Genomic DNA, 57,671 nt, shown 5'->3' on the forward strand with positions numbered 1-57,671 from the left:
TCGGCATTAAAAGTAGATTAAAAACCTGTTTATCACACCACCTATGCTATTATCTGCCGCCGATCAGGCTTTTATCCAGCAGCACCTCACCGACGATGTCAGGCAGCTGCTGCTGCGCAAACAACCCGACGGGCTTGATATACGCTGGCTGGCCGCGCAGATAGCCGCCCGGCAGAAAGCCCGCCACAAACTTCCCCACTGGTACGCCCGGCCCGATCTGGTGTTTCCGCCGGCCCTATCGGTCGAGCAGGCGTCGTCGGAACTTACCGCCCGATATAAGGCCAGTCTGGTCAATGGCGGGCGGCTGCTCGATCTGACGGGGGGCATGGGCGTCGATGCATGGGCCTTTGCGGAGCGCATGCAGGAAGTTGTTTACGTGGAGCGGCAGGCCGAACTGGCCCGGCTGGCGGCCGATACGCTGCCCCGGCTGGGGGCCACCAACGTGCGCATCGAAACGGGCGACGGCCTGGCCTTTCTCGACACCTTTGCCGAGCCCGTCGAGTGGCTGTACCTCGACCCCCACCGGCGCAACGAGCAGGGTGGCCGCGTGGTGCAGCTCGACGAGTATGAACCCAATCTGCTGACTTACAGGGGCCGGTTGCTGGCCAGAAGCCCCCGGCTGCTGGTGAAGGTATCGCCCATGATCGATCTGAAGCAGACCATCCGGCAGCTGGATCCGGCTGCGGTGCATGTGGTTGCGGTGGGGGGCGAAGTGCGCGAGGTGCTGCTCGTTTGCCAGCGCACGCCGACACCGCCCGGTGGGCCGGCCATGGTCGCCGTCAACCTGCTGCCCGATGGGGTGCAGACCCTGGCTTACAACTGGGCCGACGAGACGACCGCCGAGGTTTCCTTCGGCGATCCGCAGGCCTTTCTCTACGAGCCGAATGCCGCCGTGCTCAAAGCCGGCGCGTTCCGGCTGGTGGGGCAGCGCTTTGGCCTGACCAAGCTGGCGCCCAACAGTCATCTCTACACGAGCCCCGACCGGGTCGCCGGTTTTCCGGGGCGGGTATTTCGGGTTGATCAGATCAGCAAACCCGACCGGAAGGCGCTGTCGACGCTGCTGCCGGGCCTGAAAGCCAATCTGACCGTACGGAATTTTCCGCAGACGGTGGCCGATCTGCGGAAGAAACTAGCGCTGGCTGAGGGGGGCGACACCTACGCGTTTGCCACTACCCTGCTCAACGGCGACAGGCGATTGCTGCTGACCCACAAGGTCGATCAGTAAGGGCTGGCCCTAGTTGGCCCTGGGTTCGGTTTTGGGTTTCAGCGTACCACGGGCAATGGGCTCGGGCTTCGACTTGGGCGTCAGAAACCGCAGCAGCGTGGCGGTTGGAAATTCCGTTTTGGGCGATTTCACTACCACCAGCTGGTAAGACCGGGTGCCAACAATCAGGTTATAGTACTGCATTGCCGGGCTCCCCGTCTGGGGAAGCCCCCAGTTGGCAATGGGCTCTCTGGCCAGAATAACCCGATCCTCGTCGGTCAGGGCCGCGTAGGCCGTGTCGGGTTCAAACTGTTTACCCGTAATGCCCGCCACGGCCGACACGATGGCGGGGGGCGTTGGCTGGGCAGGTTTGGTCTGGGCAATGGCCACCGACATGGGCAGCAACAGCAGGACGACGAAGCGGTTCATGGCAGTATAACGTTGCGGGTGACACCGGTTGACTGCGCACTGAGCAGCGGTCTGTTCAGACCCCCAGTCCGACACCGGCTATGTACCTGACCCCGAAAAGCCCCCTTTTGTTTCGGCAATGCTGCCCTGAATCGCCATTGTCTATGGGCCTGGCGGGTATATATACCGCGCTGGTGCGTTTACGGCCTACAGGTTTCCAATCCCGGTTCTGGTGTCGCTGCGAGGCCGGAGCCAGTTTCTCTCATGATGTATGCGCAGTATTGACGTCCGGCTGTGGCTGGGCTGGCTGCTGTTCGGCCTGTCGGCCCTGACCTCGGCACAGCCCCGGCACGCCCCCGTTCGGGTGATCGGATTTTTCACGGCCCGGCAGGATCAGGCTCACATCGATTTTGTGCACGAAGCCAACCGGTGGCTGGCCGCGCAGGGCCCTGCCCATAACTTCACCTATGATTCGACCAGCAACTGGGCCAATCTGAACGCGGCTTTTCTGAGCCGCTACCAGGTCGTTGTTTTTCTCGACAGCCGACCCGAAGCCCCCGCGCAGCGCGCAGCGTTCGAGGCCTACATGCAGCGGGGGGGCGGCTGGCTGGGCTTCCACTTCTCGGCCTTTGCCCTGACCCCATCGGCCTACCCGCAAAACTGGAACTGGTACCACCAGCAGTTTCTGGGCTCGGGCCAGTACAGCGGCAACACCTGGCGCCCCACGGCAGCTACCCTGCGAATCGACACCCACCGGCACCCGGTTACGCAGGGTCTCGCCGATACGCTGCGTGCTGCTCCCAACGAATGGTACCGCTGGCAAAACGATTTGCGCCAGAACCCCGACATCAGGGTGCTGCTCTCGATCGACCCCAGCAGTTTCCCGCTCGGCACCGGTCCCAAAGCCCACGAAATATGGCACCAGGGCGACTACCCGGTGGTCTGGACCAACCGGCGCTACCGAATGCTGTATGTAAACATGGGACACAACGATATCGACTACGAGCACAACAGCCGGCGGGCCCTGTCGTCGACGTTCAGCAGCCCAGCCCAGAACAGGCTTATCCTCAACGGCATCGGGTGGCTGGGCCGCCGGGCGGCAAAAAAGTAAGACTTTTCAGGCAGTACCACCCCGTATTTACCGAAGAGTTCGGTGCGTTGATGAGCGGAATACACCCTAGTTTCTACGCCGTATTAGCCTTTTCGCAAAAAAATATACCGTCCAGTATATTTTTTTTGATATTAAATTTTTACGTTTAGGAAGTTTTAATCTCTACTTAATCTACCTATGCGTAATTACTACATGTCGGCAGTTCGGCTGTCGGCACTCCTCGCCCTCTCGGCCGGTCTGGCCCTCACCAGCTGTCAGCCCGTCGATCCGGATGCACAGCTGACACCCAGCGGCAGCGCCCGGGTATCGGCCAACAGCAAATTTGTCGATGGCGAGCTTTTGCTTCAGTTTGCCGATAACGTCACCGACGACCAGAAACAGAACGCGCTCGACAAGGTACAGGGCCAGTCGCTCGAGAAGATCCTGACCAAGCTCATGGAGAAGGCTGGTCGAAAAGAAGGCCTTCTGCGCGTTAAGGTAAACAAAAATATACTGGAAGCCATAAACGAGTTACAGGGTATGCCCGGTGTTGAGTTTGCCGAACCAAACTACATCTATGAACACACCGCAACGGCCGTCGATCCGCTTTTCACCAACGGATCGCTCTGGGGCATGTACGGCCCCAACACCTCACCGGCCAACGCCTTTGGCAGTAATGCCGCAGCCGCCTGGGCGGCCGGCGTGACGGGCTCGACCAACGTGTATATCGGCATCATCGATGAAGGTGTTCAGCTGACCCACCCCGACCTGGCCGGTCAGGTCTGGACCAATCCATCGGACCCCGTCGACAAGGTTGACAACGACAGAAACGGCTTGATCGACGACAGCAACGGCTGGGACTTTGCCAACAACGACCGCACCATTTACGATGGCGGCACCAACGGCCGGCTCGACGACCACGGCACCCACGTAGCGGGCACCATCGGCGGCAAAGCCGACAACCAGGGTGTTGTAGGGCTGAACTGGAAAGTTACCCTGATCTCGGCCAAGTTTCTGGGCAGCAACGGCGGTACCACCGCCAACGCCGTCAAGGCCGTCGATTACCTGACCAACCTGAAACTCAAAGGACTGAACGTGGTGGCCAGCAACAACTCGTGGGGCGGTGGCGGTTATTCGCAGGCGCTTTATGATGCCATCAGCCGGGCCAACAACGCTGGCATCCTGTTTATTGCGGCTGCCGGCAACAGCGGCACCAACAACGATGTAACGGCCAGCTACCCGGCCAACTACGACCTGCCGAACGTGATTGCGGTGGCGGCCATCGATAAAACGGGCGCCCTGGCCAGCTTCTCCCAATACGGCGCGACCACCGTCGACATCGGCGCGCCCGGCGTAGCCATCAACTCGACCACGGCCTTCAACACCTACTCGTCGTACAATGGTACGTCGATGGCGACGCCCCACGTAACGGGTGCCGTGGCGCTGTATGCCTCGACGCACCCCGGCGCTACCGTTGCCCAGATCCGCAACGCCATCCTGTCGAGCGCCGTACCGACTCCCTCGCTGGCCGGCAAAACGGTTACCGGCGGCCGGCTCGACGCCAACGCGGCTCTGGCGCGCTAACGGCACCAACCCTGCCCATACGACAACAGGACGGCTCCGGCTGTCCTGTTGCTGTTTAAGACCGGCACGAAATCACCGGTCGACGGGTTACCTTTGCGGCCGGCCGTCGTCCTGAGAGCCGACCCCGTTTAAACCGTACACGACCATGAACCGAGTTTTGTTTTTCCTGCTGCTGGGGTGCAGCCTGCTCCCCCTGAACACGCGGGCCCAGACTGTTTATGCCGGCGAAAGCACCGTCGAAAAAACGAAGGCGCAGGGCCTGTTTCTGACCCTGACCGGCGACGGACGCCAGATTGAGAAAGAGTGGGAATCCCAGCTGCGCCAGTACGGCCGGGTAACGGCTTCGCGCGGTATCTACCGCGTTACCAATGCCGATATTAAAGACGTTTCGCCCGAGCCCATCAACCTGATGAGCACCGTCAAAACGGCGCGCAACTCGGCGACGATCTTTGTGGCTTACGATCTGGGCAACGGTACGTTTCTGACAACCGGGGCGCCGGGCTATGCGGCCGCCGAAAAACTGCTGAATGACTTCGCCGGCACCGCCCGCTTCAACGAGGAAGTGCGGGTGGCCCAGGGCGGTTTCGACGAAGCGCAGAAAAACCACCAGAAGCTCGTCAAAAACGGCGAGCGCCTGCAGCGCGACATCGAGCAGAACGCCAAGGAGAAAGAGCGGCTGCTGAAGCGAATCGACGACAATGCCAAAGAGCTGGAACAGCTGAAAAAAGATATCGAAACCAACAAGACCGAACAGGCCAATGCCCTGACGGAGCTCGACAACCGCAAGAAAAACGTGGAAGCGGTGAAGGCCAAAAAGCCCTGACGAAGCAATCGGCCCGATCGACTTCATGATGCGGACGATGCCAACACAAGTGCTGCTGAGCCCTGGTGCTGCCATCGCCCGCTTTTTTTTTACCGCTGCCGGCGCGGGCTACATGAAAAACACCCGCTTGACCCGCTCGCTGACGCCGGTCAGCAGTTCGTAGGGAATGGTACCGATCACCCGGGCCAGTTCCGTAATGGGCTGATCGACCCCGAAGATCAGAGCGTCGTCGCCCGCCCGAACGGCCACGCCCGTTACGTCGACCATGGTCATATCCATGCACACGTTGCCCACCGTGGGGCAGCGGTGGCCATTGATCCAGACCCAGCCCACGCCGTTGCCCAGCCGCCGGTCGAAACCGTCGGCGTAACCGATAGCCAGCGTGGCAATCTGCGCCGTATGATCGAGCCGCCCCCGCCGGCTGTAGCCCACCGATTCACCCTCGGGCACCACCTTCACCTGGCTCACCACCGTTTTGAGCGTGCCGACGGGCCGCACGGCTCCCCGGTCGATGCCGCTGGCTTCGACGCCATAGAGACCAATACCCAGCCGGACCATGTCGAGCCGATAGTCGGGAAAGCGCACAATGCCGGCCGAGTTGAGCAGGTGCCGCGTGGGCTGGTAGCCAAGCCCTTCGCGCAGGCGGTCGGTACAACGTACGAACAGTTCGTATTGCTGCTGCGAAAACGCGTTGAACCGGGCTTCATCGGCCCCTACCAGGTGGCTGAACACCGTTTCGACCCGCAGATCGGTATGTTCGTTGAGGTAAGCGATCAGCTCGGGCAGCTCGTCGGCCAGGAAGCCGAGCCGGTGCATACCCGTGTCGATTTTCAGGTGCAGGGCCGGCACCGGGCCACCCGCCCGGGCGGCAAAGTACCCCCAGTCGTGGAGCAGCGGCAAACTGTAGATTTCGGGCTGGAGCCCATAGTCGAGCAGGGTCGTGAACGTTTCGGGCGATGGGTTCATGACCATGATGGGCAGCGTAATGCCGTGCTGGCGCAGCACTACGCCCTCATCGGCATAGGCCACGGCCAGGTAATCGACCCGGTGGAACTGCAGCAGCTGGGCCACCTCGGCACTGCCACTACCATACGCGAAGGCTTTCACCATCACCATGATCTTGGTGGCCAGCCCCACTTTTTCGCGATAGTAATTGAGGTTGTGGGTCAGCGCATCGAGATCGATTTCGAGCCGCGTGCCGTGCACTTTCCTCTCCAGCCGCGCCACAATCCGCTCAAAGCCGAAGGTCCGCGCTCCCTTCACCAACACCAGACTGTCGCGCAGCCGGTCGAGCGGCAGATCGGTCAGCAGGGCCTCGGTGGTGGGGTAAAACAGGCTGTCAGCCGGAAACAGCGCCCGATGAGCCGCCAGCACCGGCCCGACGCCGATAAACGTAGTAACGCCCATGTCGCGCACGAGGGCCGCAATCTGACCGTAGAGGTCGTCGGCCCGCTGCCCCGACTGCAGCACATCCGACAGCACCAGCGCCAGCCGGTCGCGGGTACGCTGCTGGGTCGTAAACCGCAGGGCCAGCTGCAGGCCCGCCAGGTCGTTGCTGTACGAGTCGTCGATCAGCACACTGTTGCCTACGCCTTCCTTCTGTTCGAGCCGCATCGACACCGGCCGGAGCCGTTTCAGAGCCTGCCGCAGCGCGTCGGGCGCGAGCGGGTGCAGCACCTGCACGGCTACCAGGCAGTGCAGCAGGTTCTCGACGGAAGCGGAATCGGTAAAAGGCAGTTCGAGCTGCAGCGCCCCATCCGGCCTGTCGGTTGGGGTGAGCGTGAGCCGGGTACCGCTGCGGGTAGCCTGCCAGGTGGCCGGGCGGCCCGTTTGCGACCACGTAATCAGTTGCAGGCCGGGGTTAACAGCCGTCAGCAACAACCGCACTTCTTCGTCGACTTCGGTCTGGTCGGCGCAGTAGATCAGCGTGTCGGCATGCTGAAACAAGCGCAGTTTCTCGGCAATTTTCTGTTTGCGGCTCCGGAACCCCTCGTCGTGGGCAGGGCCAATGTTGGTAAAGATACCCAGCGTCGGGCGGATGATGGGTTCCAGCGTCTGCATCTCGTGGGGCCGCGAGATACCTGCTTCGAAGATCGCCAGCGTGTGGCGCCCTCCCAGCTCCCGCACCGACAACGGTACCCCCAGCTGGGAGTTGTAGCTTTTGGGACTTTTAACAACGCTGAACGCATCGGCGAGCAGCTGCGCCAGCCACTCCTTCACGATGGTTTTGCCGTTGCTGCCCGTAATGCCGACCACCGGTATGCTGAAAGCCGCCCGGTGGTCGGCGGCCAGCCGCTGGAGCAGCGCCAGACTGCTGTCGGTTTCGATGATTTCGGCCTCGGTCAGCCGCGCCAGCCCGGCCCGGCGCTCGGGCGTGAGAGCGGTGCGCTCGACCACAAACTGCCGCACCCCCCGGTCGTAGAGGTCGTCGATGTAGGCGTGGCCGTCGTGGTGGTCGCCCCGGATGGCGAAGAAAACAGCCTGGCCGGCGTCGCCAATGGCCTGCCGGGAATCGGTGAGCCAGTGCGGCCGCAGCTGCTGAGCGGGTAATGTCTGCATACGCGTGTGCGGGGCGGGCCGCAGCCGTCGGGAAGGCTACATCCAGCCGCGCCGTTTAAAGTAAATGACCTCGGCCACCGCAATAAAAACCATGGTGCCCCAGGTGTAGTAATAGCCGTGCGGACTTTTCAGTTCGGGCATGTAATCGAAGTTCATGCCATAGACCCCCACAATAAAGGTGAGCGGAATAAAAATGGCCGACACGATGGTCAGCGTTTTCATGACCGAGTTCATGCGGTTGCTCACGATGGAGTAATACACGTCCATCAGGCCCGCCACCATATCGCGGTACGAGTCGAGCGTTTCGATGTTCTGGCTGATGTGGTCGTTCAGGTCGCGCAGGTAAGGCAGTGTGGTCGGCTTGATCAGCTCCGATTCCTCGCGCATGAGCGCCCCGACGATATCGCGCGTGGGAAAAACAACCCGACGGATGTGGGCCAGTTCGCGCTTGAGCTGATAGAGCGACGCCAGGGTCTGCTGGCTGGCGCGTTCGCCCACGATTTCTTCTTCCAGCTCGTCCATCCGCTCGCCAATGCGCTCGGTAATGACGGCATAGTGGTCGACAATGATATCCATCAGGGCGTAGAACAGATAATCGGGTCCGCTGCGCCGGGTTTTGCCCGCCGATGCCTTGATGCGGTCGATCACCGGCTCGAAGATATCCTGCGTACGCTCCTCCTGAAACGACACCAGGTAGTTGCTGCCCAGCACCAGGCTAACGTGTTCGATGTCGATTTCCTGATGCTGCCGGTTGTGGTGCAGCATTTTCAGGGTGGCAAACACCACCGGTCCGCTGCCGGGCAGGGTGCCGTTGTCGGAGGTCTGGTCGTAAAATTCGATCTTGGGCTTCTGGTCGGTATTGACCACGTCTTCGAGCAGCAGCGGGTGCAGGTGGTACTGCTTCCCGATGGCCGCTACCACCTGTGGTTCGTGAATGCCGTCGACATCGACCCAGTTGATCAGCGGGGTGCTCTGGTCGGGCACCCGGCAGTTACCCAGCCGGGCATCGTCGTCGATCCGGTACTCGTCGGCGTTGTAGTCGATACGCCGGACCCGGGTGGCGTGTTCAATATCGTCGCCTACGTACAGCAGGGTCCCGGGCGACGTGCCGAGTGTTTTCTCGGCCGAGCGAATGCGTCGGCGTTTTGTCATGATTCCGCTAAACGGTCGACTTGGTTTAGGGGTCAAAGATAAACCCCACCCGGGGTTCGCCTGTCTAACCCCCATAAAATTCAGCCTTCCTTCCCTATGAACCGTTCTCTTCCTTATCTGTTTTGGGCCGGGCTGCTGCTGCTGGGGTGCAGCAGCGGCCAGACGGCCCTCCGGCGGGGCGACTTCGACAAGGCAGTGGCTCAGGCGGCCAGCCGGCTCCAATCGGGGCATGGCCTCACCAAACGCGGCCGGCGGCTGGCCCCGCTGGTCCTGCGCAATGCGTTTGTGCAGGCCTATGCCAGCCACCAGACCCGCATCCGCGACCTGACATCCGATACCAGCCCCCCGTTCCGCTGGGAAACGGTGGTAACCCACTACCAGGCGCTGCAAACCCTGACCGACAACGCCCGCACCTGTGGCCCCTGCGCCGGCTGGCTGGCCGCCTACCCGGCCGACTACGGCAGCCCGATCCGGGAAACCCGCCAGCTGGCCGCGGCCGACCGCTACCAGGCGGCCGAACTGGCCTTCGCCTACCGCGAAACCGACCGACGGGCAGCCCGCGATGCCTATAGCCACTACCGCCGGGCCGATGAATGGGTACCCGGCTACCAACAGGCATCGACCAAAGCGCAGGAAGCCTTCGCCTACGCCCTGCTGCGCGTAGCGGTTGAACCCGTAAGCGCCGGGCCGTTGCTGACGGGCTCCGACCGGGCTACCCTGCAACGGGCCATCCTGCGGAGCCTGAATCCCGAGCCGGCTCCATTTGTGCGGCTGTATCTGCCCGCCCAGGTGCAGGCGAGCGTATTCGACGGCGCGCCGGTTGTCGACGGCTTCGGGATAGCCCAGGCGGTGCAGCTGCGCGTGACCGACCTCGATAGCTACCACGATAACGTAACGAGCAGCAGCAGCACCGTTTACAGCAACCAGCCCTACAAGGTGGGTGAGAAAAAAATCAACGACTCCACCCGGGTCGATATTTTGGAAAAGGTATCGGGTACACTTACCGTACACACCCGCACCGTTCGGGCCGACATGCAGCTGCACCTGCGGGGCCTCGAAACCGCGTCGGGGCGGGCGCTGTGGCAGGAGCCCGTTACGGCCAGCCGCAGCTGGACGACCAGCTGGGAAACCTTTACGGGGGACGAACGGGCCCTCAACGGGCATACCCTGGCCACGGCCAGTCTGCTGGTGCCAAGCCGATGGCAGCTGTTTGATGGGTTATGCGACGACATGGCTTCGTCGGTCCGGCAGCGGCTGGAACGGGTCTACCGGGCACAGGAGCAGGACTGATACGGTAAAAAGCCCAAATAGGCACCTATCCACGCCGAGTGGGTAAAAAAGTATCAGCACCCGCGAATCGGTGCGCGGCCCGGGAGCCGGCCAATTCGTAACTTCGTCCAGCAGCCACCGAAACAATCGTTCGGTCTGGTGGCTGCTCTGTCTCCAGCCCGCTTCCGCCTATGTTTCCCACGCTTCTGCCTGCCCTTCGCCGGTGGGCTGCCTTTGGTTTATTACTGACCGGCCCAGCCCTGGCCCAGCCGCGCACCGCCGGCGACTACCCCATTCAGCCGGTTCCGTTTACGGCCGTTAAAGTAACCGACGGGTTCTGGGCACCCCGCATCCGGCGCAACCACGATGTAACCATCCCGATTGCGCTGCACCACTGCTACAGCACCGGTCGGGTCGATAATTTCCGGGTGGCCGGGCATCTGAAGGAAGGCACGAAGTTCTGCACCGAATTTCCGTTCGACGATACCGACATCTACAAGATTATCGAGGGCGCCAGCTATTCGCTGCAGACCTTTCCCGACGCCCGGCTCGACGCCCGCGTCGACTCGCTGATCACCTACGTAGCGGCCGCGCAGGAGCCCGACGGCTATCTGTACACGGCCCGCACCATCGACCCGCTGCACCCGCACGAATGGGCCGGCCTCACGCGCTGGGAAAAGGAATCGGATTTGAGCCACGAACTCTACAACAGCGGCCACCTGTTCGAGGCAGCCGTGGCGCATTACCAGGCCACGGGCAAGAAAACGCTGCTCAACGTGGCGCTTAAAAACGCCGATCTGCTGGTCAGCACGTTCGGCCCGGGCAAACTGGCCCGCGCCCCCGGTCACCAGATTGTGGAAATGGGGCTGGTGAAACTCTATCGCACCACCGGCAAAAAGGCGTACCTCGACCTGGCCAAGTTTCTGCTCGACGTGCGGGGCCACGGTCAGGAATACAGCCAGGATCATAAACCCGTAACCGAGCAGCGCGAAGCCGTGGGCCACGCCGTTCGGGCGACTTACATGTATGCCGGTATGGCCGACGTAGCCGCCATTACGGGCGACCAGGCCTACCTGCACGCCATCGACCAGATCTGGAACGACGTGGTGAGCAACAAGCTGTACATTACCGGCGGCATTGGTGCCGAAGGCGGACACGAGGGTTTCGGCCCCGCCCGCAACCTGCCCAACATGGCGGCCTACAACGAAACCTGCGCGGCCATCGGCAACATCTACTGGAACCAGCGGCTCTTTCTGCTCCACGGCGATGCCCGCTATTACGACGTACTCGAACGAACCCTCTATAACGGCATGCTGTCGGGCGTGTCGCTGCGTGGCGACCGTTTTTTCTACCCCAACCCCCTCGAGTCGCGGGGACAGCACGCCCGCTCGGCCTGGTTTGGCTGCGCCTGCTGCCCAAGCAATGTCTGCCGCTTCATTCCGTCGATGCCGGGCTATGTGTATGCCCAGCGCGATAAACGGGTTTATGCCAACCTGTTTGTCAACAGCACCGCCACGCTGACCCTGGCCGGCCAGCCGCTGACGCTCCGCCAGGAAACACGCTACCCCTGGGACGGCGACATTGCCTTCGCCGTTGAGCCAGCCCGCACGCAGGCGTTCGAACTGGCCATCCGGATACCCGGCTGGGCCCGGCAGGAGCCCGTTCCGGGTACGCTCTACGCCGTGGCCGGACCGGCAGCCCCGCCCGTGCGGCTTACCCTGAACGGCCGTGCCCTGCCCTACCGGCTCGAAAACGGCTATGCCATCGTGGCCCGCACCTGGCGCAAAGGCGATGTGGTGCGGCTGGCCCTGCCCATGCCCATTCAGCGGCTGGTGGCCAGCCCCGATGTAAAAGCCGACCTGCAGAAAGTAGCCCTGCAACGCGGCCCGATGGTGTATTGCGCCGAATGGCCCGACGCACCGGATGGCCACGTGCTCGATCTGGTCCTGCCTAACGATGCCCCCCTGACGACCTCGTACGACGCCAGTCTGCTCGACGGCGTAGCGCTGATCACGGGTACCGCCCAGCGCGTCAGCCGCACGGGTGCCGCCGGTCTGACCACCCAGCCGACTCCCCTCAGGGCCATTCCATACTACGCCTGGGCCAACCGGGGCAACGGCGAAATGTCGGTCTGGCTGGCCTCGGCCACGGGAGCCGCCCGGCCACGCCCCGCCCCGACTCTGGCCTCGACCAGCACCATCACGGCTTCCCTGACGACCAAGGCGCTGGTAGCCCTCAACGATCAGGAAACCCCGAAAAGCTCGAACGACCGCGACAACCTCTACTACCACTGGTGGCCCAAAAAAGATACGCTCCAGTGGGTTCAGTATTCGTTTACCCAGCCCAGCCGCGTATCGTCGGCCAGGGTCTACTGGTTCGACGACAGCCCCTGGGGCGGCTGCCGCATTCCGGCGTCGTGGCAGCTACAGTACCAGACCGAGTCGGGTGAGTGGGCCCCCGTTCGGAATACCCAGCCTTACGCCGTTGGCAAAGACCGCTACGACACCGTAACGTTTGAGCCGGTGCAGACCAGGGCTATGCGCCTGCTGGTGCAGTTGCCCAAAGACGCATCGAGTGGTATTATGGAGTGGTCGGTTGAGTAAACCTATTTGTCTTTCCGCATGAACGTTCGCTATTCGATTGCCTGGCTGACCCTGCTGTCGGCCGTGGGTATGGCCCAGCCGGCTCCCCAGCCCCTGCCGGCCCCCGCCGTTTCCATCAACGCCATGCCGTTTGCGCCGGCCCAGGTAAGGGTGCAGGCCAGTCCGTTCCGCACCGCGCAGGAAGCCGACACGCGCTTTCTGCTCTCGCTCCAGCCCGACCGGCTGCTGTCGGGTTTCCGCACCAACGCGGGGCTGGCCCCCAAAGGCGAAAAATACGGCGGCTGGGAATCGTCGGGGCTGGCGGGCCATTCGCTGGGGCACTACCTTACTGCCTGCGCCCTGCACTATGCCGCCACCGGCGACCCGGCCTTTAAACAGCGCATCGACTACATCGTCGACGAGCTGGCCATCTGCCAGCAGGCCCGTAAAACGGGCTATATCGGCGCCATTCCCCGCGAAGATACCCTCTGGGCCGAAGTGGCCGCGGGCACCATCCGCTCGCGCGGCTTCGACCTCAACGGCGCCTGGTCGCCCTGGTACACCGTGCACAAAGTCTACGCCGGCCTGCTCGATGCGTATCAGTACGGCGGCAACCCCAACGCCCTCGGGCTGGCGGTGAAACTGGCCGACTGGACAGGCGAAACGCTGCGTAACCTGACCGATGCCCAGCTGCAGCAGATGCTGCGCTGCGAGTACGGCGGCATGAACGAATCGCTGGTGAATACCTACGCCCTGACGGGCCAGAAAAAATACCTCGACCTGTCGTACAAGTTTCACGATCGGGCGGTGCTGGACTCGCTGGCCATCGGGCGCGATGTGCTGCCCGGCAAGCACGCCAACACCCAGATTCCGAAGCTGATCGGGGCCATCCGGCGATACGAACTCACCGGCCACGCGCCCGACCTGGCCATGGCCCGCTTTTTCTGGCAAACGGTGGTCGACCACCACACCTATGCCCCCGGCGGCAACTCCAACTACGAGTACCTGAGCACGCCCGATCAGCTCAACGACAAGCTGACCGACAACACCATGGAGACCTGCAACACGTATAACATGCTGAAGCTGACGCGCCACCTGTTTGCGCTGAGCCCGCAGGCCCGCTACATGGACTACTACGAACGGGCGCTGTATAACCACATCCTGGCGTCGCAGCAGCACCAGACCGGCATGGTCTGCTACTTCGTACCGCTCCGGATGGGCACCCGCAAGCATTTCAGCGATGAAGAAGAAAGCTTTACCTGCTGCGTGGGGTCGGGTATGGAGAACCACGTCAAATACAACGAAACGATTTATTTCCGGGGGGCCGACAGCAGTTTGTTCGTCAACCTCTTTATCCCCTCGACCCTCGACTGGTCGGGGCAGGGCCTGAAACTGACGCTGGCAGCCGACCTGCCCGCCAGCCCCGACGTAGCGCTCACCGTAACGGCCGCCCGGGGGCAGGCCATCCCCATCCGCATCCGGCGCCCCAGCTGGCTCAGCGGACCCATGACCGTGAGGGTCAACGGCAAAGCCGTATCCGCCCGGCCCGACGAGACGGGCTATGTGACCATCAGCCGGCGCTGGCAGTCGGGCGACCGCATCGACCTGACCCTGCCCAGCCAGCTGCGGGCCGTAGCCATGCCCGACAATCCGGCCCGGCAGGCGTTTTTTGCGGGACCGGTGCTGCTGGCCGGCGACCTTGGCCCTACCGAGCCCGATCCACGGCAGGGCGTGCCGGTATTCGTGACGGCCACGGCCGACCCCAACCAGTGGATTAAATCCGGCCCGCGCCCGCTCGAATACCAGACCAGCCATACCGGCCAGCAGGCAACCGTGACGCTGAAGCCGTTCTACGACCTGCAGGCCAACTATTACACCGTGTACTGGGATGTCTTTACGCCCGAAAACTGGCTCAAACAGCAGGCGGTTTACGAGGCAAAACGCCGGGCCGAGGCCGACCTCGACCGGCGCACTGTCGATCAGCTGCGGCTGGGCGAAATGCAGCCCGAACGCGATCATGCCCTCGCCGGCGACCACCTCGAAACGGGTGAGGATCACCTGCGCAAATACCGGATTGCCAACAACGGGGGCTTTTTATCCTTCACGATGAAAACCAGCCCCACCGCAACCAACACCCTGATCGGCACCTACTGGGGCATGGATAACCGGGGGCGTCAGTTCGAGATTCTGGTCGACGGCACGGTGGTGGCGGGCGAAGATCTCAACAAGTACAAAGCCAGTCAGTTCTACGACATTGCCTACCCCCTGCCCCCGGCCCTCACGGCGGGCAAGTCGATGGTAACGATCCGGCTGCAGGCTAAACCGGGCCAGTCGGCCGGGCCAGTCTACGGGCTGCGCATGGTCACGAACTGACCGTACCGGCCTATGGCGTAACGGCCAACAACGAAGTCCGTCTGGCCCGGTCGCTCTGACCTGCCGGACGGACTTCGTTGTTGCCTTGTACCCGGCTGCGTCAGGCGAAGCGGTCGGGGTTGAAGGCGGTGAGCGGCATGGCTCCTTCCCGATCCGACAGGAGATCACTGACGAGTTTACCGGTGGCGGGCCCCAGGCTCAGGCCCATCATGCCGTGGCCAGTGGCCATCACCAGGTTGTCGTACCGGCGCGACCGGCCAATGTAGGGCAAGCCGTCGGGCGAGCAGGGCCGCAGCCCCCGCCATACGGTTTCGACGGCGGGCATGGCCACCGCCAAATCGGGGTAATACTGCGGAATTGACTCGACAATGCCCCGCACCCGGTTCATGTTGACACTCATGTCGGTACCCGCCACTTCAAGCGTGCCGGCAAAGCGTAGGGTCGAGCCCATGGGCGTGGCCGTAGCGCGGGCTTCGAGCAGGATGGCCGGCACCCGCACCTGCACCGGTGGCTTGGGCAGCATAAAGCTGTAGCCTTTGCCGCCCTGCATGGGTAGCGATACGCCCAGCCGGCGGGCCAGCTCAGGCGACCACGCGCCCCCGGCCACCACCACCGCGTCGACGGCGACCTCGCCCGCGGCCGTCTGCACCGACCGGATCTGGTTGCCCGAGTGCCCGAAGCCGGTAACGGCCTGCTGTTCGAGCAGCGTTACGCCCGCCCCGCGCAGGTAAGCCAGCAGCGACCGCACCAGTTCGCCGGGATTTACGTGGGCATCGCCCGGATACCAGACGCCCCCCCTCACGCTGACCCGGGCGTCGGGTTCGAGGGCCTGCACCCCCGCCTGGTCGAGCACCCGGGCGTCGATACCGGCGCGGTTGGCCACGTCGGCTTCTTCGGCCAGCTCGTGTTCGGCCCCGGCGGTTTTGTAGAGCATGAGCAGCCCCCTCTCCTGCCAGTCGAACGTCAGGTCGCCGTTGGCGGCCAGATCCTGATACAGGGTTTTGCTGAGCAGGCTCAGGTCGCGCAGGGCCGGGATGGCGCGCTGCACGTGCTCGTGGTTGGCGTGGCGATAGAACAGCCAGCCCCAGCGCGCCAGATCCAGATCGAGCCGGGGCTTGACGTAGAACGGACTCGTCGACTGGAGCATCCAGCGCAGACCCTTGCTGATCATACCCGGCTGCGCCAGCGGAATGATGTGGCTCGGCACGATCATGCCCGCATTGCCAAACGAGCAGCCATCGGCAATAGTCCCCTGATCGAAGAGCGTAACCTGGTGGCCGGCTTTCTGCAGGTAATAGGCCGTACACAGCCCGATAATCCCTCCCCCAACGATACCTGTGTGCATATTGCTGTAATTGAGTGGTTGAGCCATTGCGTGATTGAGTGATGCTGACAGCGCGACCACTGGCTTCGCACCGGTATAATCGCTCAATCACGCAACCACTCATTCGCTCAATGTTAGATAACCTGAAACCCGTGAACGTACGGATCGTCGTCGTCCAGGATGAGGTGGTTGTAGCCGTAGATACGGGCCCAGCCTTCAATGCTGGGCACGATGGCGGGCGATCCGGCCAGTTCGGTTTCGGCTTCGATGCGGCCGTTGAAAATGGAACCGATGATGCTTTCGTGCACGAACACCTGGCCGGGCCGCAGCCGGCCCTGTGCGTACTGCTGCGCCATACGGGCCGATGTGCCGGTGCCGCAGGGCGACCGGTCGATAGCTTTGTCGCCGTAGAACACCGCGTTGCGGGCTGTCGACGTAACCTGCAGGGGCTCGCCCGTCCAGAGGATATGGCTCAGCCCCTGAATGGTGGGGTCGGCGGGGTGTACAAAGGTGTATTGCTCGTTCAGGCGCTCGCGCAGTACCCGTGCCCAGGCAATGAGCTGCCCGGCGGTGTAATGTTCCAGCCCCGGGAAGTTAGTCTGCCGGTCAACGATGGCGTAGAAGTTACCTCCATAGGCCACATCGACGTTCAGCCTACCCAGGTCGGGGCAGTCGACGGAGAGTCCTTCGGCGGCCAGGTACGATTTTACGTTGGTGATCTTCACCGAACTTACCCGCGGGCCATCCATTACGTACTCGGCCCGCACCAGGCCGGCCGGCACTTCGAGCAGCAGCACGCCCGGCGTTTTGGGCCGCACCAGGTTGCGCTCGATGGCTACCGTGACGGTGCCGATGGTGCCGTGGCCGCACATGGGCAGGCAGCCCGACGTTTCGATAAACAGCACAGCGGCATCGTTGGCCGGGTCGATGGGCGGATAGATAATGCTGCCCGACATCATGTCGTGGCCGCGCGGTTCAAACATCAGCCCCCGCCGGATCCAGTCGTATTCCCGCAGAAAGTGCTGCCGTTTTTCGCTCATGGTTGTTCCCTGCAGAAACGGAATGCTGCCCCCGGTCACAACCCGCACGGGATTCCCCCCCGTATGCGCGTCGATGCAGAAAAAATGATACTGAGGCATGTGAAATAAGATATGGAGTGATTGTGTGGTTGAGCGATTGAGCAACAGCGCATTGGCACCGCAAAAGCTAACCGGGCCGGAACAGCGTGTATCTACCGACGTGCACTGCGTTCAGTTACTGATTCACTCAACCACACAATCACACACGCACGCAATAGCTAACCCACCAGCACCGGCCGTTTGGCCAGGGCAGTGTTGATGACCGAGAGTACCTGCTCGCGTTCGGCGCCGATCAGCGGCAGGCGGGGCGCCCGCACGTGCTCCGACCCGATGCCCGTGGCCTGAGCCGCCAGCTTGATGTACTGCACCAGTTTGGGGTGAATGTCGAGTTCGAGCAGGGGCATAAACCAGCGGTAGATATCGAGCGCTTCTGCCACCTGACCGGCTTTGGCCAGGTCGTAAATGGCCATCGTCTCCACCGGAAACGCGTCGACCAGACCACCCACCCAGCCGTCGCAGCCCAGCAGCAGGGCTTCGAGCGCCAGCGTGTCGACGCCCCCCATCAGCTTGAAGCGGTCGCCGAACGCATTGCGCATGCGGGTAATGTTGGTCAGGTCGCGGGTCGATTCTTTCACCGCCTGAATGTTGGGCAACACCGCCAGCTCCTCGAACATGGCCACGGTGGTCATGATCTTGTAGTCGTAGGGGTTGTTGTAGATCATGATGGGCAGCGATGTTTCCTGGGCCACCGATCGGAAGAACTGAACCGTTTCGCGGGCGTCGGCGGGGTAGCGCATGGGGGGCAGCAGCATCAGCCCCTGCGCCCCGTTGGCCTCGGCTTCATGAGCCCGGGCCACGGCCTGTCTGGTAGCCTGCTCGGCAATATTGACCACCACCGGCACCTGTCCGGCGCACACGGCCAGCGCCGATGCCAGCAGCGACAGCTTCTCATCACGTTCCAGCGTACTCGCTTCGCCCAGCGAACCACCAATGATGAAGCCATGCACCCCCGCGTCGAGCTGGGCATGCAGATTTTTCTCGAACAGCGGCAGATCGAGTTGCTCGTCGGCCGTGAAGGGGGTCAGAAGGGCGGGGTAAACACCCACCCATTGGGCATGCGTCGTCATGTGCAGAACTGGTTTGCGGTACGGGATTGTTCCCCCAAAGTTACAGTGCACGGGGGAGCAGCGCTTTCGTCGTAATGAGTCGGTTCTGATACTATTTTCACCAGAAAAACCGGACAAATGGTGTATATTCCCCAAAAAATTGCGCATGAAACCACTCCTGTTCAAAGTACCCGCTATCGACGACCGATCGTTTCGGATTGAACAGGACGACGGGCCGCACTTCTACGGCCACCTGCACTTTCACCCCGAGATTCAGCTTACGCTCATACAGGCTGGCGAAGGCACGCTGATTGCCGGCGACCGCATCGACCGCTTTGCCCCCCTCGACGTGCTTCTGCTGGGGGCCAACCTGCCCCACGTGCTGCGCAACGACCCGGCTTTTTTCGAGGCTGGCTCGTCGTTGCGCGCTACGGCCGTGTCGATTCTGTTTCGCCCCGAGCAACTCGAAACAACCCTGCTGACGCTGCCCGAAACCCGCCACCTCAGGCAGCTCATCCACGATGCCCAGCGCGGGGTCCGGTTCCGGTGTCCGGCCGGTCATCCGCTGGTCGATCAGCTGGCTACCCTGCCCGGCCTGCGCCCCTTTGAGCAGCTGCTGCGGCTGCTGCACGTGCTCGATTTTCTGGGCACCACCCCCGACCGCGACGTGCTGTCGGTTACGGCCTATGCCCAGCCCCGGCGGCCCGAAGACCACCGCCGGCTCGAGCAGGTTTTCTCGTATATTCTGGAGCATTACAGCGACCCCATCACGCTCGATGATGTGGCCAACATCACCAACCTGACGCCGGGTGCTTTCTGCCGCTTTTTCCGGCAGCACACGCGCAAAACCTTCTCGACGCTGCTCAACGAAGTCCGGATTGAACACGCCTGCCGCCACCTGCGCACCACCAAGCAGACCATCAGCCAGATTGCCTTCAGCTGCGGCTATACCAATCTCTCCAACTTTAACCGGCAGTTTAAAGACATCATGGGCATGCCCCCCGGCGAGTACATCCGCCGGTACCAGGATTAACCTCAACTGACCATTCGCCCGAAACCCCCAACCGCCTATGCATACCGGTACGCACTACTCGCTCGCCGAATTTCTGCGCTGGACCCGGCGCGACATTTACCGGCTGTTGCTCTTGGCCACCCTCCCTACCCTGGCCTACGTGGCCGGGCTAACCTGGGTGGCCATCCCGTGGGTTCCCGTCGCGCTGATCGGCACGGCGGCAGCCTTTATCGTGGGGTTCAAAAACACCCAGACCTACAACCGCCTGTGGGAAGCCCGCCAGATCTGGGGGGCCATCATTAACGGGAGTCGTACCCTCGGGTTGATGCTACGCGATTTTGTGCAGGTCGATCCGGCCACCCGGTGCCAGCTCATCTACCGCCACTGCGCCTGGCTGACGGCGCTGCGGTTTCAGCTGCGTAAACCCCAGCCGTGGGAAAATCAGCAGAAATCGTATAACCGCGAATACCGCCAGCATTACACGGTGCCTGAATGGCAGGAGTCGCTCGACGATGCGCTGCGCCCCTACCTCAGCGAGGCCGAGCGAACGGATATCCTGAACCGAAAGAATCGGGCTACGCAACTCATTGCGCTCCAGTCGAAACAACTGGCCGCACTGGCCGAAGCAGGGCAGATCGAACCGCTGGCTTACATCGAACTAACCCGGCGCCTGGCCGACTGTTACGATCAGCAGGGACGTTGTGAACGCATCAAAAACTTCCCATACCCGCGGCAGTTTGCCAGCATATCGCTTTTTTTCGTCTGGCTGTTTGTGGGGCTGTTGCCGCTGGGACTGCTCAACGAATTTCAGAAGCTGGGCGACGACTGTGTGTGGCTGACCATTCCGTTCAGTACGCTGGTATCGTGGGTGTTTACGGCCATGGATAAGGTCGGCGAATCGTCGGAAAACCCATTCGAGGGCGGCCCCAACGACATTCCAATGACGGCCCTGTGCCGCACTATCGAGATCGACCTGCGCGACATGATTGACGAAACCGACCTGCCCGCCCCCCTGACGCCTGTCCACAATACTCTGCTGTAGCGGGCGGTGGACCTGACCCGCGGGCTACTCTACCCTGGGCCAGCCATCGGCGTCCCAGCCCAGCGGCCGTATCTGAAGTTTCGAGCGCCCGCCGTCGGCCGCATCGTAGGCGTGGTAGATCAGGTAGTCGCGGCCGTCGAACGTATAGGTAGCCGAATGGCCCACACCATGCCAGTGCGCGTCGCCCTGTAGCAGCGGGCTGCCGCCCCCCTGTGTCAGGGGCTGCCCGGACCGGTCGAGGTAGGGGCCGGTCAGTGTGGCCGAACGCCCTACCCGGATGTTGTAGGTGCTATTGACCCCGCGGCAGCAGTAATCGAACGAGACAAAGAGGTACCAGAACGTGCCGTGCCGAAACAGAAACGGCGCTTCGATGGCCCCGGTGCCGGCCTGCCGAATGCCGCCCGAATCGGTGCGGGGACGACTGGCGAGTGTGTAGGCCTCGGCGGGCGAGGCCGGGCCAGCCAGATCGGCCCGCAGGCAGATCAGCCGAATTCCTTCCCAGAACGACCCGAAGGCAAGCCAGCCCCGCCCGGCCTCGTCGATTACCAGGTTGGGATCGATGGCGTTCCAGTTGTCGCGGCCGGGCACCGACTGCACCACCAGCCCCCGATCGACCCAGCGGTAGGCCGTATCGGCGGGGTTGAGCGTGGTATTGGTAGCCAGCCCGATGGCCGACGCATTGCGCCCGAATACCGACGACGAGTAGTAGAGGTAATACAAACCATTGTGGTACGAAATGTCGGGCGCCCAGAGGTCGTTGGGGCGCGTAGCTGGATTGGCCTGCAGGGTCCAGGGCGGGGCGGTATCGAAAACGGGCGGCTGCGGGGTCCAGTGCACCCGGTCGGGCGACGACCACAGCCGGATGCCCCGTCCGGTCCCGAACAGGTAATACTGATTGCCCTGCCGGATCAGTACGGGATCGTGCACGGCAACGGGGGGTACCGACTGGGATCGACCAGCCCGGCCCGACAGGCACAGCATCAGCAGGAACAGGCAGCGTAATCGACGTGGAAACGGGGGCATGGGCATACAGCAATGGGTATGAACGCACAAAGGCGGTACCGCTCGAGTCGATACCGCCTTTGTCAATCAAGTTACGACGCTTATTCGCCCGCCGGCACGGGTGCGGCAGCAGCACTGGGTGCCTGACCGGGCGCCTGCCCTTCGGCCGAACGGGGCCGCCGACGCTTTTTCCGGCGTTTTGGCTTGTCGGCGCCCGCACCATCGGCCTGCGGACCGGCCGTTGCTTCGGCTACGGGCATACCAGCTTCGGGGGCCGTACTTCCGTCGGGCCGTGGGCCACGGGGGTTATTACCCCGCCGACGATCGTCAGGCCGACGGCGCGGCTCGCCCGCTGGTGCGTCGCCCGTGGCCGGTTCGGCCGGCGCTGCGCCATCGCGGGGCGGACTGGCGGGGCGGCTGCTTCCCGATCCACTACCCGGGCGGTCGTTGCCCCGACCCCGACCACCACTGCGGTCGTCGGGCCGGCCCGAACCACCCCGGCCGGCACCGCCTTTACCGCGCAGGCCGCTGAAGCGTTTGGGGTCGAACACGGGCGACTTGCCCATGCCCAGTTCTTCGGTTACCGAGCGTTTTTCGAGTTCGCGCTCGATGAGTTTTTCAATGTTGACGATCCGGTTCTGGTCCTGATCGCTGATAAACGTGATGGCCGTACCGGTGGTAGCCGCCCGCGCCGTTCGCCCGATGCGGTGCACGTAATCTTCGGCGTCGCGCGGAATATCGTAGTTGACCACGTGGGTCAGGTTGTCGATGTCGATCCCGCGCGACAGCACGTCGGTGGCCACCAGAATCGGAAACGCTTTGTTTTTGAAGTCGCGCAGCACCACCTCGCGGTCATCCTGTTCCAGGTCGGAGCTGATACCCCGGGCTTCGTAGCCCAGCTTGCTCAGCGCCCGCACGATGCCGTTGACCTCCGACTTGCGCGAGGTAAAGAGCACCATGCTGGACACGGGCTTCGTGCTGTTTTTGATGAGGTGCGCCAGCAGGGGCAGCTTCTGGTTGTCGTAGGCCAGGTAAAACTGCTGGTCGATACCAGCCGCCGGTTTCGACACGGCCAGCCGGATTTCTTCGGGCTCGGTCAGAAGACGCTTCGAAAACTCCCGGATTTTGTTCGGCATGGTGGCCGAGAACAGCAGGGTCTGGCGCTGCTTGGGAATCTTGTCGACAATGTTCAGGATGTCGTCGGAGAAGCCCATGTCGAGCATCTTGTCGGCTTCATCGAGCACCAGGTAGTCAATCTTGTCGAATTTTACGTAGCCCAGCTGCATATGGGCAATAAGCCGACCCGGCGTGGCAATGATAATGTCGGCGCCGGTTTCGAGGGCTTTGCGCTGCTTGTCCCAGTCGTCGCCCTTGCCCCCGCCGTAGATGGCAATGCTGTTGGCCTGCACGAAGTAGCCGAAGCCTTCGACCTGTTCGTCGATTTGCTTGGCCAGCTCACGGGTGGGCACCAGAATCAGGGTGCTGGTGTGGTCGTGGTCGGCGTGGGAGATTTTGTCGAGGAGCGGAATGAGATAAGCCGCTGTTTTGCCGGTACCGGTCTGGGCACTGGCGATAAGGTCTTTTCCGGCCAGAATGGTCGGAATGGCCATCTCCTGAATGGGCGTTGCCTTCAGGTAGTTCATGGCATCCACGCCGGCCAGCAGGTCGTCGTGCAGATTAAATTCAGAAAATGTCAAGAGTACAGCTTGTCAAGGTGAAAAAACGCTGACCTCTCGTTTTTCTGGTCAGCAAACCGCCTGATTTAGGACAAATATAGCAAAAAGTCGGCACGAATGCCTGTGCCGGCACGCCCGAATGTGCGCTTTACTGACCGGTGGCAACGCCAAAAAAAACGGCACCATTCCGGGCGGAATGGTGCCGTCTGGCCAGCTGGCCGGGGCTTATTTGTACTGCTTCAGCTCGCGCTCTTCGTAGGCCAGGCCGTACTGTTTGAGCACGTCGTCGGGCACGCCATCCCACTGGTTAGGGGTGTTGCCCTGGTAGCCGAGGTCTTTGATCCCGATCTGGCTGCTGTAGAAGCCGCTGGCGGTCAGGTTGCGCATGAGGGTGAAAAACGACGCGCCCTGGGTCATGTCGGCTTTGGCCTTGCCGGGGTAGGCAATCTGCTCGACCATGTCGATCTGCTGGGCTTTGGTGCAGCCCACGAAGGGTTTTCCATACCGCTTGGTGCAGGTATTATCGAGCCACTTGATACCGCCCCGCATGGGGGTCTGGTTGCGGGGCTGGTCTTTCATCATGAACTCGATGAAGGCGGGCACGCCCGCCTGCGAGGCACTCCCCGAGCGGCTGTCGGCCGGAATGATGATATCCGACAGCACCGTAACGGTCTGCAGTTCGTGGGGAGTAAAAAACTTCTCGGCGTTGAGCTTCGCGTCGCGCTCGGCTTCGAATTTTTGCCGGCCACCGGGAATTTTGAGGGGTTTTACCTCGGGTGGGGCGGGCACTGCCGCTTCGGCGGGGTTCACAGCAAACCCAAATGCGGTAACGGGTATGCCTTTGAGCAGGTCTCTGCGTTTCATGGGGCGTAGGGGTTTTCAGGTTCGTTGTTCGTTGTTTGTGGTCCGTTGTTTCTGATTAGTGGCCGGTAAGCCTCCATTGCTGGTTCGTCTACTCCCGTTGGCGTTTTATACTTGAACCCTTTATAATCACTGCGTTTTAGGTAGGTAATAAATGACACCAGCATTTTACCGACGATATCAACCTGCTCATACAGTTTCGCAAACTGATCGGGGGTGAGGTGACCGCGATCCAGACTTCTGTACAGTTGGGATTTTACTTCGTCGTTCGACCCCATGGCGTAACCGAGAAACTGAATAAACTCGGTCCGACTTCCACGACCGAAGCCTTCGGCAATGTTGTCCATCACCGACCCGCTTGAACGGCTAATCTGATTACGAAGCTCAAAATCTTTTCCCAGCGACGTTGTCTGGCTAAGTTGGTAAATAAGCCGGGCTACCTCTCTGGCGCTCTGCCACGTTTTCAGGTCTTCGAATCGCTGTACTGTTGCCATATCAACAAACCACGCACCACAAACCACAAACTGACTTTACACTTTCTTCTTAGCCTGATCGATGATGTATTCCGAGGTGCGCATGGAACTGGCCAGGATGGTCCAGGTTACGTTTTTGTCGCCCTGCGAGGGGAACGGGGCTGCATCGACGACAAACAGGTTTTTCACGTCGTGCGCCTGCTGGAAGCCGTTGAGGGCCGACGTTTTGGGGTCTTTTCCCATCCGGGCCGTACCCACCTCGTGGATAATCTTGCCGGGTGCTTCGAGACCGTAGCTGGTGTCGGCGCCGGGTTTGTTGCCAAGTGCAATACCGCCCATCGAGTGAATGATTTCCTCAAACGTATCCTGCATGTGCTTGGCCTGCTTCACCTCGTAGTCCGACCATTTGTAGTTGAAGCGCAGCACCGGAATACCGTATTTGTCGACCACGTTGGGATCGATTTCGCAGTAGTTGCTTTCAAGTGGTACCGGCTCACCCCGACCGGCCATTCCTACGTAAGCCCCGTAGAACCGGCGGTAATCGTCTTTCAGACTGGCACCGTAGCCACCGCCCGGTTTCATGGCCCCGTCGCGGGCGGCAATCATGCCGTTCATGGCTTCGATGCCCCAGCCAAAGCCATAGGCCGGCATCCCCATGCCCCCCCAGTATTCGATGTGGTAACCGCGCGGGAAATCGAGTTTCTTATTGTCGAGCCACCAGGGCGTAAACACGTGCATGCCACCCACGCCATCTTCGTTGTAGCGTTTACGGTCCATGAGCGCCGGCACGAAAGCCGAGCGGCTCGCGCCCGTCGAGTCGTTGATGTAGCGCCCCACGACCCCGCTCGAGTTGGCCAGTCCGTTGGGAAAACGGCTCGACTTGGAGTTGAGCAGCAGCCGCGCCGTTTCGCCGGCACTGGCCGCGAGCACCACGGTTTTCGCTTTGATCGTTACTTCCTGCAGCGTCTGCGTGTCGACGTAGCTGACGCCCGTACAGAGACCCGTGGCCGCGTCGGTCATCACTTCGCGCACCATGGCACCGTTGATCAGCGTTACGTTGCCGGTTTTCAGGGCCGGCTTCACCAGCACCGACGACGACGAGAAATCGGCGTAGGCCTGGCAACCGCGGCCGCACTGGCTGCAGTAGAAACACTGCCCCCGCTCGTCGTTGACAGGCTTGGTCAGGATCGACAGCCGCGACGGAATAACCGGGATACCGATGCTGCGCGCGCCCTTCCGGATCATCAGCTCGTGCAGCCGGGGCTTGGGCGGGGGCAGGAAAATACCATCGGGTTCGGAGGCCATGTTCTCGACAGAGCCAAACACCCCGATCAGCCGATCGACCCGGTCGTAAAACGGCTTCAGGTCGTCGTAGCCGATGGGCCAGTCTTCGCCCACGCCGGTCATGCTCTTGCGCCGGAAATCGTCGGGGGCGAAGCGCAGCGAAATACGGCCCCAGTGGTTAGTACGGCCGCCCAGCATGCGCGAGCGGAACCAGTGAAATTCGGTGCCTTTGGCCGTGGTGTAGGGTTCGCCTTCAATGTCCCAGCCGCCCCAGGCCGCGTCGAAATCACCAAACGGCCGGGTGGTGCCGGCCCCACGCCGGGGCGACTCCCAGGGCCATTTCAGTTGAGTAATATACTTTGAGTCGGCCGGGTCGTAGTAGCCCCCGGCTTCCAGCAAAACAACTTTAGCCCCGGCCTTGGCGAGTGTGTAAGCGGCCATACCGCCCCCGGCTCCGGAGCCGACAATGGCCACGTCGTACTCGACCGGGGCTTTTTTAATCTGAAATGGGTCCATGGAATAGTTGAGATTAGGAAAACACCTGTTGTTGAACGCTGTCGGAAACAGCCCGATAAATGTACGAGCCTGCCGACAAAACTCCAGTATCCGGCCGCCTGAATCGGTGAATCGTACCGCATACCAGCGTATGTATACAACGGTGAAAGCCCCGATCCTCGTCCTTTTGCCCCCCGACTACCCGTTTTTTTTATCAGCATCGACCGGCCGAGGTGCTGAGTCACCCGGTGGGCCGGCCCCGGGCCACTTGCAGACCGACGGAATCCGGGCTACCTTTGGCGCACAACTTTAGGGGTGTCGTTTCCGGCGACTGAGAACATACCCTCACCACCTGATGCAGTTCGTACTGCCGTAGGGAAAAGTTTGCCAGCAACCACGCGTTTGCTGGCGGCTCTGGTTACTCCTGAAGTTGCGGTGTTCCCGTTTATCAACCCGTACCATGACCCTACCCAGCGCCCAGACCATCTGGCAGGATATCGAGCAGATCCGCGCCCAGTCGCCCCTGATTCAGAACATCACCAACTTTGTGGTTATGAATACCACGGCCAATGCGCTGCTGGCCCTCGGCGCGTCGCCGGCCATGGTGCATGCCTCCGACGAAGCCGCTGACTTTGCGGCCATTGCCAGTGCCCTGGTGGTCAACATCGGCACCCTCGACACCACGTTTGTGGCCGGCATGCGGGCCGCTATGGGCCGCGCCAGCGCCCTCGGCAAACCCATCGTGTTCGACCCGGTGGGGGTCGGTGCCACTCCCTACCGCAACCGCATCAGCCAGGAGCTGCTGGCGCTGGCCGTTCCCACCATTATCCGGGGCAACGCATCGGAAATTATGGCGCTGGCCGGCCTGCAGATCCAGACCAAAGGCGTCGACAGCACCGCCAGCTCGTCGGCCGCCGTTGAGAGTGCCCGGCAGCTGAGTCGGCAGCTGGGCTGCGTGGTGGTGGTGAGCGGAGCCGACGATTACGTCGTGCAGGGCGACCGGATGGCGAGGCTCAGCAACGGCCACCCTATGATGAGCCTCGTCACCGGCATGGGCTGCACGGCTACGGCCCTGACGGGTGCCTTTGCAGCCATCAACCCCAATCCGTTTGCGGCCGCGGTGGGCAGTATGGCCGTGATGGGCGTGGTGGGGCAGCTGGCCGCCCAGACTGCTCCGGGCCCCGGCACCCTCCAGGTCGATTTTCTGGATCGGCTCTATCGGCTGACCAGCCAGCAACTCACCGATACCCTCACGCTTTCGTTGTCATGACCGGCCTTTATCTCGTAACCGACCGCGCCAGTTGCCGGCAGGGGGGGCATTCAGTATCGGCGGTGGTCGACGACGCCTGCCGGGCCGGGGTGCGGTGGGTACAGCTCCGCGAAAAAGATCTCGCCACCCGTGCCTTTATCGAGCTGGCCGCCGACCTGCTGACCATTACCCGGCGCTACGGGGCGTTGTTGTTCATCAACGATCGCGTCGATGTGGCGCTGGCCGTGGATGCCGACGGCGTACACGTAGGGCAGGACGACATGCCCGTGTCGCTGGTCCGGTCGCTGCTGGGCCCCGGCAAGCTGATCGGCCTGTCCATCAATTCGGCCGACGAACTGCAGGCGCTGGCCAGCGAACCGGTTCAGCCCGATTACCTGGGCCTGGCCACGGTTTTCCCGACGGGCACCAAAACCGATACGGCCAGCCTGCTGGGCCTGTCGGGCCTGGCCGACCTCTGTCGGCAGACCACGCTGCCGACTTTTGCCATCGGCGGCATCAACGCTACATCGATTCAGGCCGTTTGTCAGACGGGGGTATCGGGCGTCGCCGTGGTTTCGGCCATCTGCGCCCAGCCGTCGCCCTACGCAGCGGCCCGGCAACTCATCTCCTTACTACCCCAATGAAGCCATACGCCCGCGTACTGACCATTGCCGGCTCCGACAGCAGTGGTGGGGCCGGCATCCAGGCCGACCTGAAAACCGTTTCGGCCCTGGGCTGCTACGGCATGTCGGTGCTGACCGCACTGACCGCCCAGAACACGACCCATGTCACGGCCATCCACCCGGTCCCCCCCGCGTTTATCACCGAACAACTGCGGGCGGTACTGAGCGACGTGGGTACCGATGCCGTAAAGATCGGCATGCTGCACTCGCCCGAGGTCATCGATGCCGTGGCGGAGTCGCTGCGATTGTTTGGGGTTACCAACATCGTTCTCGACCCCGTGATGGTGGCCAAGAGTGGCGACAAGCTTCTGCAGGACGAGGCCATTTCGGCCCTGAAAAGCCAGTTGCTGCCGCTGGCCACGGTGATCACGCCCAACTTGCCCGAAGCAAGCGTACTGCTGGGCCGGTCGGTTGAGACCCTGCCCGACATGGAGCAGGCGGCTACCGATCTGGCCGGTCTTACCCCCGGGGCCGTGTTGCTGAAGGGAGGGCACCTGCCTGCCGCCGACAGTACCGATCTGCTGCGGTTGGCGTCGGGTGAGGTACACCGTTTTTCAATCCCGCGCATTGATACCCCCAACACCCACGGTACCGGCTGCACGCTTTCGTCGGCCATAGCGGCCGGCCTGGCCCGGGGGCTGGCCCTGCCCGAGGCCGTGCAGGCGGCTAAAACCTACCTGACCGGTGCCCTCCGGGCGGGAGCCGGCTACGCGCTGGGCCACGGCCACGGCCCCGTTCACCACTTCTTTACGTACTGGACCTGATGACCCCGCTTTTCTCCGATACCCTCTGGGCTGCGATCAGCCCTGTCTACACGGCCATTCTCGACCACGGCTTTGTGGGCGAACTGACCCGGGGCACCCTGCCGCCCGACCGCTTTCATTATTACCTGCAGCAGGACGCGCTCTACCTGGCCGATTTCAGCCGGGCGCTGGTTCAGCTGGCCGTGCGGGCCGACAACCCTGCCGACCGGCTGCTGCTGATTGGCTTTGCCGACAGCGCCATCCGGGTCGAGCAGCTGCTGCACGAAGCGTATTTTACCCAGTACGGCATTAGCGCGGCACCGGCCAAACAGCCAGCCTGCTTTGCCTACACCAGCTACCTGCTGGCCACCACCGCTCTGGAGCCGCTGGCCGTTGGCGCGGCTGCGGTGCTGCCCTGCTTCTGGATCTACCGCGAGGTGGGGCGGGGCATTCACAGCCAGTCGGTTGCCAACAATCCGTTTCAGGCCTGGATCGACACCTACGCGGGTGAGGCTTTCGACACCAGTGTACGCCAGATGATCGACCTCACGAACCGGCTGGCCCAGCGCGCCGACGCGTCAACGCGGGCGCAGATGAGTGAGGCTTTCGCCCAGGCCAGCCGACTCGAATGGCTGTTCTGGAACGATGCCTACACCCGGCAGCAGTGGCTTATCTGAGAAACACCGAGCCATTGTACAGGCGGGGGCTCACCCATCCCAGCGGTCGAGGCCGAGCAGTTTGCGGCCCAGCGGGCTGAGGTCGGCGGTCTGGTAGCGGGTTTGTTCCCACTGCCGGGGGTCGCCGGGGAAGGCATAGCCTTCGGGTGCGATACGGTCGCGCCAGGAGCGGATTCGCCACTGCCGCAGCGGCTCATTGTCTTCCTCGGCCGGCATCATGGAGATATACTGCGCCAGCCGCACCTTGTTGCCCGAGCGATTGGGCCGGATGCCGTGGGCCAGCGTACTGTTGAAGATCAGCAGGTCGCCGGCGTTCATTTTCACCTTCACGAGTTTGTCTTCGAGCCCTGTCATGTCGGGCTGGAAGTGGTTGCGATCGGCGGGCTGGGTTTGTTTCCAGGTGTCGTAGTGCCGGTACAGCCAGGGTACGCATTGAAAACCGCCCATGTTTTCGTCGGTCTGATCGGCCAGCGCCAGCACGCCCTGCACGTTCTGCGGGCGGGTTTCAGGGTCGTAATCCCAGTGGATAAAGCCCTTGAAGGTGTCTTCGGGGCGCAGGGGCAGGTTGAGGTTGGCCCGATCGATGGTTACCCACAGGGCTTCGTGCCCCCAGATGTCGACAAAGGCATCATAAACGCGCTGGGTTTGCCGGTTGGCCCATTCGTAGGGGTGGTTGTAGAGTTCGACCATGCCACTGCCTACCAGTTCCTTCATCTTCATGTCGGCGCGCGGGGGCGCATACCAGGTGGTCGGGTCGGCCGGATCTTTCTCCTCAAATTCCCACAGCAGATCGGCCAGCTGCTGGGCCTGCTCGCGGGGCACGGCGTTGGGGATCACGATGTAGCCGTTTTCGATCCAGAACTGCCAGTCGGCTTCGGAGAGTACGCGCAGCGGCTGCACATCGCCCGAGCGGTCGCTGAGCCGGATGCGGCTGCTGGTGGCGGTTGAGGGATTGCCCGGAATATCCTGATGGGCGTTGCTGGGCATCATGGTCGGCGCCATGGTTGGGGTTGGGGCAGGCTGCATATAGTCAGCTGGTTTAGTTGTCAGGAATACGACAAAGGTCGGCGCTGCCCGGGCGGCCTGCTACACCCGGATCGTCAAGCTGTTGAACGCTATTGATCTTTTCGCCAACTTTCCGGCTCTTCCACGACAGCTATGTACAACCAGCCAGCCACTACCCTGGTGCGCGAAGACATTCGGCCCGATGCCAACAGCTCGTTCCGTATGCTGGTGACGCCCCACCTGAACGATTTTTACTACTGGCATTTTCACCCGGAATACGAGCTGGTGTACATCGACCGGGCCGATGGCCCCCGGCAGGTGGGCAGCCACCTGTCGCGCTACGAAGGCAGCGACCTGGTATTTATTGGCCCCTATATTCCGCATCTGAATTTCGACTACGGCGTTCGGACCGACTATCGCAAGGTGGTGGTGCAGCTGGGGAGTTCGTTTCTGGGGTCGGCACTGACCGACACGCCCGAGCTGATAGCCATCGGACAGCTGTTTGGGCGGGCGCGCCACGGACTGGCCTTTGGTGCCCACACCAAGGGGGTGCTGGGCGAGCGGCTGCTGCACCTGCCCGACCGCGATCCGTTCAGCCAGTTTATCGAACTGCTGACGCTGTTTAACGAACTGGCCCACGCCCCCGACGCCGAACTGCTGCACCCCCACCCCATCGAATCGCCCTATACGCGTCGGCAGCAGGATCGTATCCAGCTGGTCTACGCGTTTATTGCCGCCAACTACCAGCGCCGGATCGACATCGGCGAACTGGCCGACCTGACCAGCCTGACCCCGGCGGCATTCTGCCGGTATATGCGCCAGATGACGCGCATGACCTTCACCGACTACGTGAATCAGTACCGCGTACACCAGGCCAAGGCGCTGTTGCTTCAGCAGCGCTCGGTTACTGACGCCTGTTTCAGCAGCGGCTTCGAGAGCTTATCGTATTTCAACCGGGTGTTCCGGCGCGTCACCGGCGACAACCCCAGCGCGTTCAGGCAGCGTTTTTTGTAGGGAAGAGGGGGCAAGTTTGTTGTTAGTGGTTTGTGGTTTTTTGGGTTATCAGACGACTGGGCCAACAGCCTTATTTTAGCTAACGATCAGCCATCAGCCGCTGTTGTCGACTTCACGTCCAGCCTCTACACTACTAACAACGAACCACAAACCCAAAACCCTAACTCCACGTCCGATCCCAGGATTCGACTTTGTTCCAGTCGTCGGTGGGAGCGAAATACAGCTCGCCTTTGAGCAGGTGCTGCTTCGCCACGGCTTCGTTTAGTTCGACGCCCAGGCCGGGCTTGTCGGGCACGCGTATGAAGCCCTGATTCACAATCGGCTTCTCGATGCCCGTCACCAGATCCTCCCAGAACGGCACGTCGACGCCGTGGTGTTCGAGCGCCACAAAGTTCTGCGTAGCCGCGGCACAGTGCACATTGGCCATCAGTGAGATGGGCGAGCCGGCAAAGTGCATCGCCATCGGAATACCCCGCTCTTCGGCGTAATCGCCGATTTTTTTGGTTTCGAGAATACCGCCCGACGAGGCCAGGTCGGGGTGAATCATATCGACCGCCCGGGCATCGATCAGCCGGATAAACTCTTCCTTGAGGTAGATATCCTCGCCTGTCAGCGTGGGCGTTTCAATGGCTTCGGTGATCTGCCGCCACTGGTCGGTGTAGAACCAGGGCACCATATCTTCGAGCCACGCCAGCTGGTATTTCTCCAGCCGCCGACCCAGCCGAATGGCCGTATTGACATCGAAATGGCCGAAATGGTCGGCGGCCAGGGGCATATCGTAGCCGATGGCGTTCCGGACCGACTCGACGTACTGCGCCAGCAGATCGAGCCCCTTATCGGTGATCTGCACGCGGGTAAAGGGGTGTTTGGTCAGGCTGTAGCTGCCCACCTGCCGCGGGCCGGCGGGGGCCGTGCCAAATTGCCGTTTCACGTCCCACACCCCCGCGCCCACGAGCGTACCGGGCGTATCGGCCAGCAGCTCGATACCGAAATCCATTTTCAGAAACGTAAAGCCTTTGTCGATGCGCTCGGCCTTCATTTTTTTGGCAAACTCCGTTGGATTTTTCTCCTCGGGCGTGTCGGCATACATCCGGATGGTGTCGCGGTATTTGCCGCCCAGCATCTGGTACACAGGCACCCCATAGGCTTTGCCAGCCAGGTCCCACAGGGCCATTTCGACCCCACAAACGCCCCCGGCAGCCCGGCCGTGCTGCCCGAACTCTTTGATGAGCTTAAACAACTGCTCCACGTTGCACGGATTCTTGCCCAGCAGCCGGCTCTTCAGAAACAGCGCGTATTTGGCACTGGCCCCGTCGCGCACTTCGCCGTAGCCCGAAATGCCCTGGTTGGTGTCGATCCGGATGATCGGACTGGTAAACGGTACGCCCGTCAGCACCGCCACCCGCAGGTCCGTGATTTTCAGGTCGGCCGGCTTCGAGAAGCGGTTCACGTTCTGGCTGATGTAGTCGGTTTCGGCGGCCGCGTCGTGGTCGAACAGAAGGCCCAGCGACAGGCCACCGAGCGCCGTTTTCTTCAGAAAATCACGCCGGTCGGCCGGGGCCGCGGGGGCGTCGGTTTTAGGCACAGGCGGTTTGTAGGCGAACCGATCAAGGATATTTTTCATGGTTTGGCAGCGGTTTAGGAAGGTAGCTATAGAACAACAGCACCCGGCGTGGCGGGTACCGTCAGAGTGTCGAGATGCGTTTTTCGAGTTCGGCGGGGGTCAGCCTCACGTTGGCAGCATTGGCTTTCAGCCAGGCGCGAAAGGCCGTGATAATGGCGGGCGTCCATTTCATGTCGATTTCGCCGGGCGTGAATTTGCCCTCGCGCAGCATCTGGTGGCCGAAGCCATCCTGCAGGGCCACCCACTCCGAACTGGTGATGACCTTTTCGGCCAAGTGCGCCGGAATAAAAACAACCCCCTCCTTCTTGCCCAGAATCAGGTCGCCGGGCAGCACCGTGGCCCGCCCGATCCGGATGGGGTAGTTGATACCCGTCATGAGCATATCTTTGATATACGAGGGGTCGACCCCGCGCACGAACCCTACAAAGCCGTTGATTTCTTCGAGGCCTTCGAGGTCGCGCACGCCCGCATCGAACACCACGCCCGTTTTCGATTTGGCATAAATAGAATTCCCCAGATTATCGCCGATCAGCGTGCCGTCGATGATTTTGCCGTAGCCGTCGGCCACGTACACGTCGTTGGGCTGAAGCACGTCGATGGGCCACGCATTGGGCGCACCCGACCGGTTTTCCGCTTTCCCTTTGGCCCGAACCGGCTTTTCCATGTCGGGCCGCGCCGGCATGTACTGGGCCGTTACAACCCGCCCCGCCAGTACCTTGTCGGGGTGAATGATCTGCCAGCCCGCTTCGAACTGGTTGGTGTAGCCTTCATTTTTAAGCACCCCCCAGGCTTCTTCGATCGACACGTTTTTCAGGCGGCTCACCAGATCGTCCGACACCTTCGGACGGCCGTCGGGGTAGCGCTCACCGGTCCATTCCTGCGAATACGCCAGAATGGCCTCGCGGGGGGCCGCAAGCTGCTGGGCAAACGTCGCAGTACCCAGGCTGGCAGCCAGCAGGGTCGTCATCAATGCATTCCGTACAATCATCAGCTAGCGAATTAAAGGGTTAGATAACGGGACGACAGGGTTATGGGGAGGTGGGCACAGGCTGGGTCGGGAGCGGATCGGTGGCGGGCACGGCCGGCGTGCGGTTGCGCCACCAGTTGGCCAGGGTAGACCCCGACGTATTCATGAGCGGCCCGAAGATGGCGGGAGCCAGCCCGGTTGTGGCCAGCTGCCCCATCTGCAGCGCCAGTCCCGACGCCATACCGGCGTTCTGCATCCCGACTTCGAACGCCACCGACCGGCTCGACTGCTCGTCGAGGCCCACCAGGCGACAGGTCCAGTAGCCCAGTACGTAGCCCAGGGTGTTGTGCAGCAAGCAGGCCAGCAGCAGCAGCAGTCCCACGTCGAGCAGACTCTGCTGGCCGGCGGCCGTGATGATGGTGACGATAACGGTGATGCCTACCATCGACAGCAGCGACAGCACCCGGTCGAGCGTTTCGCGCCGGCCACCGGCCATCCGATTGAACAGCCAGCCGCCCACCATTGGCAGCACCAGAAACCAGAGCCCGTTCCATAGCGTTCCGGTTATCGGATCAGTGCCCCCCGTGCGATAGCCCAGGTAGTTTTTGAGGCCGATGATGGCCGCGTAGACCGCTACCTGCAGCGCAATGCTCCGGCGCGTTTGTTGGCCGTAGGCAAAGGCATTAAACAGCAGCCCGGCCACGATGGGCAGGATGGTGATGTTCAGAATTTCCATCATCATCTTCCAGAAATCGACCGGCACAAACTGCCCCGCCAGCAGCTTGAGCAAAGCGGGGGTGACGAAGGGCGACAGCAGGGTCGAAAACGCCGTTACCGTGATCGACAGCGGCACGTTGGCCCGGGCAATAAACGCCATCACGTTGGAAGCCAGCCCGCTGGGCGAGCAGCCCACCAACACAATACCCATGGCAATGGCAGGAGGCAGCGGCAGCAGCGTGGCCAGCAGGTAGCCGATTAGCGGCATAATAACGTAGTGGCTGCCCACCCCTACCAGCACGCCCTTTGGATTTTTCAGGATGCCGGCAAAATCGTCGAGACTCGACTGCGACCCCATGCCAAACATAATGAGCTGCAGCAGCGGAATAATGAGCTTCTTAAGCTCGAAACCGCCCCAGTTCTGCAGCCAGTCGGGGTGGTACATAGCCAGCGCCACCGCCACCGAGATCAGCACCGTAAACGACAGGCCGGCATAGGCCGGAAAACGGCGGACACCGATTGCCAGCAGCAGCAGACCGCCGATCACGAGCCAGTCGGTCGAGGCCCCGTGGCCGGTCAGCGCCAGTCCGGCAGCCAGGAGAAGCAGCACCCCGGCCAGCCACAGGGCCGGGGTGTGTAGTTTTGTCGTCATAAGTCGTAAGCTGTTTTCCGCAAAACCCACCGAACGGGTCGGTTTACTTATCCCAGAATACCCGCGTGTCCAGATCGTCGGCACCCTGCCGCGCCACGGCCGCGCCGTAGTTGGTTGCATTGACCGACTGTTCGTTGGAGGGATAGGTGAGCCGCCGGATAAAATCGCCCTTGAGGGTTTTGCCCGGGTAGCGGTTGGGGGTCAGCACCGGAAAGCCGCTCCGGCGCCAGTTGGCCCAGGCCTCGGGGCCATTCAGGAACGAGGCTACCCAGTACTGGTTGTTGATCTGCTCCAGCGCTTTGCCCGAATCGAAGGGGTTAGCGGCCAGGAACGCCTGGATGTCGGCAGGCGCTATCGTGGCCGACGCGTCATATTCCTTCAGCTGGTTCATGTGGGCCGTTACCCCCGCCGTGTAGTAATCGACGGCCTTGCCGGTGGTCCAGCCGCGCTGGGCGGCTTCGGCCAGCAACAGCTGGGTCTGGGCGTAGGTAATAAAGTGCTGGGGCGCGTCGATTTTGGCCACCGTACGCCGGTTCAGCTGCGAGTATTTCCAGCCGCCCGTCCCCACTGTACCGGGGTAGTTGGGTGCCGTTGGTATCGAGCCATTGTCGTAGCCGAGGGGCATCCCGATCTGGGCGGCCGGGCTGTTGTCTTCGGTGGTGGCCGATGGGTCTTTCGATGGTTCGGCATATTTGGTTGCGATGAACCGCAGCCGCGGGTCGGCCGTTGCTTTCAGGTAGTCGACAAAGGGCTGGGCCACGTAGAAGTTGGCTTTCTCGGTGCCGTTCCAGAGGTTGGCCAGCGGACTGTTGAAAATGCTGGTGTACTGAATTTTGGCGTTGTCGTCGTTCGACTGCATAACCCCGCCCTGCACCGCCTTCTGCACCAGCGCCTGTGCCCGGGCCGCATCGACTTTAGACAGGCGCATGCCCAGCCGCAGCAACAGCGAGTTGCCCAGCCGTTTCCATTTGGCCACGTTGCCCTGGTAGAACAGATCGCCCGTTTCGATGCGTTTGCTGGCGTCGAGGGCCGTGGTCGCCTGATCGACCTCGTTGATCAGATCGGCGTAGATATCCTGCTGGTTGTCGTATTTGGGCAGGTTGATCCCCTGCAGGTAAGCCAGCCCGGCTTCTTTGTAGGGTACATCGCCGTAGGTATCGACCAGCATCTGAAACACGTAGGCCCGCCAGATACGCGCCATGTTATAGAGGTTACTGCGGCTGGGGTCGTCCTTAGTCTTGGCCAGCACATCGGCCAGCAGTTTGTTGGGCCCCGTGTAGAAGGTGTTCCAGTTGGCGTTGGTATTGGCGCGGTTGTCCTGGTTGTAGTTCCCGCCGTTGTTGACCCCGCCAAAGGGCGTGACAATCTGCTGCACGATGGCTTCCTCGTAGATGATCGTCTGGGCGGTCATGGAGGTCGAAAATTCGGCGTTGGTGAACAGGTATGAGGGGTCGATGGTCGTCGATTGTACCGGATTTTTATTGATATCCTCAAACCCTTTATCGCAGCTGCTCAGGCCGATGCCCAGCAGTGTCAGGATTACGATTGCTTTCATTGGTAGTAGGTCCAGTTAAGTCTCATGAATTGGTGCCCGCCGGGGGCGGAGTCGGCCCGATCGGCCGCGAACGCCCTGCCCCGCTCCCGGCCCGTCTTACAGCTTGATGTTCAGGTTAAAGCCGTAGCTGCGCGTGGTTGGCAGTGAGTGCGTTTCGATACCCTGAATGTTATCCGATGCGCCGTTGATGGCTTCGGGATCGAGGTTGTCGATGTATTTTTTGATCAGCAGCACGTTGTTGCAGATCGCCGACAGGGTCAGGCCTTTCACGAACGATTTGTTGACGAAGCGCGACAGGTCGTAGCCGATCGACAGGGCCCGCCAGCGCACAAAGCTGCCATTGTAGATAAAGGGCTCGGCCATGTTGGTGCTGCGGTAGCTCGAGTAGAAATCTTCGGCTTCGACGGCCTTGGTATTGGGTGTACCGTCGGCGTTGACGCCGGCAAATACCACCCCGCCTTCGCGCCCCACCAGCGATGCCTGCGACAGCCCGTGCCGCAGGAAGTTGAGGTTCGAGTTGGAGATGATTTTGTTGCCCGCCTTGAAGTCGACCTGGGTGAAGATGCGGAAGCCCCGGTAGTTGATGGTGTTCAGCCAGCCGCCTGTCCATTTCGGAATGGCGCTGCCGAAGGTAGTAACCGGCCCCTGCACGGGTTTCCCGCCCGACACGATGATCTGCCCCTGGGCGTCGCGTTTATAGGCAAAGCCCCGCAGCGATGCCATCGGCAGGCCCACTTCGTGCCACACCTCGCCGAAGAAATCGCCCGTACCCACCCGCACACGATCCTGGCCGTTGGCCAGCGCCAGCACCTTGCTTTCGTTGTAGGTCACGTTGAAGGTGGTTTCCCACGTCAGCCGGTCGCGCTTGACAGGCACCAGCGTCAGCAGCATCTCGACGCCCTGGTTGCGCAGCCGCCCGATGTTTACCTTCGTTTTATCGTAGCCCGACGCGTTGGAAATATCGACGTTCAGAATCTCATCCACGGTGTTCTTGCGGTACACGGCCATGTCGAGATTGACCCGGCTGTTGAACAGGCGTAGTTCAAGCCCAACCTCCGCTTCTTTTACTTTCAGTGGCCGCAGGTTGGCGTTGGGGCTCACGGCTCCGCTGATGAAGCCCAGCCCCTGCCCCTGTATAGTGTTGGCGTTGACACCGTAGTAGAGGTTGTTCTGGTACGGATCGGTATCACCCCCTACCTCGGCGTAGGCCCCGCGTATTTTGGCGTAGTTGAGCCAGTTGGGCCGGCTTTTCAGGGCCTCGCTCAGCACCAGACTCCCACTGATCGACGGGTAGAGGTAGCTGTTCGACTCCGGGTTAAGAGTCGAAAACCAGTCGTTGCGGCCCGTTACGTTCACAAACAGGAAATTCTTGAATGAGAATTCGGCGGCTCCGTAGAGCGAGTTCACCTGCTTCTTGCTGTAGTAGTACTGGGGGTCTTTGGTAACCCCGTTGGCGATGGTATAGAGCCCCCGGATGTAGAAGTTGGTGGCCGACGCGTTGTTGTTGGTGTATTCCTGCGTGAGCTGGTTACCGCCCAGCGTCAGGTCGACGCCAAAGTTGCCGAACGTGCGGTTGGCCCCGATCAGGAAGTCGGCATTGAGCTCACGGAACGTGCTGGTTTCCTGGTAGAATACGCCGTTGAAGGTACCGGCGGGCGCGGCCGCAATGGAGCGGGTGCCGGTGGGCCGGTTATAGTCGTACGGACGGGTGTAGTAATCCTGTCCGATCCGGCCCTGCGCGTAGAGCCAGGGCGCAAACTGGTACCGGACAGTTCCGTTGCCGAACAGGCGGTCGCGGTTCACGTTTTCGGCCCGGTCGTAGGCTACCCAGTAGGGGTTGTTGCGGTTGGTGAAACGCGAGGTTGCCCGCTCGTAGCCGTTAGCATCGTAACGCCCGTTTTCAAGCGTCGCCATGTCGACCGTCGTCGCCGTGGTGTACACGGTTGTGTTGGCGTTCATGTCCTGCAGCCCGATCTGGGGCGGGTTGTGGTTATACTCCTTCGAGTAGTTCGCATTCAGCTGTACCGACAGCTTGTCGGTAAACTGATGGGTCAGGCTCAGGTTAATGATTTTCTTGTGAAAATCGGAGTTGGGAATAATTGCCTTGGCGTCGGTATTGGAGAACGACAGCCGGAATCCGCCTTTCTCACTTCCCCCCGATAGCGCCACGGTATTGGTCCAGGTGGTGCCGGTGCGGTAAAACTTGCGGATGCGGTCGCGGCTGGGCTGGTAGGGCCGCGATACCCCGTCGAACTGGGGCGTCAGCTGGTCGTCTACCTTTTCGCCGAAGCTGAACACGCCCGAACTCTGGGCCTCGCCCACGGTGGTGGGGCGCTTGCCAAACTCGCCCTGCCCGTACTGATACTGAAAGTCGGTGTAGTCGAGCGCCTGATCGGCCGTGAAGTTGGAGTTCACCTCGACCCCGATGCCGGCACCCCGCCGGCCCGACTTGGTCGTGATGACAATGGCACCGTCTTTGGCCCGGAAGCCGTAGAGCGCAGCGGCCGTCGACCCTTTCAGCACGGTCAGGTTTTCGATATCGTCCTGGTTGATACTCTGCAGCCCGTCGCCGGCGTCGGAGGCCGAGCCACTGCGGTTGGTCGTTCCGTCGACGTCGCCCTGCCGGCTCGAGAAGTTGGTATTGTTGATGGGCACGCCGTTGACGATGATCAGCGGGGAGTTATCGCCCCGAAACGACGACTGCCCCCGAATCCGGATTTTGGCCGTACCGCCCGGTCCGCCCGTTGGCGCCGTTACGTTAACGCCGGCCACTTTTCCCTGCAGGCTGTTGCCGAGGTTGGTCGTGCGGTTGGTGGTAATCTGCTCGGTGTTGACGGTAGCCGTTGCATACCCTACCTTCTTCGATTCTTTCTTGATACCGAGGGCCGTCACCACCACCTCGTTGAGGTTCTGCGACGTTTCCTTCAGCACGATGGTCAGCTGGGTCTGGTTGCCCACGATTACTTCCCGGCCTTCAAAGCCGATAGCGCTGACAACCAGCACATCCGTTGGCGACGCGCTGATGCTGAACCGGCCGGCCGCATCGGTGGTCGTACCGACCTGGCTATTTTTGACCAGAATGGTCACGCCCGGTATGGCTACCCCCGCTGCGTCGGCCACCCGTCCCGTAATGGTCTGGGGCGGTGCGGGGGCCACGGCGTTTGGGCGCTCCGCACTGGTTGCCGGCTGAACGGGCAGCGTCGAACCCGGTGCGGCCGTTTGTTTATGCAGTACGATCCGGTCACTTACTTCCTCGAAGGTGATGTCGAGTGGTGTCAGCAGCTCGGCCAGCACCACCGACAACCGGCGGTTGACCACCGAAAGCGAAACCCGCCGGCCCGTCCGAACGGTTTGCAGGTTGTAGACGAACCGCACCCGGGCCTGCTTTTCAATCTGGGTCAGCGCCGTTTTCAGATCGACCGATTCGAGCGTAATCGAGATGGGCTTGTTGAGCACTTCCTGCCCCCGGGCCGCCCGCACGGGCGTTCCGGCCATCCAGACACTCAGCACCAGCATCAGACAAAGCCACACCCGACCGGTTGCCGATTGCCTGTTTTTTTCAGCTAAAGTTTTTTCCATAGTTACAATAGGTTTTGGGGTATTTACGGTTGCTAGTTAAGGGGAGCGTTGGATAGCACGGGGTATGCCCTGACGCCGGGTCCGGGCGGGTTAGGCCGAACAGCCTTTACCTTTGATGATGATACTGGTGCCGCGCACTTCATAATCGGCGTTGATCGATTTGCAGATCAGCTCGAGCTGACTGTAGAGGGGCAGATCGTTCAGGTCGGCACTGAGCAGGCAGCCGCTCAGGGCATCGCTTTCCACCACAATATCGATTCCGTAGCTGGCCTGCAGGCGGTTCAGTACAGCCGGCAGCGGAGTTTCTGAAAACACGAAGCTGACGGGTGTGCGGGCCGCAGCCACCGGTACAGGCTGTTCGACCAGCGTCGGCACCAGCTGCCGGTTACCGGCCGACCAGGCAATCCGCTCGTTGGGTTTCAGCACCACCTCCTGCCGGTCGGCTTTGGCGCGGTCGGCGGCTTTATAGACCGACACCCGACCGGTCATGACGGCGACCTCCACGTCGTGGACGTTCGGCATCGACTTCACCGTGAAGCTGGTACCGAGCACTTCGGTGATGAGTTCGCCGGCGTGAACGATAAACGGCCGCGCCGGGTCGCGCTTCACGCTGAAATAAGCCTCGCCCGTCAGCGACACCACCCGCTGGTTCGCTCCGAACCGGGCCGGATACGTCAGGCGCGCACAGGGTTTGAGCACCACCACAGTGCCATCGCTGAGTTGCACCGAACGGGGTTTCTGATCGGACTGAATCGTTTGCACCTGGCCGCTCAGGCGCGCTGCCCCCCCGGCCCGATTATCGACCTGCAGCCAGACCGAGGTGCCGATGGCCAGCGTCAGGCAGGCCGCCGTCACCCAGGCCATCGGCATCCACCGGCGTCGGCTATCGGGCGTTTCCCCAACCAACGGCAGATGCCGGGCCAGTCGCTGCCAGATCCGGTGGCGCATGGCCGTTCTGGCCGTGTTCTCAAGCGGGAGCCACACAGACTCATCGCGGGTCATATCGTCGTACCAGGCCAGAATCAGCTGCTCCTCCTGTGGGGTACACTGGCCCGCGAGGTATTTCTGCAGCAATTCGTCGAACTCGTGTTGTGACATGATCCAGATACGGTTTGGGCAGTTTGTTGAGTGGACTTCGAGCGGATCTATGACTGCCGCGCGGGCTGCCCGATGCCGACGGGTGAAACGGTCAGTTATCGGATTGAAACGCCCGCAGGTTTTCCTTGAGCAGCTTGATCGACTTGGTAATGTGGTATTCGACCGCCTTCTCGGTCAGGTTCATGCGCTGGGCAATGTCCCGTACTGACTGGTTTTCGAAACGACTCAGCCGGAAGATTTCACTGCTACGCTCGGGGAGTCGACTCATCACAACGGCCAGGGCTTCCGACAGATCGGTAAAATTGACCAGCTCTTCCGTAGCGAATGACTGCGTCAGCTGGGTAAGCAGCAGATGCTCCTGCAACCGGCGCTGGTTGATCTGGGCCTTGATGAAGTTGGTAGACAAGTGTTTGATGGCCACGACGAGGTAGGCACCTACGTGCGTCACTACGAGTTGCTGCCGCCGGTTCCAGAGGCTTTCAAATACATCGTGAACAAGTTCTTCGGCCTCCTCCCGCAACCCGATCCGGTGGTAGGCCACCGAATACAGCTTATACCAGTACCGGTCATACAGTGCTTCAAACGCAGCCGCGTCGCCCTCTTTGATCCGGGCGATCAGCTGATCATCAGAAACAGACGGAAGCTTCATAAACAAGGCCGACAGGGTTGACGTACGTATAGTCAACAATGTCGGCCTAATCCCTAAATACTTTTAAAAAATCTTTGTAAGAGGCAATTAATTCAATCTGTGGTCGGTAGCCGGGTTTTCGGTATACAGTATACAGTATACAGGAAGCCCAGCACTATATTCACCCTAATCAGTATACGGAGAACTGCATACCGAAAACCGAAAACTGAAAACTGAACCCCCGATTTCTTAGTCGAACAGATACCAGTCGACGCCGAAGGCAAAGCCACGGCGCATCTGCAGGAAGCCGGGCGCAACGAAGTAGCCGGGCTGAAAGACCCCCTGGTTGGCGTGGGTGAGCTTGACAAACAGGCGGGTACGGTTGATGCGCAGGTTGGCAAACAGATCGGCCAGCACGTAGCCCTCTACCTTCTGCTTGTTCTGCAGGTAATACTGCTCGGTAACGGGCATGTAGGCATCGGCCAGGTAAGGCGACTTGTAGTGCAGATCGACCCCCACCTGTATATACAGTACCTTGGCGTAGAGCAGTTCGTACTGAAACCGGGCATTCATGAAAAACGGCGGTGTACGCAGATAATCCGAGCGCGACTGCAGGGTGTAGTAGGCCTGCCCCGACGCCAGGAACTTACCTACGTTCAGCTGGTAGCCCAGACCCGTCCGCAGTACGCTAAACGAGCCGGGTGCCTGCCGCACCACCCCGGCGGTATCGAAATACACGTAGTTGCTCAACAGGTAATAGTCGAGCCCCGGCTCAAGGCGGAGTTTGCGGTAACGCAGGTTCAGCTTTCCGTAGGCGTGGTTGTAGCCCCGAAGGCTGAACCCTTCGTTGCGCCAGAAATAGATATGGCTCTGGAAGCGTTCTTCGAGCAGCGTAGGCTGTACCAGCACCGCCGAATAACCGGCCGTCAGCAGCCGGCTGGTCAGCTGCCCCTGCAGCCGGAACCCTCCGCCAATCTGATACTCGGCTTCGGCCGTTACCTGCGACAGACTGTCGGGGAAATAATAACCCAGCCAGCCCCCCAGAAACGTTTCGGACCGGCGGGTTTCGTATTCATTATAGCGCGTGTTGCTGGTGTTGTAGTTGGTATACTGTCCGTAGATCCGGCTGCGCAGATAAGCCCGGTAGTTAAACGCCGAGCCCCCGCGTCGGTACACGCCCTTGAGCCCGACCTGGTTTTCGAGCAGCCTGAACCGGGCATCGACCACCACCCGCGACGTATCGCCCAGAATAGACGGGTAAAAAGCCGCGTTGACGGCCAGCGTGGTATCCTGGTAAAAATTGGTGTGCCGTTTATAGTCGAGCCGGTGAAATACCTGGATGCCCTGATCGAGTACAAACTGCTGGTAAGCGTGCCAGTCGTTGCGAATCTCGTTGCTGCGCGGTCCGCCCAGGTTTACCCCGCCCCCCGTCAGCCGGGCATCGCCCGTGTAGTTGTAGACAATCGTTTCGCCCGTGACTGACGTACCCGACAGCACGCCCCCCTGGTCTTCGAGGGTGTGATTCATATTGGTAAAGTTCAGCAGCAGCGTGTACTTCTCGTTTTTGGAGCGGTAGTTGGTATGGGCCAGCACACTCCAGTTCTGCGCCAGCAGCTTGCTGGGGTCGTTGGAGCCACCCGTACCGAACTGCTTCTGCGAGGTGAAGCGTTGCACCGCAAAGCCCACGTTCCAGCGAGGGGTTATATTCTGGGCAAAGTCGAAGCGCAGAATGTTCTGGTTGCGGCCGCCCAGCGCCACGTACATATCGGTAAAGGGCGATTTGGTATCGAAGTACTTCACGCTCTGGGGCTGGTAGCCGTAGGCATCGAACGCATTGTAGCCGGTCTGAGCGCCCAGTTGCTGCGGCACCGCCACGAATACCGGCCGCATGGGTGTGCCCAGGTTACCCAGATCCTGGTACATGTTCTGGCTGCGCTGCACGTACAGAAACCGGTGCACCTCGTCCATGGTCGTATCGACGGGATAGCGCGTCCGCCGGTTGTTCAGCACATCCTCCTCGAGTATGTAGCGGGTGGTGGTGGGCCCGTAGATCACTTTCGTCGAGTCGTCGATGCCCGAGGGGCTGCTGTTGGTGCTCGACATGGGCTGTGTGGCCCCGAAGCCCGTGTTTCCGAAGCCGGTATTACCAAATCCACCGGGTATCTGCTGCCCCAGGGCGACCCCCGCGATGCCCAGAAACAGAAGCAGGAACTGTATGCGTTTATTCATTGCCGTAAAAGTACGTCAAAAGCCCGTTGGGCCGATTCGCCCCCGGGGCCGGTTAGGCTTTTTTAAGAAACCCGCGGCCCGATTCGTCGGCCGGATAGCGCGCGTCGAAGGCGTTGAGCAGGGCCTCGAACGCCTTCCCGGATTCGCCCAGAAACTGCACCGCCACCGGCAGGTAATACAGCGGCAGCGCGGTCAATTCGGCGGGTGTCAGCAGGGCACTCAGCTTCACCCAGTCTTTCTCGGTGGTGAGCAGGGCCGCGTCGGCGGGTAATCTGGCCAACAGACGATCGAGGTCGGTACGCCGGTAGGCATAGTGGTCGGCGAAGCGGTGGTGGTGCACCAGCGAAAACGAGGTTTGTACGTACCGCTCGAGGGGGTCGGCATTGGCCAGCCCCGACACCAGCACCACCCGGTCGAGCGCCGGGTTAGGCTGCCCCGTGGCGAAGGCGGTCGGCTGGCCGTAGCGCAGGCCGGCAAACAGCACCGGCACACCCGGCCGGGTGTAGACCCCGATCCGTTCGGCGATGGCGGCCTGCCCGGTTGCCGACAGGTCTTCGGGGCATTTGGTAACAATCACGGCATCGGCCCGTTGGGCGCCCCACCGGCTTTCGCGCAGCCGCCCTCCCGGAAAGGGCCGGTCGGCATAGAACGGGCGGTTGTAGTCGGACAGGAGCAGGTTGAGGTGGGGCGTTACGGCGCGGTGCTGAAAGGCATCGTCGAGCAGCACCCGGCGCAGGGCCGGAAACGCCTGCTGCATGTGCCGGATGGCATCGGCCCGACGTTCGCCCACACACACCCGCACCCGCTGTCCGTACGTACGGTAGAGTTGCAGCGGTTCGTCGCCCAGGGTGTCGGCCGTATCGTCGGGCGAGGCTACCCGGAAGCCCTTCGTCCGGCGGCCGTAGCCCCGGCTCAGGGTGGCCGTCTGGTCGGGGCTGGCGGGGGGCTGGGCGGTGTACCGTTCAATCAAATACGCCACCATCGGCGTTTTTCCGGTGCCGCCAACGGTTAGATTTCCCACGCTGATAACCGGAACATCGGGCTGCCAGCTGGAAAACAATGCCTTGTCGTAGAACGCATTACGCAGCTGCATAACCCAGCCGTATGCCAAACTAAAGGGTACCCCTATGTTGCTGACCACCAAATCTGTGCCTAATAATTTCGTAACATTGCCCTTGTCGCGCAGTCAAAAGTAGTACTTTTAGGATTGCGAACAGCCCCCCAATACCCCGCCACCTGATGAGTCTGAAGGCCGACTACCTGAAGTATACGTTGCACTTTCGCTTCGAAGCGGGTACGTCGCGCGGTACGCTTACCGAGAAAACTTCCTACATCGTCCGGCTCATCGACGACGAGCAGCCGGGCGTGATCGGCTATGGCGAATGCGGCCCGCTGAAAGGCCTGAGCTACGACGACCGGCCCGATTTTGAAGCCTGCCTGCAACAGTGCTGCCAGCTTTTCAACGACCTCGATCTGCAACTGTTCAGCTGGAACGTGCCCATCGTACTCAACCAGCTGATCGAGCCTGAATTTCCCAGTATCCTGTTTGGGTTCGAGACGGCCATGCTCGATTTTCTGGGCGGGGGCCAGCGGGTGCTGTTTCAGAATGAGTTTTCGGCCGGGCAGCGCCCCCTGCCCATCAACGGCCTGGTCTGGATGGGCACCGAAGCCTTCATGCGCCAGCAGATCGACGAGAAGCTGGCCGCCGGCTACACCACCATAAAACTCAAAATCGGGGCCATCGACTTCGAGCGCGAATGTGATTTACTGGCCAGTATCCGGGCGCGCTATACGCCCGAACAGATCACCCTCCGGGTCGATGCCAACGGCGCGTTTAGCCCCGACGAAGCCATGCACAAGCTCGAGCGGCTGGCTACCTACGGGCTGCACTCCATCGAACAGCCCATCCGGGCCGGACAGCCCGACCTCATGGCCGACCTCTGCCGGTCGACCCCCGTACCCATTGCCCTCGACGAAGAACTGATCGGGCAAATGGAATACGTGCATAAGTTTCGGCTGCTGCGCAAAATTCAGCCGCAGTACATCATCTTGAAGCCAACGCTGCTGGGCGGCATGCGCCACTGCGACGAGTGGATCGAGCTGGCCGGCCGGCTGAACATTGGCTGGTGGCTGACCTCGGCCCTCGAATCGAACATTGGCCTTAACGCCATTGCCCAGTACACGGCCCAGTTCAAAAACCTGATGCCGCAGGGTCTGGGTACCGGGCAGCTTTACCACAACAACGTCGACAGCCCCCTGCGCATCGAGCAGGGCCACCTGCTGTACGACGCCAGCCAGCCCTGGAACCTCACGCCCATCGATCAGCCCAACCAGTAAGCCATCCTGCTGAGCGGTAGCGCAACCAACGCGTTGACGAACCCGAACCCAGTTGTGCCGGGCCGGGCCGTCGTTGCCTATACCCAGTCGATGCCTTTGACCAGTTTCGACAGCGTATAGGCCTCAGGGGTAGCGGGTTGCGTCTGAAAATCATAGACCCAGTTGGCCTGCGGGGGCATGCTCATCAGAATCGATTCGGTACGGCCGTTGGTTTCGAGGCCAAACTTGGTGCCGCGGTCCCAGACCAGATTGAACTCCACATACCGCCCCCGCCGTAACAGCTGCCACTGTTTCTGAGCCTCGCCATACGGAAGATTGCGGTTCTGATCCATAAAATGGGTGTAGATCGGCGCAAACGCATTCCCCACATCCTGCACAAAGGAAAACAGGGCCGCTTTATGATCGTTATCGGCGGGTTTCAGGTAATCGAAGAAAATGCCGCCCACGCCCCGGGTCTCCTGCCGGTGCGGAATGTAAAAATAATCGTCGGCCCAGGCTTTGAATCGGGTGTAGTAAGCCGGATCGTGCCGGTCGCAGACTGTTTTCAGATACGTATGAAACCAGGCGGCATCGGCGTCGACCACGTAATGAGGGGTCAGGTCGATGCCCCCGCCAAACCAGCAGTGCCCGGTGCTCATCTCGAAGTACCGCACGTTCATGTGGATAATGGGCACGCAGGGGCTATGCGGGTGCAACACGATGGAAACACCGGTAGCGAAAAACTCGGCCGGTTCGGTCAGGTTGAGCGAGCGCAGCGTGGCTTCGGTAGCCTCGCCGTGCACAACCGAATAGCCAACTCCGCCTTTCTCGATTACGGCCCCACCCGCCAGCGTTCGGGACCGCCCCCCGCCACCGCCCGGACGTTCCCAACTGTCGGTGCGAAAACGGCCTGCGCCATCGGCGGTTTCGAGCGCTCCGCAGATCCGGTCTTGCAGATCGGCAAAAAAGGCGCTGATGGTTTCTTTGGTAATTTCCTGGTCAGTGATCATAACGGGGCAAAGTTCGCCCAAAAAACACGAAGTCGGAACGCTTAATCGGCCAGTTTGAGGGCATAGCGGGCCGGGCGCGGCTTGTCGACGACCAGCAGCAGCCCCTGCCCCGCCAGTTCCCGCAGCAGTTTGCCGGCCCGGTAGTCGGAGATGTTGATGAGCCTGGCGAGCTTTTCGGCGTTGATGAACTCGTTTTTACGGAGGTACTGAATCAGTGTTCGGACGGCGGGCGTTTTCAGTAGCTGCACGTCGCTGCGCTGCACATTGATAATGAGCTGGCTGGTCGGCACCGACTTGTCTTTGGCCCGGACGTAGATCGTGCGTCTGCCGTGTTCGTCGATGGCGTAGTGGGGTTTGTCGGCACTTTCGGCCACGGTGATAATCAGAATGGAGCGCCCGTCGGGCTTGAGCACTTCGTAGCTGACAGCCAGTGGCGGATCGACCAGCTGGTCGGTTGCTTCTTCGATCCGGCGCATTTCGCGCAGTTCCGAGGGGACTCCCATCATGCGCCCGTCGTCGGCCACGCCGATCAGCAGAGTGCCGCCGGCCGTGTTGGCAAAAGCGGCCAGGGTGCGGGCAATGCGGTGGGCCGCGGATATAGTCCGTTTAAATTCGAGCCGGGAGCCTTCTCCCTGCGCAATAAGGTCGTCGAGTTGGTTTCGGGTCATGCAGCCATAACAACGTGAGCCGGGCGATTGTCTCAGTCACGGCCTATTGGCCAGCCGAACCGCCCTCCCGAAAGTACCTTTTTTTGCGCATGCCCGCAACGGCCAGGTACCCGAAATTTCACGGATGGCTGGTACGCCAAATTCATCAGTCACGTCTGTATCTGAACGAGCCGGGGCCGGGCAAGGGCGGCTCCCGACCCAGCCGAACCTTATGCTGTTTCCGCTTTACTGAGTAATTGCAGAAGGTTTAGACAATTTTTACCTTCGTGTTACCGTAACCGATCCACTGAACATTGTATGAGACCCAAACCCTCCTCCGGGCCGTTCACCATCATCTCCGTTGATGATGATCCGAGCGTACATTCTTTCCTGCTTTTTGCCCAGCAAAAGGTTTTTCCGCAGGCTCAGGTTCATGCATTTCAGACCACCCACCAGCTTACCGAGCATATGCTCAGCGGCAGCCGGCCTAAGTCGCACTTGCTGCTGCTCGATCTTCACCTGCCTACCCGGACAGACGGTCTGCGCCTGCTGAAGCAGTTCAGAAATGATCCCAGGCTCAGACTGGTGCCGATCGTTGTTTTGTCAGCCTCGGATGAAAATGCCGATGTCGAAGCCGTTTATGACCTGGGCGGCAGTGCTTTTATGCAGAAACCCCAGACAATCGACGAATGGGTGCACATGGTAAGCGTACTGAAAGCGTACTGGTACGACACCGTAACGCTGCTGAACAAATAAGCCAGGAGCACCGGAGCCCGGCCAGCGTTCTGCTGGCCGGGCTCCCTAGTTTACGATGGCCGCTGCCTGGCTAGTAGGACAGTCCTTCGTCGTAGTTGAAAAGGGCATACCCCGCCCCTTCCCGGTAGCCGGGCACGTCTTCCTGCTGTCTGAGTACGGCGGCTTCTGAGATGGGGGTCGAAAACGGCATTTTACCCACCGGCCTGAAGGCTCCCCTGACCACGTCGAGCAGGGCGTCGGGAGTGGTACCAAACGTAGCCAGCACCCCCCGCACGCTGCCCCGGTCGGCATCGTCGTACACGTCAGCAATAACCCAGGGGTTGGTATAGTTTATGGCCAGAATGGTGGGTTTGCGGGCCATCAGCTCCTTCACATACGCGACATCCACGGCATTTTTCGACAGCTGCAGGCTCAGCGGACTACCATCCGAGGCAAACAGCGACTTCGACGTCGGCTTCAACCAGAGCAGAATAACGTCGGCTTCGTCGGGGGTCTTTACAAAAGTCAGCCCCGTGGCGCTGGCGTTGCCCATAATGACCTCGCCAGGCCCCTGGGTCGCCCCGCTGCGCTTCTGATACGATTCGAAATACACTTTTGTCCCGGCCTTCAGCGGCAACAGCGACCCCTGGTTCCGCAGCAGCACGATGGATTTGCGATGCGCCAGATCGGCCCGGGCCTGAAACCGCGCGTTACCCACCAGCCGCTCGGCTGCGTCGACATCGACGTACGGATTTTCGAACAGCCCCAGCTCAAATTTTTCCATCAGCAGCCGCAGTACCGAGTCATCGATCAGGCTCATGGCTACCTGACCAGTCCGGACGGTTTCGAGCAGCACCGTTGGGTCGGCCGTTCCCGAGTACAGGTTTACGCCGGCTTCGAGCGTCCGCTTGTAGCGTTCGGAAACCGTCAGTTTTTCGGCGCCCCAAGGCATCATCTCGATTGGCCCGGTGTCGGAGTTGATGATGCCCTTGAAGCCCAGCTTTGTCCGCAGCAGGTCGTGGATGATGGCCCGGTTGTAGGCATAGGCAATGGGTTCGTATTCCGTACCAACCGGCATCGAGTAATAAGGCATGATGGCCGACGTACCGGCGGCAATGGCAGCCTTAAACGGAATCAGGTTGTTGTTGAACCCATCGCCCGGAAATACTTCTTCCTTGCCCCAGTCGAAGTGCGGGTCCTGCCCGCCTTTGCCCGCCCCTCCGCCGGGAAAGTGCTTGGTGGTCATGGCCACCGAAGCGGGGCCCAGCGACCGCCCCTGAAAACCAAGTACCACCTCGGTAATGATCCGGGCTACCCAGTCGGCATTTTCGCCGAACGTGCCCTCGACCCGCTGCCAGCGCGGCTCGGTGGCCAGATCAGCCATGTACATATACCCTTTGCGCAGGCCCACGGCGGCCCACTCCTGCCGGGCAATGTCGGCAAATTCGCGTATCAGCCTGAGGTCGCGCGTGGCCGACAGCCCCAGCTCGCCGGGCCAGGCCGAAAAAACCGTTTTGCCCACACTGGTACCAAGCGCAGCCGCGTTCGTAACGTGGTTGCGAGGATTAGAGGCTACCAGCGCCGGAATACCCAGGCGCTGCGCTTCGCAAAGCGTTTGCAGCCGGTTGGCCCATTCGGCCATGACGCGGGCCGACGTATTGGCCCGCAGGATGAAATGACGAAGATGAAACTGGCTTACGCCTTTGGTCGTACCGGCTGCGGTCATGATGGGTGTAGGCAGCCGTTTCCGGGTAAACATGTTCTGCTCCGTAACCAGATCGGTTTCGTTGAACTCACCGGTAATGGGATCGGTGTTTTTGGGCGCTTCGAACGACCAGTCGTTTTTGAGCCGGGTGGTACTGATCAGCATAAACCCCACTTTTTCCTCGAGGGTCATCTGTGCCAGCAGATCACGGCTTCGCGCATCGGCCGGCAACCGCCAGTCTTCGTACGGGTCGAGCCGGCCGTTGCGGTTCAGGTCTTTAAATTGCAGCCCGCCCACCGTCAGCGGCTTTACCGATCGCATCCCCAACACGGGCTGCCGGGATGCCCCGGTAGTTATGGCAGGCGAAACAGTGGCAGGCACGCGGGCCTGGTCGACAACGAGTGCTACCAGCCCGGCAGGCAGCAGCAGACTGCTCAGCAGTAGGATGTGTTTCATAGGGTTTACTGGCGGGTTTTAGTTGCTTCTGAAAGTCAGACCCACTGAGCATTTACTGAACCCTCGGAACGCCAGCTGACACTAACTTTATGGCGCTACCGGTACATACTTGCGCGTAAGCCCGTATTTTGCACTCCCCTTTCTTACTCAACGCCATACTGACTCCTTTTCCCTATCGATAAAGAGGACGTTGGGCATACTACCCTTACCGTGGATACTCCTGCTTCCTCTGAACGACCCCAATTCGTTGCCGGCAACGGCGAGATGAGCCAGCTGATTCAGCAATACGACTGGGCGCAAACCTGGCTTGGTCCCATGTCCAGCTGGCCACAAAGCCTGAAAATCACCGTTCGGCTCATGCTTGGGTCGGCTTTCCCCATGCTTCTGTTCTGGGGAGATGAGCTGACCTGCTTCTATAACGATGCCTACCGCCCCAGCCTGGGTAGCAACGGCAGGCACCCGGCCATTGGTCAGCCCGCCCGAACCGTATGGCCCGACATCTGGGACTTTATTAGTCCCCTCATCGGTCGGGTTATGACCAGTGGCGAGCCCAGCTGGTTTGAAGATCAGCTCGTGCCCATTTATCGCAACGGACGGCTGGAGGATGTGTACTGGACCTTCAGTTACAGCCCCGCCTACGACGACGATGGTCTTATTGCCGGCGTACTGGTCGTCTGCACCGAAACAACCTCCGCTGTGCAGAGCCGGCAGCACTTACTGCGCAGTCAGCTGCGCTGGAGCAACCTTATTATGGAGTCGCCGGTAGCCACGGCGGTCTACGCCACCCGCGAGCTGATTATCGATACCGTCAATGAGGCTATGATTCGGGTATGGGGCAAAACTCCGGCGGTGCTCGGTATGAAGCTGGCCGATGCACTGCCCGAGCTCGATGGACAGCCCTTTCTCGATTTGCTGCGCGAGGTATATGATACCGGCGTTCCCTACCAATCGAGCGAACAGGTCGCTTACCTGATGGTAAACGGCCAGCTGACAGCCTCGTGGTTCACGTTTTCGTATAAGCCCCTGCTGAACGATCAGCAGGAAGTATACGCCATTCTGAATGTGGCGGTCGACGTTACCGAACGGGTACTGGCCAATCAGCACATTCGGGAAAGCCGGCAGCAACTGCTTGACTCCTTCGAGCAGGCTCCCGTTGCCATTGCCATGCTCGACCGTACCGACCTGCGGTTTCTGATGGCCAATACGCGGTACGCCAATCTTACCGGTCGCCAGATCGACGCCCTGATTGGGGTACCAATGCTGGAAGCCCTGCCCGAACTGGCCGATCAGGGTTTCGACACCCTGCTCTACCAGGTTATCGAGACGGGTGTTGCCTACAGTGCCCGCGAAGTGGCCGCTACCGTGATGCGTCACCAGCACCTCGACACCATTTATGTCGACCTGACCTATCACCCCCAGCGCGACACCCGCACCAACGAGATCATCGGGGTACTGGTTGTAGCCATCGACGTTACGCAGCAGCTGATGGACCGGCGGGCGATCGAGGAAGCGGAAGCGGCCCTGCGGGGCGCTATCGAACAGGCCGAGCTGGCCACCTGGCGCGTCGACATCCGGCAAAACCGACTCTACTGCTCGGAACGGTTTGGCTACTGGCTCGGTATCGATGCAGACACCTGTCCGGTCGAGCGGGCGTTCGATCAGATTGTTCCGGAGACCGCGCGGGAAGAGGCACGAGCAGCCTTACAGGAAGCCATTCGTCCCGGCGGTACCGGCCGTTACCTGAACGAGCACGCCATCAAAAACCGAAAAAACGGCAGCGAACGCATCATCCGCTCGCAGGCACAGGTATTGTATGACGATGCGGGCGAACCACTGCTGCTGTCGGGCACGGCGCAGGACGTTACCGACCTGCGCAATACCCAGCTGGCCCTCGAACGGCTGGTACAGGAGCGTACCGAAGAACTAATGGCGACCAACGAAGAACTGGCCGCACTCAATGAAGAATACCAGGCTACCAACGAGGAGCTGGAAGCTGCGAACGAGTTATACAGCCGGTCGAACGAAAGCCTGCGGCATTTTGCCTACGTGGCCTCCCACGATCTGCAGGAGCCCCTGCGTAAGGTGCAGCAGTTCGGCGATCTGCTACAGCACGAATACGGCGACAAACTGGGCAACGGCCTGCCTTACCTCGAGCGGATGCAGGCGGCTGCCGGTCGCATGTCGGCACTGATCAAAGACCTGCTCAGCCTGTCGCATCTCTCCACCCAGCAGCGACCCCTGGGCAGTGTGCCGCTGTCCGACGTGTTTAAAACCGTTATGACCGACCTGGAACTGCGGATTCAGGAAACACAGACCACGATTGACATCGGCCCACTGCCCACTGTGCAGGGCGACCGGACTCAGCTGGAGCAATTGTTTCTGAACCTGCTCTCCAACGCTATAAAATTCCAGCAGGTCGACGCTACGGGCACCCCCATTCCACCCCACATCCACATCGACTGTCGGACTCTTGCCTATGCCGATTTGCCCGCTACGGTGCGCGTTGCCCGGCCGGCCGGCACCTTCTATCAGCTGGCTGTGCGCGACAATGGAATTGGCTTCGACGAGAAGTACCTCGACCGGATTTTTCAGGTTTTTCAGCGGTTGCACAGCCGCGCCCAGTACAATGGCACCGGCATCGGGCTGGCCATCTGCGAACGGGTGGCCACCAACCACGGGGGTGGTATCACGGCGGCCAGCAAGCCCAGCCAGGGAGCTACGTTTACCGTGTATCTGCCCGTACAGTGAGCCCCTGTCAGGCTTGCGCGGCCGTTAGATCGGGGCCCGGCCGGTTCGGTACCGTTTCGGGTCGGCTGGGTTCGATCAGCAGCCGCCTGATGCGGGGAAAGTCGTGCTGAACCGTTTCCCGGATCCGGGCAATGGCATCGGTAAGGGCGCGGGTGGTCAGGCCCTCCTGAAACTCGATGCTCAGCATCAGAAACACCTCCTCCGGCGCCATGTACATCGACGGCGCCTGCAGCACCCGCACCACGGCCTCATCCGTTTCGACACGGGCCACCACCTGCCGGATGGCTGCCGGATCGGCACTTTCGCCCATCAGCAGGCTCCGGCTTTCGCGGGCCAGCACCAGTGATACCGCCGTCAGAATCAACCCGATAATGATCGATGCCGCTCCGTCGAGATACGGGTTATTCAGCTGATGGCTCAGCCACACGCCCAGAAAAGCCACGATCAAACCCAGCAGGTCGGCGGCATCTTCAAACAGCACCACAAAGGTAGAGGGGTCTTTACTGCGCCGGACAGCCGTCCAGAATGGCTGCGGGCCCCGTTCCCGGTTGAACTCGCGGAACGCCGTGACAAACGAAAACCCGTCGAAGGCAAAGGCCAGCCCCAGCACGGCGTAGTTCCAGACGGGGTCGGTAAGTGGTTCGGGGTGCTGCAGGTGTGTGATCCCTTCATAGAACGAAACGCCACCCCCCACGCCAAAAATCAGAATCGACACGATAAAGGCCCAGAAGTAAAGCTCCTTGCCGTAGCCAAACGGGCGCTGCTCGTCGGCCGGACGCTGGCTGCGGGCGATGCCGCGCAGCAGCAGTACCTCGTTGAGCGAATCGACCAGCGAGTGAATGCCTTCGGAAATCATGGCCGAACTACCCGTGAAGGCAGCCGCCACGAATTTGGTAATGGCGATGGCTACATTGGCGGCCAGGGCACTGTAGATGGGGGTTTTGGATGCGGGCATGGGTGGGCAGACTACATCCTACTCCAACCGGGGCCGCTCTTAATTGTTTACCGGCACCGATACCCGGCCAAATTTGTACTGGCTATCGTAGGCCAGCCCCAGCCCCACGCTCGACAGCTTGTTTTCCTGCGCGATGGCCGCCCCCGGAAACAGGGTCCGGAAAGCCGTCTGTACCGATTGTACTTCGGTAGAGCCCCCCGTCAGAATCACCAGCTCGATCGCGTCCGGCCTAACACCCGCATCGTGCAGGCACTGCTGCGCCGACGCCAGAATCAGGTCTACCTCGGGCTGGATGGCGGTTTCGAAACGGTCGCGGCTGATGGGAATGGAAAATCCCGGTTCGATGAAATCGAGCGGGGTGTTTTCGTCGGCCCGTTTGCTCAGCGTAACTTTGGCTTCTTCGGCGGCAGCCAGCAGGGCATGGCCGGTTTCTGTTTCGAGAACCTGCAGCAGCCGCCGGTAGCGGGGTTTATCGTGCGATTCGTGCAACAGCTGCCGCACCTGCATCAGGGTGCGGGGCGTGTACAGAAAGTTGACTTTGCTCCACTCCGCCAGATCATGAAACGGCTTGAGCGGCACCTCCAGGTTTTTGCCTCCGTAGGTAGACCGGTAGCCCAGTTCAGGCATGATAGCGGCCAGACTCAGGGCTTTGTCGAAGTCGTTGCCACCAACCCGTACGCCCGTGCTGGCCAGAATATCGGACGAGCGATCGGGCCTGGCGATATACTGTCGGGAGAGCCGGATCACCGTGAAATCGGCCGTTCCCCCACCCAGATCGACCACGATGGCCAGCTGCTCTCCGCTCAGTTTTACCTCGTGGGCAAAGGCGGCCGCAATGGGTTCAAACTGAAATTCAACCGCCGTGAACCCCACCCGATTGGCCATTGCCTTCAATTCGGCCTGGGCCTGGGCGTTGGCCGCCGGGTTGTTGTCGACAAACTGCACGGGGCGACCCATCACGACCTGCTCGATGGGCTGACCGGCCCCCAGTTCAGCCTGCTGCTTCAGGTGCTGCAGGAAGCCCGTGATAATGGTCGGAAAATTCATGGCCGCGCCGTTGACCATCGTTCCCTGCTTCATGAGCGGAGTACCCAGCACCCGTTTCAGACTGCGCATGAACCGGCCTTCCTCCCGGTCGAGAAAGCGCTGGATGGCACTCCGGCCGTAGCTGGCCCGGTTGTCGGTGGCGCGGAAAAACAGGGCGCTCGGGATTGTAACGTGCCCATCCTCGACCGGCATCAGGTCGACCTGACCCGCGCGGGCGATGGCAATACTGGAGTTGGAGGTACCGAAATCGATGCCGCAGGAAATTGGTGTCATGGGCAGGTGGCGCCGGCCCCGGGTGCCGCCGGTCAGCCCGTTCAGGGCGTGTCTGGGGTATGCGGGGGGCGTAGTTTGCGTAAAAGGGGGACAAATGTACCGCCAAAAATCGGCTTTTGCGCACCGTAGCCCTTTATCGGCCAGCGTCCGCCCGGCCTTACACCCAAAAAAAATCGGTGCGAAGGATGTATATCCCGCGCACCGATCGACCACTGCTGGCCAGAAAAGCTAGTTTGTGCTCAGCACCGTTGGTCCATCCGGATACTGCACGTCGATGTTGTCTTCCGCCGTGATGAACACCTTCGTCGGCTTGTCGGTCGTAACGGCACTCAGGTGCCCCTTCACCGCCTTAGACAGCAGACCCGATGTCGGATTGATCTGCCCCAGCTTCTTAGCCGAGGTATTGTCGAGCTGCGCCCAGACCACGTACAGGCCCTTGGGGGGCGTTAGTTTCTGAGCCTCCGCCAGATTCAGCACGTCGACATCGATGGTGTAGTTGTTGTTTTTGTCTTTTCGAACCGATACCTCACCCGATGCGCCCGGGACGATGGTCGAGTTGGTGAATTTCATGTTGGGCGTGCAGGCCGTGAGCAGCCCGCCCAGAAGCAGCGTAGTAAGAAAGAAATAGACCGTTTTCATAAGCGTGTGTACTAAAGGTGAACCGAAGGTGGCCCGAATCAATTGGACCAGCCGCCGTTTGGTTTATAAACTACGCCTGCGGCAGATAGTTGGGCTTACTCTGGCAATAAATCCATCGCAGACCCGGCTGGCCGCGCCCTGACCACACCGCCCCGATGCCCCCGGCTGACCAATATCAGGCGTTCAGCAACCGCCTGTCATAATTAAATCCGTCGTCATGATCGTGTTTTGATCTATATCCTTAGTTTTGGTCAGGCTATTCCATAGAGTAGCTTAAATTAGTCTGATCCATACCAACCGTTGCCGGCGATTTCGAGTCGTT

44 protein-coding genes and 1 riboswitch are annotated in these 57,671 nt (G+C 61.1%); of the genes, 17 read left to right on the plus strand and 27 right to left on the minus strand.

Annotated elements, in window-relative coordinates; translation table 11 throughout:
* The first annotated feature begins 43 nt into the window (after positions 1–43).
* Entirely contained in the window at positions 44–1,225 is a 1,182-nt protein-coding gene (locus tag ACYVAC_RS11550; protein ID WP_461097823.1) for a THUMP-like domain-containing protein, read from the plus strand.
* A 9-nt stretch (positions 1,226–1,234) separates the two neighbouring features.
* Here ACYVAC_RS11550 and ACYVAC_RS11555 read toward each other — a convergent pair whose 3' ends face one another.
* Positions 1,235–1,633, minus strand: coding sequence for a hypothetical protein (locus ACYVAC_RS11555; RefSeq protein ID WP_461097825.1), 399 nt, complete (start codon positions 1,631–1,633; stop codon positions 1,235–1,237).
* Between the two features lie 250 nt (positions 1,634–1,883).
* Between ACYVAC_RS11555 and ACYVAC_RS11560 the strand changes: the two genes are divergently transcribed.
* The 3 genes from ACYVAC_RS11560 to ACYVAC_RS11570 all read left to right on the plus strand — a co-directional run bounded on the left by ACYVAC_RS11560 (position 1,884) and on the right by ACYVAC_RS11570 (position 5,109).
* Positions 1,884–2,723, plus strand: a complete 840-nt coding sequence (locus ACYVAC_RS11560) for a ThuA domain-containing protein (RefSeq protein WP_461097827.1) — start codon at positions 1,884–1,886, stop codon at positions 2,721–2,723.
* A gap of 177 nt (positions 2,724–2,900) precedes the next feature.
* Complete coding sequence (locus ACYVAC_RS11565) at positions 2,901–4,286, plus strand: S8 family peptidase (protein WP_461097828.1); 1,386 nt, start codon at positions 2,901–2,903, stop codon at positions 4,284–4,286.
* 145 nt (positions 4,287–4,431) lie between these two features.
* Complete coding sequence (locus ACYVAC_RS11570) at positions 4,432–5,109, plus strand: hypothetical protein (RefSeq protein WP_461097830.1); 678 nt, start codon at positions 4,432–4,434, stop codon at positions 5,107–5,109.
* A 108-nt stretch (positions 5,110–5,217) separates the two neighbouring features.
* Here the strand turns inward: ACYVAC_RS11570 and ACYVAC_RS11575 are convergent, their stop codons facing one another.
* Positions 5,218–7,668, minus strand: a complete 2,451-nt coding sequence (locus ACYVAC_RS11575) for a bifunctional UDP-N-acetylmuramoyl-tripeptide:D-alanyl-D-alanine ligase/alanine racemase (protein WP_461097832.1) — start codon at positions 7,666–7,668, stop codon at positions 5,218–5,220.
* A 36-nt stretch (positions 7,669–7,704) separates the two neighbouring features.
* Positions 7,705–8,820, minus strand: a complete 1,116-nt coding sequence (gene corA, locus ACYVAC_RS11580; RefSeq protein WP_461097833.1) for a magnesium/cobalt transporter CorA — start codon at positions 8,818–8,820, stop codon at positions 7,705–7,707.
* Between the two features lie 96 nt (positions 8,821–8,916).
* On the opposite strand from corA, the gene ACYVAC_RS11585 reads away from it, so the two are divergent.
* The 3 genes from ACYVAC_RS11585 to ACYVAC_RS11595 all read left to right on the plus strand — a co-directional run bounded on the left by ACYVAC_RS11585 (position 8,917) and on the right by ACYVAC_RS11595 (position 15,044).
* Positions 8,917–10,110, plus strand: coding sequence for a hypothetical protein (locus ACYVAC_RS11585; RefSeq protein ID WP_461097834.1), 1,194 nt, complete (start codon positions 8,917–8,919; stop codon positions 10,108–10,110).
* 170 nt (positions 10,111–10,280) lie between these two features.
* Positions 10,281–12,692, plus strand: coding sequence for a glycoside hydrolase family 127 protein (locus ACYVAC_RS11590; RefSeq protein WP_461097835.1), 2,412 nt, complete (start codon positions 10,281–10,283; stop codon positions 12,690–12,692).
* An 18-nt stretch (positions 12,693–12,710) separates the two neighbouring features.
* A complete protein-coding gene (locus ACYVAC_RS11595; protein WP_461097836.1) occupies positions 12,711–15,044 on the plus strand; it encodes a beta-L-arabinofuranosidase domain-containing protein in 2,334 nt (777 codons plus the stop codon).
* Between the two features lie 100 nt (positions 15,045–15,144).
* Here the strand turns inward: ACYVAC_RS11595 and ACYVAC_RS11600 are convergent, their stop codons facing one another.
* The 3 genes from ACYVAC_RS11600 to ACYVAC_RS11610 all read right to left on the minus strand — a co-directional run bounded on the left by ACYVAC_RS11600 (position 15,145) and on the right by ACYVAC_RS11610 (position 18,574).
* Entirely contained in the window at positions 15,145–16,389 is a 1,245-nt protein-coding gene (locus tag ACYVAC_RS11600) for an NAD(P)/FAD-dependent oxidoreductase (RefSeq protein WP_461098223.1), read from the minus strand.
* 113 nt (positions 16,390–16,502) lie between these two features.
* Positions 16,503–17,507 (minus strand): 4-hydroxyproline epimerase, encoded by a 1,005-nt coding sequence (locus tag ACYVAC_RS11605; RefSeq protein ID WP_461097837.1) that lies wholly within the window; start codon positions 17,505–17,507, stop codon positions 16,503–16,505.
* Positions 17,508–17,665: 158 nt separating this feature from the next.
* Positions 17,666–18,574 carry a dihydrodipicolinate synthase family protein gene (locus tag ACYVAC_RS11610; protein WP_461097838.1) on the minus strand — a complete coding sequence of 303 codons (909 nt, stop codon included), beginning with the start codon at positions 18,572–18,574 and terminating at the stop codon, positions 17,666–17,668.
* Between the two features lie 145 nt (positions 18,575–18,719).
* Here ACYVAC_RS11610 and ACYVAC_RS11615 point away from each other — a divergent pair, with 145 nt between their 5' ends.
* Together ACYVAC_RS11615 and ACYVAC_RS11620 are read left to right on the plus strand one after the other, a co-directional pair.
* The gene (locus tag ACYVAC_RS11615; protein ID WP_461097839.1) at positions 18,720–19,586 is read left to right on the plus strand and encodes an AraC family transcriptional regulator; all 867 of its coding nucleotides are present in this window, start codon (positions 18,720–18,722) and stop codon (positions 19,584–19,586) included.
* A 37-nt stretch (positions 19,587–19,623) separates the two neighbouring features.
* On the plus strand, positions 19,624–20,607 hold the full coding sequence (locus ACYVAC_RS11620) for a bestrophin family protein (RefSeq protein ID WP_461097840.1): 984 nt from the start codon (positions 19,624–19,626) through the stop codon (positions 20,605–20,607).
* Positions 20,608–20,631: 24 nt separating this feature from the next.
* Here the strand turns inward: ACYVAC_RS11620 and ACYVAC_RS11625 are convergent, their stop codons facing one another.
* The 5 genes from ACYVAC_RS11625 to ACYVAC_RS11645 all read right to left on the minus strand — a co-directional run bounded on the left by ACYVAC_RS11625 (position 20,632) and on the right by ACYVAC_RS11645 (position 26,419).
* Positions 20,632–21,636, minus strand: a complete 1,005-nt coding sequence (locus tag ACYVAC_RS11625; protein WP_461097841.1) for a family 43 glycosylhydrolase — start codon at positions 21,634–21,636, stop codon at positions 20,632–20,634.
* A 74-nt stretch (positions 21,637–21,710) separates the two neighbouring features.
* The gene (locus tag ACYVAC_RS11630; protein WP_461097843.1) at positions 21,711–23,306 is read right to left on the minus strand and encodes a DEAD/DEAH box helicase; all 1,596 of its coding nucleotides are present in this window, start codon (positions 23,304–23,306) and stop codon (positions 21,711–21,713) included.
* A gap of 204 nt (positions 23,307–23,510) precedes the next feature.
* A complete protein-coding gene (locus ACYVAC_RS11635; protein ID WP_461097844.1) occupies positions 23,511–24,149 on the minus strand; it encodes a gluconate 2-dehydrogenase subunit 3 family protein in 639 nt (212 codons plus the stop codon).
* The gene (locus tag ACYVAC_RS11640) at positions 24,146–24,640 is read right to left on the minus strand and encodes a four helix bundle protein (RefSeq protein WP_461097845.1); all 495 of its coding nucleotides are present in this window, start codon (positions 24,638–24,640) and stop codon (positions 24,146–24,148) included. The genes ACYVAC_RS11635 and ACYVAC_RS11640 overlap by 4 nt, the downstream gene beginning before the upstream one ends.
* A 36-nt stretch (positions 24,641–24,676) precedes the next feature.
* Positions 24,677–26,419 (minus strand): GMC family oxidoreductase, encoded by a 1,743-nt coding sequence (locus tag ACYVAC_RS11645; protein ID WP_461097846.1) that lies wholly within the window; start codon positions 26,417–26,419, stop codon positions 24,677–24,679.
* A gap of 280 nt (positions 26,420–26,699) precedes the next feature.
* A riboswitch (TPP riboswitch) is annotated at positions 26,700–26,794 on the plus strand.
* Between the two features lie 64 nt (positions 26,795–26,858).
* Between ACYVAC_RS11645 and thiM the strand changes: the two genes are divergently transcribed.
* Genes thiM through ACYVAC_RS11665 form a run of 4 tightly spaced genes read left to right on the plus strand, consistent with a single transcriptional unit; the run spans position 26,859 to position 29,750 of the window.
* Entirely contained in the window at positions 26,859–27,668 is an 810-nt protein-coding gene (gene thiM, locus ACYVAC_RS11650) for a hydroxyethylthiazole kinase (RefSeq protein ID WP_461097847.1), read from the plus strand.
* Complete coding sequence (gene thiE / locus ACYVAC_RS11655) at positions 27,665–28,291, plus strand: thiamine phosphate synthase (protein ID WP_461097848.1); 627 nt, start codon at positions 27,665–27,667, stop codon at positions 28,289–28,291. Before thiM ends, thiE begins: the two co-directional genes overlap by 4 nt.
* The gene (gene thiD, locus ACYVAC_RS11660; RefSeq protein ID WP_461097850.1) at positions 28,288–29,094 is read left to right on the plus strand and encodes a bifunctional hydroxymethylpyrimidine kinase/phosphomethylpyrimidine kinase; all 807 of its coding nucleotides are present in this window, start codon (positions 28,288–28,290) and stop codon (positions 29,092–29,094) included. Before thiE ends, thiD begins: the two co-directional genes overlap by 4 nt.
* Complete coding sequence (locus ACYVAC_RS11665; RefSeq protein ID WP_461097851.1) at positions 29,094–29,750, plus strand: TenA family protein; 657 nt, start codon at positions 29,094–29,096, stop codon at positions 29,748–29,750. Before thiD ends, ACYVAC_RS11665 begins: the two co-directional genes overlap by 1 nt.
* A 30-nt stretch (positions 29,751–29,780) precedes the next feature.
* Here the strand turns inward: ACYVAC_RS11665 and ACYVAC_RS11670 are convergent, their stop codons facing one another.
* Positions 29,781–30,776, minus strand: a complete 996-nt coding sequence (locus ACYVAC_RS11670; protein ID WP_461097852.1) for a phytanoyl-CoA dioxygenase family protein — start codon at positions 30,774–30,776, stop codon at positions 29,781–29,783.
* A gap of 132 nt (positions 30,777–30,908) precedes the next feature.
* Between ACYVAC_RS11670 and ACYVAC_RS11675 the strand changes: the two genes are divergently transcribed.
* On the plus strand, positions 30,909–31,769 hold the full coding sequence (locus ACYVAC_RS11675) for a helix-turn-helix domain-containing protein (protein WP_461097853.1): 861 nt from the start codon (positions 30,909–30,911) through the stop codon (positions 31,767–31,769).
* Positions 31,770–31,929: 160 nt separating this feature from the next.
* Here ACYVAC_RS11675 and ACYVAC_RS11680 read toward each other — a convergent pair whose 3' ends face one another.
* The 9 genes from ACYVAC_RS11680 to lpxK form a co-directional block, all read right to left on the minus strand.
* Positions 31,930–33,393, minus strand: a complete 1,464-nt coding sequence (locus ACYVAC_RS11680; RefSeq protein WP_461097854.1) for a mandelate racemase/muconate lactonizing enzyme family protein — start codon at positions 33,391–33,393, stop codon at positions 31,930–31,932.
* Positions 33,394–33,454: 61 nt separating this feature from the next.
* Positions 33,455–34,381: an RraA family protein gene (locus tag ACYVAC_RS11685; RefSeq protein WP_461097855.1), complete on the minus strand. Its 927-nt coding sequence runs from the start codon at positions 34,379–34,381 to the stop codon at positions 33,455–33,457.
* Positions 34,382–34,421: 40 nt separating this feature from the next.
* Entirely contained in the window at positions 34,422–35,729 is a 1,308-nt protein-coding gene (locus tag ACYVAC_RS11690) for a bile acid:sodium symporter family protein (RefSeq protein WP_461097856.1), read from the minus strand.
* 43 nt (positions 35,730–35,772) lie between these two features.
* Positions 35,773–37,284, minus strand: a complete 1,512-nt coding sequence (locus tag ACYVAC_RS11695; protein WP_461097857.1) for a SusD/RagB family nutrient-binding outer membrane lipoprotein — start codon at positions 37,282–37,284, stop codon at positions 35,773–35,775.
* Positions 37,285–37,380: 96 nt separating this feature from the next.
* Complete coding sequence (locus ACYVAC_RS11700) at positions 37,381–40,863, minus strand: SusC/RagA family TonB-linked outer membrane protein (protein WP_461097858.1); 3,483 nt, start codon at positions 40,861–40,863, stop codon at positions 37,381–37,383.
* Between the two features lie 90 nt (positions 40,864–40,953).
* Positions 40,954–41,961, minus strand: a complete 1,008-nt coding sequence (locus tag ACYVAC_RS11705; RefSeq protein ID WP_461097860.1) for a FecR family protein — start codon at positions 41,959–41,961, stop codon at positions 40,954–40,956.
* 91 nt (positions 41,962–42,052) lie between these two features.
* On the minus strand, positions 42,053–42,610 hold the full coding sequence (locus tag ACYVAC_RS11710) for an RNA polymerase sigma factor (protein WP_461097861.1): 558 nt from the start codon (positions 42,608–42,610) through the stop codon (positions 42,053–42,055).
* Between the two features lie 228 nt (positions 42,611–42,838).
* The gene (locus ACYVAC_RS11715; RefSeq protein ID WP_461097862.1) at positions 42,839–44,818 is read right to left on the minus strand and encodes a putative porin; all 1,980 of its coding nucleotides are present in this window, start codon (positions 44,816–44,818) and stop codon (positions 42,839–42,841) included.
* Positions 44,819–44,870: 52 nt separating this feature from the next.
* The gene (lpxK, locus tag ACYVAC_RS11720; RefSeq protein WP_461097863.1) at positions 44,871–45,959 is read right to left on the minus strand and encodes a tetraacyldisaccharide 4'-kinase; all 1,089 of its coding nucleotides are present in this window, start codon (positions 45,957–45,959) and stop codon (positions 44,871–44,873) included.
* 98 nt (positions 45,960–46,057) lie between these two features.
* Here lpxK and ACYVAC_RS11725 point away from each other — a divergent pair, with 98 nt between their 5' ends.
* Positions 46,058–47,155: an o-succinylbenzoate synthase gene (locus tag ACYVAC_RS11725; RefSeq protein WP_461097864.1), complete on the plus strand. Its 1,098-nt coding sequence runs from the start codon at positions 46,058–46,060 to the stop codon at positions 47,153–47,155.
* Between the two features lie 77 nt (positions 47,156–47,232).
* Here ACYVAC_RS11725 and hemF read toward each other — a convergent pair whose 3' ends face one another.
* The gene (gene hemF, locus ACYVAC_RS11730) at positions 47,233–48,144 is read right to left on the minus strand and encodes an oxygen-dependent coproporphyrinogen oxidase (RefSeq protein WP_461097865.1); all 912 of its coding nucleotides are present in this window, start codon (positions 48,142–48,144) and stop codon (positions 47,233–47,235) included.
* 41 nt (positions 48,145–48,185) lie between these two features.
* Positions 48,186–48,812 (minus strand): AlbA family DNA-binding domain-containing protein, encoded by a 627-nt coding sequence (locus tag ACYVAC_RS11735; protein WP_461097867.1) that lies wholly within the window; start codon positions 48,810–48,812, stop codon positions 48,186–48,188.
* Between the two features lie 297 nt (positions 48,813–49,109).
* Here ACYVAC_RS11735 and ACYVAC_RS11740 point away from each other — a divergent pair, with 297 nt between their 5' ends.
* A complete protein-coding gene (locus ACYVAC_RS11740) occupies positions 49,110–49,547 on the plus strand; it encodes a response regulator (protein WP_461097869.1) in 438 nt (145 codons plus the stop codon).
* Between the two features lie 70 nt (positions 49,548–49,617).
* Here ACYVAC_RS11740 and ACYVAC_RS11745 read toward each other — a convergent pair whose 3' ends face one another.
* A complete protein-coding gene (locus ACYVAC_RS11745) occupies positions 49,618–51,687 on the minus strand; it encodes a glycoside hydrolase family 3 protein (RefSeq protein ID WP_461097871.1) in 2,070 nt (689 codons plus the stop codon).
* A gap of 210 nt (positions 51,688–51,897) precedes the next feature.
* On the opposite strand from ACYVAC_RS11745, the gene ACYVAC_RS11750 reads away from it, so the two are divergent.
* Entirely contained in the window at positions 51,898–54,435 is a 2,538-nt protein-coding gene (locus ACYVAC_RS11750; RefSeq protein WP_461097873.1) for a PAS domain-containing protein, read from the plus strand.
* A gap of 7 nt (positions 54,436–54,442) precedes the next feature.
* On the opposite strand, the gene ACYVAC_RS11755 is transcribed toward ACYVAC_RS11750, so the two are convergent.
* From ACYVAC_RS11755 to ACYVAC_RS11765, 3 genes are all read right to left on the minus strand, one after another.
* Entirely contained in the window at positions 54,443–55,390 is a 948-nt protein-coding gene (locus ACYVAC_RS11755) for a cation diffusion facilitator family transporter (RefSeq protein WP_461097874.1), read from the minus strand.
* 39 nt (positions 55,391–55,429) lie between these two features.
* Complete coding sequence (locus ACYVAC_RS11760) at positions 55,430–56,710, minus strand: Hsp70 family protein (RefSeq protein ID WP_461097875.1); 1,281 nt, start codon at positions 56,708–56,710, stop codon at positions 55,430–55,432.
* 228 nt (positions 56,711–56,938) lie between these two features.
* Positions 56,939–57,349 carry a hypothetical protein gene (locus ACYVAC_RS11765; RefSeq protein ID WP_461097877.1) on the minus strand — a complete coding sequence of 137 codons (411 nt, stop codon included), beginning with the start codon at positions 57,347–57,349 and terminating at the stop codon, positions 56,939–56,941.
* Between the last annotated feature and the right edge of the window lie 322 nt (positions 57,350–57,671).

The organism is Spirosoma luteolum (assembly GCF_054778875.1).

What these genes read in the sequence shown, in the direction of transcription:
- corA (WP_461097833.1), bottom strand. Translation starts at nt 8,820, where the DNA reads ATGACAAAACGCCGACGCATTCGCTCGGCCGAGAAAACACTCGGCACG.
- ACYVAC_RS11765 (WP_461097877.1), bottom strand. Translation starts at nt 57,349, where the DNA reads ATGAAAACGGTCTATTTCTTTCTTACTACGCTGCTTCTGGGCGGGCTG.
- ACYVAC_RS11585 (WP_461097834.1), top strand. Translation starts at nt 8,917, where the DNA reads ATGAACCGTTCTCTTCCTTATCTGTTTTGGGCCGGGCTGCTGCTGCTG.
- ACYVAC_RS11565 (WP_461097828.1), top strand. Translation starts at nt 2,901, where the DNA reads ATGCGTAATTACTACATGTCGGCAGTTCGGCTGTCGGCACTCCTCGCC.
- ACYVAC_RS11700 (WP_461097858.1), bottom strand. Translation starts at nt 40,863, where the DNA reads ATGGAAAAAACTTTAGCTGAAAAAAACAGGCAATCGGCAACCGGTCGG.
- ACYVAC_RS11690 (WP_461097856.1), bottom strand. Translation starts at nt 35,729, where the DNA reads ATGACGACAAAACTACACACCCCGGCCCTGTGGCTGGCCGGGGTGCTG.
- ACYVAC_RS11610 (WP_461097838.1), bottom strand. Translation starts at nt 18,574, where the DNA reads ATGACGACGCATGCCCAATGGGTGGGTGTTTACCCCGCCCTTCTGACC.
- thiD (WP_461097850.1), top strand. Translation starts at nt 28,288, where the DNA reads ATGAAGCCATACGCCCGCGTACTGACCATTGCCGGCTCCGACAGCAGT.
- ACYVAC_RS11745 (WP_461097871.1), bottom strand. Translation starts at nt 51,687, where the DNA reads ATGAAACACATCCTACTGCTGAGCAGTCTGCTGCTGCCTGCCGGGCTG.
- ACYVAC_RS11645 (WP_461097846.1), bottom strand. Translation starts at nt 26,419, where the DNA reads ATGGACCCATTTCAGATTAAAAAAGCCCCGGTCGAGTACGACGTGGCC.
- ACYVAC_RS11600 (WP_461098223.1), bottom strand. Translation starts at nt 16,389, where the DNA reads ATGCACACAGGTATCGTTGGGGGAGGGATTATCGGGCTGTGTACGGCC.
- ACYVAC_RS11590 (WP_461097835.1), top strand. Translation starts at nt 10,281, where the DNA reads ATGTTTCCCACGCTTCTGCCTGCCCTTCGCCGGTGGGCTGCCTTTGGT.
- ACYVAC_RS11625 (WP_461097841.1), bottom strand. Translation starts at nt 21,636, where the DNA reads ATGCCCATGCCCCCGTTTCCACGTCGATTACGCTGCCTGTTCCTGCTG.
- ACYVAC_RS11705 (WP_461097860.1), bottom strand. Translation starts at nt 41,961, where the DNA reads ATGTCACAACACGAGTTCGACGAATTGCTGCAGAAATACCTCGCGGGC.
- ACYVAC_RS11595 (WP_461097836.1), top strand. Translation starts at nt 12,711, where the DNA reads ATGAACGTTCGCTATTCGATTGCCTGGCTGACCCTGCTGTCGGCCGTG.
- ACYVAC_RS11605 (WP_461097837.1), bottom strand. Translation starts at nt 17,507, where the DNA reads ATGCCTCAGTATCATTTTTTCTGCATCGACGCGCATACGGGGGGGAAT.
- ACYVAC_RS11680 (WP_461097854.1), bottom strand. Translation starts at nt 33,393, where the DNA reads ATGAAAAATATCCTTGATCGGTTCGCCTACAAACCGCCTGTGCCTAAA.
- ACYVAC_RS11675 (WP_461097853.1), top strand. Translation starts at nt 30,909, where the DNA reads ATGTACAACCAGCCAGCCACTACCCTGGTGCGCGAAGACATTCGGCCC.
- ACYVAC_RS11665 (WP_461097851.1), top strand. Translation starts at nt 29,094, where the DNA reads ATGACCCCGCTTTTCTCCGATACCCTCTGGGCTGCGATCAGCCCTGTC.
- ACYVAC_RS11635 (WP_461097844.1), bottom strand. Translation starts at nt 24,149, where the DNA reads ATGAAACGCAGAGACCTGCTCAAAGGCATACCCGTTACCGCATTTGGG.
- ACYVAC_RS11555 (WP_461097825.1), bottom strand. Translation starts at nt 1,633, where the DNA reads ATGAACCGCTTCGTCGTCCTGCTGTTGCTGCCCATGTCGGTGGCCATT.
- ACYVAC_RS11735 (WP_461097867.1), bottom strand. Translation starts at nt 48,812, where the DNA reads ATGACCCGAAACCAACTCGACGACCTTATTGCGCAGGGAGAAGGCTCC.
- ACYVAC_RS11620 (WP_461097840.1), top strand. Translation starts at nt 19,624, where the DNA reads ATGCATACCGGTACGCACTACTCGCTCGCCGAATTTCTGCGCTGGACC.
- ACYVAC_RS11710 (WP_461097861.1), bottom strand. Translation starts at nt 42,610, where the DNA reads ATGAAGCTTCCGTCTGTTTCTGATGATCAGCTGATCGCCCGGATCAAA.
- ACYVAC_RS11755 (WP_461097874.1), bottom strand. Translation starts at nt 55,390, where the DNA reads ATGCCCGCATCCAAAACCCCCATCTACAGTGCCCTGGCCGCCAATGTA.
- ACYVAC_RS11760 (WP_461097875.1), bottom strand. Translation starts at nt 56,710, where the DNA reads ATGACACCAATTTCCTGCGGCATCGATTTCGGTACCTCCAACTCCAGT.
- ACYVAC_RS11715 (WP_461097862.1), bottom strand. Translation starts at nt 44,818, where the DNA reads ATGAATAAACGCATACAGTTCCTGCTTCTGTTTCTGGGCATCGCGGGG.
- ACYVAC_RS11695 (WP_461097857.1), bottom strand. Translation starts at nt 37,284, where the DNA reads ATGAAAGCAATCGTAATCCTGACACTGCTGGGCATCGGCCTGAGCAGC.
- hemF (WP_461097865.1), bottom strand. Translation starts at nt 48,144, where the DNA reads ATGATCACTGACCAGGAAATTACCAAAGAAACCATCAGCGCCTTTTTT.
- ACYVAC_RS11725 (WP_461097864.1), top strand. Translation starts at nt 46,058, where the DNA reads ATGAGTCTGAAGGCCGACTACCTGAAGTATACGTTGCACTTTCGCTTC.
- thiE (WP_461097848.1), top strand. Translation starts at nt 27,665, where the DNA reads ATGACCGGCCTTTATCTCGTAACCGACCGCGCCAGTTGCCGGCAGGGG.
- ACYVAC_RS11570 (WP_461097830.1), top strand. Translation starts at nt 4,432, where the DNA reads ATGAACCGAGTTTTGTTTTTCCTGCTGCTGGGGTGCAGCCTGCTCCCC.
- ACYVAC_RS11560 (WP_461097827.1), top strand. Translation starts at nt 1,884, where the DNA reads ATGCGCAGTATTGACGTCCGGCTGTGGCTGGGCTGGCTGCTGTTCGGC.
- ACYVAC_RS11550 (WP_461097823.1), top strand. Translation starts at nt 44, where the DNA reads ATGCTATTATCTGCCGCCGATCAGGCTTTTATCCAGCAGCACCTCACC.
- ACYVAC_RS11740 (WP_461097869.1), top strand. Translation starts at nt 49,110, where the DNA reads ATGAGACCCAAACCCTCCTCCGGGCCGTTCACCATCATCTCCGTTGAT.
- ACYVAC_RS11575 (WP_461097832.1), bottom strand. Translation starts at nt 7,668, where the DNA reads ATGCAGACATTACCCGCTCAGCAGCTGCGGCCGCACTGGCTCACCGAT.
- ACYVAC_RS11615 (WP_461097839.1), top strand. Translation starts at nt 18,720, where the DNA reads ATGAAACCACTCCTGTTCAAAGTACCCGCTATCGACGACCGATCGTTT.
- ACYVAC_RS11670 (WP_461097852.1), bottom strand. Translation starts at nt 30,776, where the DNA reads ATGCAGCCTGCCCCAACCCCAACCATGGCGCCGACCATGATGCCCAGC.
- ACYVAC_RS11640 (WP_461097845.1), bottom strand. Translation starts at nt 24,640, where the DNA reads ATGGCAACAGTACAGCGATTCGAAGACCTGAAAACGTGGCAGAGCGCC.
- thiM (WP_461097847.1), top strand. Translation starts at nt 26,859, where the DNA reads ATGACCCTACCCAGCGCCCAGACCATCTGGCAGGATATCGAGCAGATC.
- ACYVAC_RS11685 (WP_461097855.1), bottom strand. Translation starts at nt 34,381, where the DNA reads ATGATTGTACGGAATGCATTGATGACGACCCTGCTGGCTGCCAGCCTG.